We start from the raw sequence: 57,671 nt of genomic DNA, 5'->3' as shown, positions 1-57,671 counted from the left end.
TGGGAGCGTCTGCTGCCGCTCGAGCCGGGCACGGGGTACGGGCCGACACCGACGGTGTTCGTGGCCGCGGTCCTGGCGCTGACCGGGGCGGTCGCGGTGCTGAGCTACCTGCCGGTGCGGAACATGCTCTCCCACCGGCAGGCGATGAACGCCTCGTTCAATCGATGGCACTTCGTCAACACCTACGGTGCGTTCGGCAGCATCACCCGGCACCGGCACGAGGTGATCGTCGAGGGCACCTCGGATCGGGACGTCGGTCCCGGCACCGTGTGGCGTGAGTACGAGTTCAAGGGCAAGCCCGGCGACGTGCACCGCCGGCCCCGTCAGTACGCGCCGTACCACCTACGGCTGGACTGGTTGATGTGGTTCGCTGCGCTGTCCCCCGACTACGCGCGGTCCTGGTTCGGGCGGCTGCTCGAGAAGCTGCTCACCAACGACGAGCACGTGACGGCGTTGCTGCGCCGTAATCCGTTTCCCGACGAGCCGCCGCGGTGGGTGCGGGCCCGGTATTTCAGTTATCGGTACACCACGCGGCGCGAGCGCCGGGAGACCGGCGCGTGGTGGGTGCGTGAATACATCACCGAGTACATGCGACCGGTGACCCTGGCCGAGGGCGACGTCGGCTGAAACTGCCGCGACGGCGACGTTACCGATTGTTTGTTTTCCGAAATCGAGATATTTACCCGCGGGAATTCACAAGAAGGCGGCCTGCGGTTGTGCAACCGCAGGCCGCCTGCTCGTCGAGTCGAGCCTACGCAGCAGCCTCGGAGCTGCCGGCGGCCTCAGCCGAACCCGAGAAGAAGTCGAGCGCGTCGAAGAGCGTCGACACGGCGTCGAAGAATTCGCTGAGGAAAGCGAGGTCCATTAGGTAACTCCATTTCTGATGCTGTACACGGCGGTGCGGGTCGCGCACCGGCTCAATTGTTACCGGAGGCTCCGAGCGTCTGCAATTCGAGACACAATCCGGCAGATACGACGTTCCGCGGAATTCCCGCAATACGGACCGCGGTGGCAATGCCCGTCGCGTCGCAATTCACGCAGGTCGTCCCGCTTCGGGGCGCGCAATCGGCGCCGCACACAATTCGTCGACGGCGGCGGAGAATCCTTCGGCCACGATCTCGAGATCGGGAACGAGCACCGCGTCCGCAACCAGATCGATATTCAGCCGGCCCGCGTAGGAGAGGACGCCGACGGCGAGCCCGACATTGCCCTGCACCACCCCGATCTGGAACATCTCGCGGATGCGGGCACCGACGAAGTGCAGCGGCACGGGCGGGCCGACCAGATTGCTGACGAACAGGTTCACCAGTCGTTGACGCCGCATGACCCGCACCGTCCAGCGCTGGAGCAGCCGGCCCCCGGGCTGCAGCGGCGGCTCCCGCCGGAGCCGGGCCGTCTCGCGGGCAATCGCCGCGAGGCGGGCGGCGACCGATCCGGCGCCCACCGGAAGGGCCACGAGCAGGATCCCGACCCGATTTCCCGGGCTCCGGTCCTCGGCGGTACGCAACGACGCCGCCACCGACGCCGTCAGCACCAGGTCCGGGTCGCGTACGCCGCGTGCGTCGAGGAGGCGCCGCACGCCGGCCGCGACGGCGGCGAGTACGACGTCGTTGACCGTCGCTCCGTGCGCGTGGGCGACGCGACGGATCTCGGCGAGGTCGCAGCGCACCAGGCTCAGCCGGCGGTGTGGTCCGACGGGACCGTCGAACGGTACCCTCGGGGCCTTGCTGCGCCGCACGAGCGCGCGCACCTGCCGCATCCGCAGGGCGGCCCGTCGCGCCGCCACCGTCGGCCGCACCGCCCGGATCCGATGCCGCGCGGCCGTGGTCCGGCGGCGCAGGTTGTCGCGGACGAGGGCGTGCACCGAGGGCACCTGCACCGGGGTGGGCACGGGAACCTGCCCCTCGTCGGCCGGCCCCTCGTCGGCCGGCACGGAGGCGGTGTCGAGGAGCGCGCCGAACAGTTCGAGGGCGGCGATACCGTCGGCGACCACATGGTGCAGCCGCACGAGCAGCGCGATCGTCTCGTCGTCGCGACCGGTGAGCAGCCACATCTCCCACAGTGGCCGCGACCGGTCGAGGCGCGGCTCGTCGAGTTCCGCGCACGCGCGCACCAGGGCTGCCTCGTCGCCGGGCGCGGGCAGGGCGCGGGTCCGGACGTGGTACGAGATGTCGAAGCGCGGGTCGTCGACCCACACCGGCGGTCCGGCACCCGGCGGCGGCCGGTGCAGCCGCTGGCGCAGCCGCGGTGCTCGACGGGTGCGGCGCTCGACGTGGTCGCGGATCGCCGCCAGGCGGAGCCGTCCGGCTGCATCGCACAGCGGCGTCCCGTCCACGACGACGAGCGCCGCCACGTGCATCGGCACCCCGCGGTCCTCGACGCGCAGGTTGCCCACGTCGAGCGGACTCAGCCGCTCGAACCGGGGCCGCTGCTCCGCCATGGATTCGTCCTGCCGTCGTGGCCGCGCGGGGCCCGGGGACCGCTCAGCGCCCCCCGGGGCGTCTCGGTGGCATCTTCGTCGCCAGGACCGCGGCCTGGGTGCGGCGCTCCACACCGAGCTTGGCCAGCAGCCGCGACACGTAGTTCTTCACCGTCTTCTCGGCCAGGAACATCCGTTCGGCGATCTGACGGTTGGTCAGCCCCTCGCCGAGCAGCGCGAGCAGGTTCCGCTCCTGCTCGGTCAGGTTCGCGTACGGGCCGTCGCCGCCGCTGGTGTCGGCGCGCAGCTTCGCCATCAGCGTGGTCGCGGCGCGGCTGTCGAGCAGGGACTTGCCGGCGCCCACGTCCCGCACGGCCCGGATCAGCTCGGTGCCGCGGATGTCCTTGAGCGCGTATCCGCTCGCGCCGGCGAGGATCGCGTCGAGCATCGCCTGCTCGTCGGTGAACGAGGTCAGCATCAGGCAGCGCAGTTGCGGCATCTGTGAGAGCAGCTCCCGGCACAGCTCGATGCCGTTGCCGTCCGGGAGCCGGACGTCGAGCACGGCCACGTCGGGTTCCGCGGCCGGAACCCGGACGAGGGCCTCGCCGTACGACGACGCCTCCCCCGCGATCGTCAGGTCGGGATCCGTGGTGAGCAGATCCGCGATGCCACGGCGGACCACCTCGTGGTCGTCGACGAGAAAGACCCTGACCATGCGGCAGCCTCCAATCCCCGGACAGCACGGTACCGCACGGTGAGCCCGCTCACACCGGCTCGGACCGGGCGGTCGACGGCCGCAGAACGATCAGCTGCCCGCGCCGGGCCACCACGGCAGCGTGGTGCGCCGCCCGCTGATGTGCTCGACGTCGATGACGAGGAGCGGATCCGTCGGGCCGATGCCCCACGGCACACCGTGGTCACCGTCGAATCCGAGGAGGCCGTCGGTGCCCCGCACGAGCCGGGCGCGGCCGATCGCGACCACGCTCCATCCCGTCCGGACCGCCTCCTCGAGCTGCTCGGCATGGAAGGCGAGCAGCCCGCCGTCGAAGCGCTCGAACCACCCGTCGTCCCCGGTGGGAACGACGATCTCGCCGTTCGGGGCGGCAAAGGTCACCGGATGCACCGCCGGCAGTGCGCCGTCGGTGTAGACCAGACGGCCGGTCGGCACCGAGCGCAACAGCGCCATGCACCGCCCCGGGGGGAGCGGGGATTCCGGACCCGTCGTCATCCTGGACCTTCTTCACCTGTGGAGACGTTCTCCGACTCCACAGTGGTCCGTCGTGTCCGCAAGCAGCAGGGTCGAAAGTCGTCACCGTGGGGGCGCAAGTCACCGCGGCGGCGGCGGTCCGCGGATTACCCTCGGCACAATGGGAGAAACCGGGCCTTCCGAAGCGGCCGGGGCGGGGCCCGGGGCCCGGGATCCACTGAAGGGGTGAGCGATGGCTGCCGACGAGGAACCGTTGCTCTCGGGCACGCTGTCCCAACTGCGGCTGCGGGAGCTGCTCGCGGAGGTCCAGGACCGCATCGACCAGGTGATCGTCGCGCGCGATCAGATCGACGGGCTGCTCGAGGCCGTGCTCACGGTCGCGTCCGGCCTCGAGCTCGAGGCGACGCTCGCACGCATCGTGCACGCGGCCATCGAACTCGTGGACTGTCGTTACGGCGCCCTGGGCGTGCTCAATCGCCGTGGCGACGGACTGCAGAACTTCGTGTACGAGGGCATCGACGAGGACGCTCGCGCGTCGATCGGCGACCTCCCCACCGGTCACGGCCTGCTCGGGCTGCTGATCGAGCAACCGAAACCGATCCGTCTCGACAACCTGGCCCAGCACGTGGCCTCGTCCGGCTTCCCGGACCACCACCCGCCGATGCGGGCCTTCCTGGGTGTCCCGGTCCGGGTGCACGGGGAGGTGTTCGGCAATCTCTACCTCACCGAGAAGGCGAACGGCCAGTCCTTCACCGAGGACGACGAGGTGATCGTGCAGGCCCTCGCGGCCGCGGCGGGCATCGCGGTGGACAATGCGCGCCTGTTCGAGGAGGCCCGGCTGCGGCAGCGCTGGCAGGAGGCCACGAGCGAGATCCGGGCGGAACTACTGGCCGATACCGCCCCGCAGGACGTGCTCGACCTGATCGCCCGGCGCGCGCTGGTGCTGGCGGAGGCGGACCACGTCCAGATCGCCCAGCCCGAGGACACCGACGTGCCGCCGGAGGAGGTCTCGGCCCTGGTCGTCACCGCGTACGCCGGTTCGGACCCCGCGGCGTTCGAGGGCAAACGGATCCGGGTGGAGGGCACCGCGACCGGGGTCGTGTACCGGGGCGGGCGACCGCTCCAGGTCACGGAGTTCGACGGCGACGGCGACCGGCACGGACCGGCGCTGCTGCTGCCCCTGCGTGCCTCGGCCGACACCGTGTCGGGGGTGCTGTCGGTCGTTCGCACCGCGGGTCGGGAACCCTTCGACGACCGTCAGCTCTTCCTCGCCACGTCCTTCACCGACCAGGCGGCGCTCGCGCTGAAGCTGGCCGACGACCAGCGGCGACTCAATTCCCTGACCGTGTTCGCCGACCGGGACCGGATTGCGCGGGATCTGCACGACCATGTCATCCAGCGGTTGTTCGCCCACGGCCTGAACCTGCAGAGCACGCATGCCCGCACCCGCTCCCCGGAGATCCGCGGGCGCCTGGCCGACATGATCGACGACGTGCAGAGCATCATCACCGATGTGCGCACCGCGATCTTCGACCTGCACAGCGGGCCGGAGAGCGGCCGGCAACTGCGCCAGGCCCTGCAGGACATCGTCGCCGAACAGACCGCCGATGCGGGCCTGCGCACCGTGGTGCGCATGTCGGGGCCGCTCAACGTCATCACCGGTCCCCTCGCCGACCACGCGGAGGCGGTGCTGCGGGAGGCGATGAGCAACGTGGTGCACCATTCCGGCGCGGACACCGTCACCGTCACCGTGTCGGTCGACGACTACCTCACCCTCGACGTCACCGACAACGGCATCGGTCTTCCGGCCACCGTCGCGCGCAGTGGACTGCACAACCTCGCCTCCCGGGCGGAGGACGCCGCCGGCACCTTCGCCGCTGCCGCGCTCGCCACCGGTGGCACCCGTGTGCTGTGGTCGGCTCCCCTGCCCGAGGACTGAGCTCGCGCCGCCGCGATGCGAGCATGGCCCGCCCCCGCCGCTCACCCGGGTACCGCCACCCAGTTCAGCGGCCTCTCCCGTTCAGCGGCCTCTCCCGTTCAGCGGCCTCTCCCGTTCAGCGGCGCACCCGGGCGTTGAGCCGGGCCGCCTGGCGGGTCAGGTGGTCACGCTCGGCGAGGTTCGGAGCCTTCCGGGCTGCCTCGGCGTACAACCGCGCCGCCGTCGCCGGGTCGCCGGCACGCTCGTGGAGGTACGCCGCCACCGCGCTATAGCGGGGCAGCGAGTCGTCCAGCGCCGCGAGCGCGGCGAGGCCGGCCTGCGGCCCGTCCGCCTCACCCACGGCCACCGCACGGTTGAGCCGGACGACCGGGTTGTCGGTCAGCCGGACGAGCTCGTCGTACCACTCGACGATCTGCACCCAGTCGGTCTCCTCGGCGCTGGGGGCATCGGCGTGGAGTGCCGCGATGGCCGCCTGGGCCTGGAACTCGCCCAGCCGGTCACGGGCGAGCGCCGCCTGCAGGATCTCGACACCCTCGGCGATCGACTCGGTGTCCCATCGGTTGCGGTCCTGCTCGGCGAGGGGCACCAGACTGCCGTCGGGTGCCGTCCGGGCGGCGCGCCGGGCGTGGTGGAGCAGCATGAGAGCGAGCAGCCCCGCCACCTCGGGATGGTCGATCGCGGCGGCGAGCTGCCGGGTGAGCCGGATGGCCTCGGCCGCGAGATCGACGTCGCCGGAGTACCCCTCGTTGAAGACGAGATAGAGCACGCGCAGCACGGTGGCGACGTCGCCGGGCCGGTCGAACCGCACCCCGGAGACGGTGCGCTTGGCCCGGCTGATGCGCTGCGCCATGGTCGCCTCGGGCACCAGATACGCGCGGGCGATCTGACGGGTGGTCAGTCCGCCGACGGCACGCAACGTGAGGGCGACCGCGGACGACGGCGTCAGCGACGGGTGGGCACACAGGAAGTAGAGCTGGAGAGTGTCGTCCACCGCAGGAACAGGCGCCGGCTCGGCGCCGTGGCCGCTCGGCCGGCTTCGCTCCGCGTAGACGAGGTCCTCGCGGCGCCGGCGGGCGCCGTCCGTGCGGGCGGCGTCGAGGAACCGGCGCCAGGCCACCGCGATCAGCCAGCCCTTCGGGTCCCGGGGTGGGTCGGCCGGCCAGGTGCGGATCGCCTCGACGAGCGCGTCCTGCACGGCGTCCTCGGCCGCCGCGAAATCTGCTCCGCGGCGGACGAGGATTCCGAGCACGCTGGGCACGAGAGTGCGGAGTTCGAGCTCGTTCACCGGACGGTCACTCCGTCACGTTGGGCGGTGCCGTCAGGAAGGGGCGCACCTCGAGCCACTCGTGGATCGGCTTTCCCCCGGCGCCGGGGGCGGCCGACAACTCGCCGGCGAGCTCGACGGCGCGTTCGTAACTGTCGACGTCGATCACCATCCAGCCGGCGATGAGGTCCTTCGTCTCGGCGAACGGGCCGTCGGTGACGGGGGGCCGGCCCTCGCCGTCGTACCGCACGAACACCCCCTCCGGGGCGAGTGCCTGACCGTCGACGAACTCGCCGGACTTTTCGAGCCGGGCCGCGAAATCGTGCATGAACTGCATGTGGGCCGAGATCTCCGCCGGCGTCCACTGGTCCATGGGCACGTCGTTGACGGCAGCCGGGGCGCCGCGGTAGTGCTTGAGCAGCAGGTACTTGGCCATCGTGTTCTCCTCGGTGCTGGTGCGACCCATTGTGGTCGCATTCGATTCGGGGACGGAGTCGGTCGCGGGTTCTCGACATCGCCGTCCGAATTCTCTCGAATCCGGCCCGAATCCGGGATGCGCCACCCGGAGCCGAAAGGTCGCGTTTCTCCGATATGCGCCGGATCGTCGTGGCGCAGGGACTACCATCGAATACGGCGAGGGAACCCGATGAACACGAATTCGAACGCACTGGACGACCAGGTCCGGGCCGTACACCAGTTGGTACGCACGCAACTGCGCATCCTCGAAATCCGCCACGCGCACAGCACACGTCCGAGGGCGAAGCGGCACATTGCGGCGGACATCCGCCACGTTTCCGAACGATGCGACGCGCTCGAACGAATTCTGCATTCGCGCACGACCTCTGCGACCGGATCGTCGTCCCGGGCAGCGCGGCTGAGCGACTGCATCGCCACCATCGCCGGGTCGGCGGACAGGCGCAGCGTCGTCGCCCTCGAACACGTCCTCGCGGACCAGCTGGCCGACCGGCTCCACACCCTCGAATCCCTCGCGATCGCCCTCGGGGACCGGCCGCTGCAGCAGTGGGCACGTGGACTCCACTCCGTCGGCGCCGCCTGATTCCGCTGCCGTTTCCGTCCCGCCCGCCGGGGTGACGTGCCAGGCTGGAGCCACGGTCCTGCCGAGCTGTGTCGGCGGCCCGGTTGGAGGAGACGATGACGTCCACGCTGCCTCGACGTGCCGGATCCGACCGCGACGATGTCCGGATGCTGACCATGGGCGTCGAGGAGGAGTTGCTGCTCGTCGATGCCGACTCCGGCCGGCCCCGGCTCAACAGCGCGGCCGTCGTGGCGGGTGCCCGCGACGCCGGGCTCGACCTTCAGCTCGAACTGTCGCGCTGCCAGGTCGAGACCGCCACCTCGGTCTGCACACGGATCGACGAGCTGCGCCGGGAACTGCGCGTCTCGCGGGCGGTCGCGGCGGCCGCCGCCGCGAGCGCCGGGTCCCGCCTGCTCGCGGCGGCCGTACCTCCACTGGAGACCACCCCGCCGGGGGCGCTGACCGACGCCGCCCGGTACCGGCGGATGGCCCGGCACTTCGGGGCGGTCACCGACCAGGTGATCTGCGGCTGCCACGTCCACATCGGCGTCCCCGATCGCGAGGTTGCCGTGCAGGTCTGCAATCACCTGCGGCCCTGGCTGCCCGCCCTGCTCGCGCTCACGGCGAACTCGTCCGTCACGGCCGGCGCCGACACCGGCTACGCGAGCTGGCGACACATCCAGTGGGGGCGCTGGGCCAGCGGCGGGCCGCCGCCCTACTTCCGGTCGGCTCGGCACTACGACGACGTCGTCGCGATGATGCTCGACGCCGGCGTCGTCCTCGACCCCGCGATGGTCTACTGGGACATCCGGCTCTCACCGCACCTGCCCACTCTCGAGATCCGGATCTGCGACGTGCCCGCCACGATCGAGGAAACCGTCACCGCCGCCGCACTCGTCCGTGGGCTCGTGTCCACCGCACTCACCGCGGTCCACCGCGGGGACCCGGCACCCCGGCTCGAGGCCGAGCGGCTCGAGGCCGCGTGCTGGCGCGCCGCCCACGAGGGCATCGACGGACACGGAATGGACCCGCTGACGCAACGGCCCGTCCCTGCCGCCCGGTTACTGGGTTCGCTGCTCGCACACGTGCGACCCGGCCTCGAGGAAACCGGCGACTTCACGTCCACCCGCGCGTCCGTGCGGCGGATCCTGCGCCGGGGCAACGGCGCGCGACGGCAGCGGCGCGCGCTCGCGATGTCCCGCACCGCCGCGGACTTCGTCGCGGAACTGGCCCGCATCACCGTCGAGGACTGTGCACCGTCCGCTCCCCCGCCGCCGGCCCGGTGAGCGCCCCTACCCGGCCGGCGCGGCGCCGATGTCCTCGTGCCACAGATCCGGGTGCTCGGCGACGAACGTCGTCATCATGTCGATGCAGCGTCGATCGTCGAGCACCGTCACCTCGACGCCGTGCTCGGCGAGCCAGTCGTGGCCGCCGGTGAAGGTGACGCTCTCCCCGATCACCACCGCGCCGATCCCGAACTGCCGGATCAGGCCACTGCAGTACCAGCACGGTGACAACGTCGTCACCATGATCGTCGCACGGTAGTCGCGGCGGCGGCCCGCGGACCGGAAGGCGGCGATCTCGGCGTGCAGCGACGGGTCGTCCTCCTGCACGCGCCGGTTGTGACCGCGGCCGAGCAGGGTCCCGTCCGCGGCGAACAGGGCCGCGCCGATCGGGATGCCGCCCTCGGCGAGGCCCAGCCGGGCCTCCGCGAACGCGACGTCGAGCATCGCGTCCGCCGAAGGGCTCCCCACCGACCCGCGTGCGTTCGTCACGGCACCACCCCGAATCCCGGTCAGGTGAACGACTTGTGGATCTGCGCGCCGTAGCGGCGGACGATCTTCTGCTTGGTCGCAGTGTAGGCGTGGACGTCGTCCTGCAAGCCCCTGTTCTCGAGGGATCGTCGTGCGAGTTCGCCGGCGATCACATCGAGGAACAACTCGGCCAGCAGCAGCCGCGCCGAGTCCCGGAACCGGCCCCGGCCGTCGAGGTACAGCTGCACGGTGGGATCGCCGGTGTTGATGAGAATCGTGCGATGCTCGGGGTCGTACACGGCGCGTCCACCGTCGTCCCCGAGATAACGCAGGTCGTAGCCGACGAACATGTCCTCGCCGTGGTCCCGGGACACCCGCCGGCGCTGCACCGGACGAGGCGGCGCCGGGTGCGGCCGCGGCGCATGGTGCGGCGACGGCGCGTCCTCGGCGACGACGATCTCACACCACGCCCAGAACGCACCGGACCGCACCATGATCTCGCCGCGCTCCCCGGGTGTGTCGCCCACGACGGTCCATTCCAGCCGCTGCACACCGGTCCTCTGCTCCACGGCGATCTCGGTGGGCCGTGGGTCGATCCGCAGCGAGTCGGGCAGCGTGTACGAGATCGTCAGCCGGTCGTCGCCGGGAAGGCGCTCGGTGTCGACCTCCAGGGTGACGTGGAACGGGTGGCCGGGCCGGCGGTAGTAGAACGGCGTCGTGAACTGCAGGACGACCGCGTCCTCCGTTCCGGTTGCCGCCGGCGGCGCCGAGGCCGGCGACGGGCCGAGACCGAGGTCCCGGATCGCGGACTCGCTCATCCGGTGCAGCAGGCGGTCGATCATGTGCGCGGTGGTCCCGGAGGTCGTCGCGTGCTCGAGACGTGTGAGCTGATCCCGTTCGGCGAGAACGTATTCGGTGAGCCGGGCGCTGACCGCCTTCGCGAACGCGGCGACGAACGGATCCTTCTCGTTGAGGCCCTCGCGCTCGTCGCTGACGACCGGCTCGCCCCGACCGAGCCGCTCGATCAACGCCTCGCAGCGCACCGTGCCGAACAGGTACTCGGCGCCCACCTGGTTCTCGTACGCGAACAACTGGCAGTCGAGCACGGCGAGGCCGGACACGACGACGAGGCCGTTGGTGCGCTCGTCGCCCGACATGGTCAGTTCGACGCCCTTGGCCCGCTTCACGGTGAGGGTGAAGCTGTGTTCGGTGCCGTCGTAGACGAAACTGCCGGGCGCCTCGGGACCGATCAGGACGACCGCCGGGGGTTCGTCGAAGAGCACCCTGCCGCTGCGCTGGATCTCCCGCCGGCCGGCGACGTGCACCACCTCGACGGTGCGCCGCGACAGCACCTCCCGCAGATACACGTTGTCGGACAGTGCCTGCACCACGGTCTGGAACCGGGAGATGACCACGTGCGGGTTCTCCACGACCAGGGTCACCCGGGTGCCGTTGCCGTCGAGACCGAGGCGTTCCCGGTCGTCGTCCTCGACGGGCCGGTCGCCCCCGTGGTCGTCGTACAGGTAGCCGCCGTTCTCGCCGCGGAACAGGTCGATGCGGGTGAACCGGCCGCCCCTGACGGTCTCGAGCGTCCCGGCGCCGACCCCGAACACGGCCTGTTTGAGGCCGCGCCCGAAGTAGCCGCGGCCGTGTCCCTCGCCGCGCGAGAGCGGACTGTGCGCGCCCCCGTACGCCAGGATGCGGGCGGCCTGGTCGAACGGCATCCCCTCGGCGTGGTCGGTGACCTGCAGGACCGCACCCGACTGGTGGCGCTCGTAGGTGATGTCGATGCGGGCCTCGGCTGCGGCGCCGCCGTTGCCCAGACGCGAGTAGCTGTCGTCGCTGTTGGTGATCAGCTCGACGAGCGCCTTCTCGATCGAGGCGAAGCGTCGCGAATCGATGCCGATCACGCGCTGGTCCACGGGAATGGGGGCGACTGCCATCGTTCCTGCCTTGTCTGTTCCGTCGGGAAGCCCCGGGGGCGGCGTCCCGAACTTGCCGTGATCGTACCGACGTCCGCGCCGATCCCGGCGCACCCGCATCGCCGGGCGGCGTCACCGCATTTCGTCGCACCCCGTCGACTCCAGGTACTCGTCCGGCAGCCGTCCTTCGGTGACGACCTCACCGCCGGTCCACGTGAACGTCAGCTCCGCGAACCCGGTGGCGGCCGCGTGCGGCTCGCCCTCGCGCGGGTAGGTGTATTCGACGTCGAGGGAGTCGAAGGCCGTGGCGACCACCGCCGGGTTCAGCGCGCATGGCGTGGCCGTGCCGACGTACTCGCCGCGGTGGAACAGCAGCAGGTGGGTCGGTGACGACCCGGTCGCCCCCACGATGCCGACCTGCGCGTAACTGAGGTCGCTGCAGCGGTTGTAGTTGCCGTTGTACGCCCGCAGCCATGTCGCGTCGGGGATCTGTTGGGGCGGGGGCAGCTGCTCGATCACCGCGAACACCTCCGGCGCGTCGAGGTCGACGGCGGGATCGCACGGCTGCTCGTCCGCCGTCGTGGCCGCCACCGACCCGCCGACAGGTGCCTGGCGTGAGGAAGTCGCGGTGGCCGGTTCGGCCACCGGCTGCCCGTCCTGGGTCTGCGCGCATCCGGCGAGGAATGCAATCGCGGCGACCGACACGACGCTGAGACCGGCTGTGCGACTCGACATGGGGCTCCTCGGGCACTCGGGTGCGACGGCGGTCGCCGCGACGGGAACGGATTCTGTCAGTTCGGACCGGTCCGGACGAGAGCTGCGTGGAAGTGTCGCCGTGTGGAAGTGTCGCGGAATGGATGTACCGAGCCTCGACGCAACGCCCACGGTCCCGAAGGCGGGGAACGAACCGCTGCACGAGTCCGGGCGCCTCCTCGGGCAACAGTTGCGGGACTTCTGGGCGTGGGCGTACTCGGACCTGCTCGGCAACGCGATGCGAGGCGTTCTCGCCGAATACCTCGTCGGCACCGCGCTGGGGTGTGTGCACGGTCGTACCCGGCTCGAGTGGGACGCATGGGATCTGCGGACGGAAGGCGGCATTCGGGTCGAAATCAAGTCGGCGGCCTATCTGCAGAGCTGGCGCCAGTCGGCGTACTCCCGGATCAGCTTCGACATACGCCCGACGACCGCGTGGTATGCCGAGACCAACACCTATTCCCCCGACCGGAGACGACAGGCCGACGTGTACGTGTTCTGTCTGTTCGCGCATCGGGACAAGGCAACCGCCGACCCCCTCGACGTCGGTCAGTGGGAGTTCTATGTGACGAGCGCCCACCGGCTCGACGAGACGGTCGGCGCGCAGAAGCGGATATCACTCGCAGCGCTGTTGCAGCGGGTGCGCCCGATCCGGGCGGGGTTCGGTGAACTGCGAGCGGCGGTCGAGGCGATCCCGCCCGGACCGCGGGATACGCCGAGACAGGACCCGGAATGAGGCACGGAGGCGGAGGAGGGTGAGAGGTCCGCGGCGATGATCGACGACCTGACGCCGGTGATCACGCCGCCCATCGCGCTGCAGCACGACCTCGTAGCGGACATTCGGCTTCGGAATGTGCCGTGGATCGAGCCACGATGGGCGAACCTGAGCGTCGACCACGCGCGGAGTGCCCAGCCGACGTGGCCGTACCGGTGTATCGAACAGGAGAGTGGTCCTCACCGCTGTTCGGCGACCCGCGGCCGTCCTCCCAACTCCGTCAGCATCTCTTCGACTCTTCTCCAACCGCTGGACCTTCGAGCAGGGTCGTTCGCCGGCAGCGCGACGAGCGGCTCGAGCACCTCACGCAAGCGTACGGACGGGTGGTCGTCCTCGAACAGGTCGGCATAGTCGGGATCGAGTAGGTACGCATCCGACCTACTGCTGTGTCGAGCGGCCGCCCACGACATCCGGTCGAGGAAGATCTCGAGCCGGCGGGCGGCATCTCGGCCGCTGCCCGTCGACGACATCGGGACCGTGGTGAATCCCTGGTGAGTGGAGACGGAATCAGGATGAAGGGCGAGCACCGTGGCCAGATTGCGCTCGCCGCCCGCTCCAGCCAGGGACCGGACTCGGCGTACGCGATCCACAGCGTCGGCAAAATCTTGATCCGCCAGGCTGTAGCCGACGAAAACCAGGTGACTCGTCATCAACAGGGACTCCACCACTGCGAGTGTGGCGCTGTGGTGGGTCTCCAGTCTCCGATAGTCGTTCTCGGTCACGACGATCGACGACGGGCGTCGCACGTCACCGTGGAGCTTCAACAGCCATGGGGCAGGCTGATCGGCGATCTGACGGGTCATGACTCGATAGGCGGCCGACCCGATGCTCCCGTCGAAGGCCAGTTCGTACGCTGCGTCATAGTTGGTGGTCACGTTCTGCCGAACCGCGAGACCGGCAAGTAGGAGGTGCGCCGGCGCGCACCCGGAAACGGCCACCTTTCTCATGATTTCGGCCTCCAGGGGTCCTCGGCCGATTCTCGCCTCGAGCTCTTGGGCAATGGCAGGTGCCTTCTCCGGCGTGTAGTCGGAGATTTCCTCTCCGGCAATCTCCTCGAGCAGTCCCTTCCAATCGGGTAGGCCCAACGGAACACTGACGCCGGAGCCGAGGAACAGGGACAGTTCCTGACGGGCCGCTCGCGCTCCGAGTTCATCAGCAACCCGGAGTTCCTCGGCAGCGAAGCCCTCCCAGTCCGTGCTGGATCTCTGGCCCTGGATGGCGACATGATCGCGGTCGTCCCGCAACACCAAGGCCACGTCCACATCGGCCCGATGAGCCACTGTGCGTAGGGCAGGAAGCAGTGCACGGATCAGGGTGCCACGGCGATACTCGAAACCGCCTGCGCCCGTGCCGACCAGCGGAAGCGCGATCAGCGGTTTGACGCGACCCGCGACGAGTCGCCGGTCGGTCGCGAACCGCTCGACGGCTTCGGTGACGCCTGCGGCCACCCAGTCCGCGTCGTCTCGTCCATCCGCCGTGACGACAAGGCAGATCCTGCGCTCGTCGTGTGTCCAGACGTCGGCGGTCCGGCCTCGGGCTCGGCCCTTCCACCGCCGGCCCCAATAGGACGGCTCGAATTGATCCTCAGGAAGCAGCGCTGACCAATGTTCCCAGATCACTTCCCAGTTCGAATCACACGGTACGAGCAGTGCGTTGCATTTCAGGTGCGTGAGATCTCCGCGGATCACGAACAGATGACCGGCCATAGCGCCCATTGAACAGGACCGCAAGGATCGGGACGCTCGGACCGTCCCGGCAGTCCCGCCGCACGTCAGACGGATGTGCTCGCCCAATCGAGGTCGTAACGCTCCGGCAGGCTGTCCAGCTCGTGGTCGAGCCGAGCGAACTCCGGCCACATCGTCAGAAGGCGGTAGAACTCGGCATCGTGTCCGTGTGCCGGCAAGAGGTGATGGCACAGCTCGTGCCACAGCAGGTACTCGAGCAGGTCGTCGGGCACCTGCGTCTTCGGTGCCTGCAGCAGCCGGTTGACGCGCACGACAGGGGCACCCTTCGACTTTCCACCGATGTTCGGGACCCACACCGCGAAGGTGGACCGGACCGGTCTGCGCGTCCAGCGCACTGTCGGGAGATTCGACGGTGTGAGCCAGTCGGCGTAGTCGTGCTCGCCGGCATCCCACAGCAGTTCGCGACCCTTCGCCGCCGCGGTCCTCGAGAGCGGCTCGGTCTCGCGCGAGGTCTTGCGATGAAGACGCGGCAGTCCTGGCTCGGGCACGGCCACCCGCGGGGCCTCCGGATTTGCGACGCTGCGAATCGCGCCGGACGACATGAGGACGTGCTGTCCCAATGCCTCGCTGAAGGCGTGAAATGACGCGAACGCCGTGCGGGCGAGGGTGGACTCGTATTCCTTCCGCAACCAGTCGATCCGTGCCTTCTCTGTCATCGCCGGTGCATTCAGCAGACGCCGGGCGGCCGCATGCATCGAGAAGACGGACTTGATCTCGACCAGGGTCGGCCACTTGCCGGTCGCCAGCACCTCGGTCACGACCGCGTCGACGTCCCTCCGTGTCGGGCGCGGGGCTGCCAGATCACCGAAGAGGTCGAGGACGCTCTTGACCGGGAGCTTCGAGCCGTCGAGCTTCGCCTCGATCAGCTCGTTCCACGCGTCGAGGGTGTGCTCGAAGACCGGGACGTTGACGTCGCTGAGCTGGTAGTAGCCGATCAGCGTGGCCGATTCGACGGTGAACAGGCGGTTGTGAACAACTTCGGCATACGCGCGCTCGACGCGCCGCAGGATGTTCTCCGGGATCGGCTCACCGGAGATCTCGTCGGGTACAGCAGGCAGCCGGTGCGCTCCTTGCCCCTCACCGTCGACGACGACCTCCGGGGGCGGGACCTCCCGGATGTCGACCGGTGACAGCACGTCGATCCCGTCGAGCCAGTGGTCCTCCAGCGCGACGACGTGCGCGCACTCGTCCCCACCGGCCGCCGGTCCCCGCAGTACACGCCCGATCATCTGTCGCATCAGGATCCGGCTCAGCGTCGGCCGCGCGAGAAAGGCTGTCCGCGCGTCCGGTATGTCGACCCCTTCCAGGAGCATTCCGACGCTCACCAGGACGATCGGTCCGTTGGCCTCCCGGAATTCGTGGAGGACGTGGATGCGGTGCAGTTCCGATTCGCTGTGCAGGACGAGACACTCCACACCGGCACCGAGGAAGGTCTCGGCCAGATGGTCTGCGTGGTCGATGCTGCCCACGAACACGAGGGTCTTGCCCCACTGCTCCTTCCGGTAGGTCCAGGTGTCGACCACGAGCGTGTTGCGGCGCTCGGTATCCAACCGGCGGAGCATGCTTGCGGAGAAGTCGCCACGCCGGAGGATCTCGAGCTCGCCCTCCTCCAACTTGACCTGTTCGTCCGTGACGACTGTGTGCACGATCGGCTGCGCCAGGATGCCGTCCCGCATGAGCTGCAACGTGTCGACCGAGATCAGATGCTCGGGAAATGTCGACTCGAGTAGCGCCACCATGCCCTGCCCGCTCGGCCAGGGAGTCGCGGTCAGGCCGATCCGGACCGTCGTCGCGTCCACGTCCCTGATCACGCCCAGCAGGTCCTGATACGTCCTGGCTACCGCATGGTGCGCCTCGTCGATCACCACGATCGTCGGACGGGACAGGAACGACTCCAGCAGCCCTCGGAGCAGGTCCGCCGACTTCCCGGCGATGAGCGACTGGCGTGTCACACAGGCGACGTCGAGATCCGGATCGGCGAGTGCGCTCTTCGGACTCGCACCGCTGTGGATGACCCGCAGCCGGCGCACGAAGTCGTCGGGCATCGTCGCGGCGTCCCGTTCGAACTCTCGGGCTGCCTGCTCGACGAGCTCTTGTTGATCGGCAACCCACAACACCCGCAGATGCGGATCAGCTTCCAGCTGTTTCAGTAGCCAGTGCACAGCGGTGAACGATTTCCCGGAGCCGGTGGGTAGTACGAGGAGACCCGCCCGATCGTCCGCCTGTCTCGTCAGGAGGCGGTCGAGGTTCGCCCACGCCTCGCGTTGGTGCGGATACGGTGCGATCGGGGTCTCGTCGAGACCGACGAGCTCGCGAAATGCGACATGCCCCCCACCTTTCGCTCCGGGCTTCGACTGCGCGGGCTGAGGCACCTTGTGGGCACGCAGGAACGCGGATCGGAGATTCTTGCGGAAGTTCTTGGTGTTGTTGCGCTGCCGCAGAAACTCGAGGCGCTGCGCCTTGGTGTTCGGCGTCGCGGAGCGCTCGGGTTCGTACAAGGAGAGCTGGATACTCCAGATCAGGTCGTCGAGAGCGTCGTTCGACAGCGTCGGGATCCACTTGCTCCGCAGAACCTCGACCACAGCCTTCGTTTCGAGATGCTTCGCGGCGAGGGGTCGGCCGAGAGCCTTCGCGGCGTGCTCCGCGAGCCGCTCACCGTCGAGCTTCTTGACCTTCGGGATTTCGCCCTGCTGCCCCGAGGCGCCGTACGCCGCGGTCAGCAAGGCCCGCGTCAGGGGCGCGTCCACCGCTTCCCAGCGAAAGACGCGGACGGTGCGCGCAACCTGCTCGTCGACTTCGTTCACAGGCACTCCGATCCGGGGCTGGTGCGTCATGTGGAATCGAGTTGCGGAGCCTATGCGGCGAACCGCGTTGCGAGTTCGTCCGCATCAGCACGTTCGAGGGGAATCACCGAGTATCCGCGTGCGGTCAGCCAGGTGTCCCGCTCGTCGTCGTCGGTCACCACGACCGCGACCTTGACGTCCTCCCACAGAACTTCCAAGGGCCAGCCGTCACCCACTTCGGTCCCGATCGTCGGCACGGGCGCGCCTCGCTCCGCGAGCTGCGCCAGCAGCGGTCGCGCCTCGGCATCGACGATGTCGAGCGCCGACTGCCACGGCTGGGACAGACCACCGGCAACCGAGATCTCACGGAAGATCGCCAATGCGCCGCCGCGGGTGAGTCTGTCGTGGTGCCGGGCGTTGCGGTAGGTCCGCAGGCACCCGTAGCAGGAGGTTTCTTCGCCACAGTCGCAGGAGTTGAGTCGTTCGACCGCCCCGGCAAGGACGACCTCGAGGTTCTCGGCGATCTTCTTCGCCGCTCCCGCACCGGCGGGGACGGTGTCGAACAGCACGATGCTGCGGCGGCCGTCGCGGCTCCACGACAGCGTGCCGTCGATGTCGTCGCGGCTGATCTCGAGTACCTTCGATGCGCCCTCGAGCAGCGCGTACAGCACGGACAGCCAGCGCGCCTCGCTGTCCTTGTCGTAGGCCACGTCTCCGAAGGTGAACTCGGCGACGTCCGTCTGGTACCGATGCGCGAGTGACACGCGTTCGAGCGGTCCTTCGCACGGCTGTCCGGTGACGGGCCGTTCGTGTTTGCGCGGTGTGCCTCGTCCGGAGTACGCGGTGGCCCAGCCACACCATGCGCACAGCAGGAAGCCGGCACCCTCCCCTTCGGAGATCACCGCCATGCGTGCCCGGATGCCGGCCTTGGCTTCGACGGCGATTCCGCCGGTGGATTTCCACGTGAACGTGTTCACGACATCCCCGATGTCCTCGACGTAGCTCGCTCCGTTCCACCTCCGTTCCGGCGGTGCGGTACCGACGTCGGTCGCCCTGCGGTCGGCGACGAATCCGTACTCCGGGATCACGAATTTCCGGACGGTGGTGAAAGGCTCCTCGCAGCCCGCGCACACCACGCCGACGTCGAGCGTGCGACCGGCCTCGAATCGCGTGCAGTTGCGGCACACCCGGTACTCGAACTGCTCGAGTTCACGCTTGGGGACTCGGTGCACGCCACGCGAGGTCCACACCTTGCCGCCGGCGACGATCTGGTTGCCCGGTGCGTAGTCGTAGATCGCCTGGCTCAGGTCCCGGGACAATTCGAGATGTGCGCCCACCGGTTCCTGGCAGTGCTGGGTCCGCAGCTCGACCGTGTCGACGGGAAAGCCGTACTTGGGCAGGATGTTCTTGTTGGCCAGGAATCCGAGCAGCTGCCGCTGGTCGATCGTCCGCAAAGTCTTCTGCAGATGCTCGGCGATCCGGAACTGCTCGGCGTTCTTGGCCTCCTCGATCAGTTCGCGGAAGGTGCGGAAGTCGTTTTCGACCTCCTGCTCCACCTTGTCGAGGAGTTCGGCGAGCTCGTCGACCCAGGCGTCGGTGTCGACTCCGATCTGTGTCTGCACGTCGGGGGGCAGGATCTGCCGCAAGTCCTCGCGCATCTCCGCGGGCACCGGGCTCAGGAAGGCCTTGACGCGCGACGCCGGGGAGGCCTCGCCCTGCGGCCCGGACCGGAAGAACTGGCCGGTTTCCTTCCAGGGTGTTCCGCTGGTCTCGGCGCCGTGCCGGAAGTACGCCGCCAGCGCCACCGAGTGCGCGTGTCGTCGGCCGATGCGCTCGTTCTCGATGGGGATCCACGGGATCCGCATCTTCCCCGCGATCATCGACTTCGGGTCCTGGAACTTGGCCAGGTCGTGCGAGTTGCGGGTGGCGTAGGTCAGCACGAGAGCCGCCGACGAGGCGCGTCTGCCGGCACGTCCGGCCCGCTGCACATAGTTGGCGGTCTTCGGCGGCATGTTCCGCATGACCACGGACTGCAGATCGCCGACGTCGACGCCCAGCTCGAACGTCGTCGAACAGGACAGTACGTTGATCTTGCCGTCGATGAACTCTCGCTGGATCTCGGCGGCCTGCTGAGCGGTCCACTGTGCCGTGTGTTCCCTGGCGGCCAGCGGGGCGGGGCTGAGGGTGCCGTAGATGTTGCGGTAGTGGTTGGTGTCCTGCGCGAGCGGGGGGATGTCGTAAGGCAGCAGCTTGCCGGAGCAGCCGCTGTTCGGGCACACACCGCGGACGTTGAACGCGGTGATCCGTCGACACCCGTCACAGCGGTGCCATCGGCAGTCCATGCCGTTGTGGACCGTCAGGAATGTGTGCTCGATCTGGTGCGCGTCGGTTTCGAACTTGTCGGGTGTGTGCGTGATGTATCCGTTGTCGACGAGGAAGCGCCAGCATCCGTCGAGGACCTTCCCGGCGTCGATGTCGTGCCCGAGTGCGGCGAGGACCTTGGTCACGAACCGCACGCGGTTGTTGGTGCTTCCGGCGCGTCCGCTCGGCAACCACGAGATCACCTTGCTCTTCGGGTTCGAGCCGACCCGGGTGATCCGGATACGCATGTTGCGCGGCTCGAAGCGCTCGCTCGTGATGTCGACCTCGTCGAGAAGGTTCACAGCGCCTTGCAGCCGGACGGTCTTGAGCAGTTCGTCGAGCAGATCCCATGCCTCGTCCTCCGTGAGGCCGAGCTGGGTCAGCCCGCGTGGAGCGGACACACCTTCCTTGCGCCGCACCGCCACTCGCATCAGTCCGAGACCCTCGAGGGACTGCTTGTGGTCCATGGTCATGAGCTCGCCCATGACCCACTCGTTGGCGGCCTTCTCGGTGGTCACCCGGCCGGCGGTTTCCGGAAAGTGGTGCGCCGCCTTGGCCTTCTTCAGCGCGATGATCGCGAGATCTTCGACGGTGAGATCCTCGTCTTCGTACTTGCGGTCCTGCAACGCCATGGTCAGATAGCGTCGTTCGAGCAACCGCCCGTAGGTGCGGCCGAGGTACGGAGCGGCGAACGCCGCCGCCTGGCGGGAGTCGGAGAACATCAGCAGTTTGCGTCCGTCACCGACCTGCCCGCGGGCGGTGGTGCCCGCTTCGGCTGCGGGGAGTTGCTGGTACAGGGCGGTGGTGATGACAGCGGGCGCGGCGTTCACGTCGGTGCGCAGCCGCCGGATGATCTGCCGCGCGCTGGCGCCGCATTCGGTACAGGTGCTCATGACCTTCTTGGTGCCGCGATGCTCCCGCACCCGCCGGGTCGTGCCATCGGGACAATCCGCGATCGGGCAGAGCCCGTCGACGTCGCTGAGCAGACCGCATCCGGTGCACAGGTAGCGGATGCCGGAATCACCGGCACCGGGGCTGTCCCCGAGGGTTTCGTCGTCCTCGTCCACGCTCGTGTCGGGGGCGTCGGTCAGGACGAGCCACTTGACCGAGGCGTCGTTCTTGACGCTGGGTACGAAGAACTTACCGTTCTTGCGGGTATCGAGATCGCCGGCCAGGTGCACGGCCCCGCAGCGCTGGCAGGTGCCGAACTCGAACATCGCCCGCCCCGTCGTCGGGTCGATCTCGTGCCGGCCGAGGAGAACGGTCGGTTCGTCCCCGAAACTGACGAATGCGCCCTCGGTGGCCCGCACGAACATGTGGTAACGCGCGGAGAGCACGGGGTTGCCGCTGTGATCGGTGACCGACGAGCCGAGCGTGACGAGCGCCTGCAGTTTCTCCCGCGAGCACGGGTCCCCCGGCCACAGCCGCTCCGCCAGCGCGACCGCGTCGAGCGGCCCGCCGGCGAGCACGGTGCGCAAGGTGACGACCGTCTTCTCCGCGTGCAGCGCCTCGGCCGCGTCCCCGTCCGGGGAGCGGGCGGCGAGCGCCGCGAGGTCGGCACCGGGCCTGGACCATTCGAGCAGCTCGTCGTCGCTGAGCTGCCAGGTGCCGGGTTCGCGGCGGTCCGACCGGGTCGGCGTGACCAGGTCCTGCCGGTCGGGGTCGCCGTCGACGTACTCGAATTCGGCCTGGAAGAGATTGCGCGCAAACGTCATCGCCTCGTCGGGGTCTCCGTCGAGGGAGGCGGATGTCGCAACGCACTGCAGTGCCGAGTCCGGTGCGACACGCTGCCGCAGCCGTCGCAACAGCAGTGCGACCTCCGACCCCTGGGCTCCGTCGTAGACGTGTGCTTCGTCGAGCGCGATGAATCGCCATGTCCCGGCGTAGGGGCCGTCGAAGAGGTCGAGATCCGCGGGGCGCAGCAGCAGATACTCGAGCATGGCGTAGTTCGTGAGGAGGATGTGCGGGGGGCGGGCGCGCATCTCCTCGCGGCTGAGCAGTTCGTTGGGTAGTCGCTCCTGCCCCGGGTTCAGGTCCCGAAATCGGCTCGCTGCCTTGTCCGCGTACTCCAGCGTTTCGCCGGTGTAGCGGCCGAAGGTGATGTCGGGCAGGTCTTTCAGCATGTCGCGAAGGCGCTTGAGCTGGTCGTTGGCGAGGGCATTCATCGGATAGAGCAGCAGGGCCCGCACGCCCGGGCCGAGCGTGCCGGCTTCCCGCTCGGCGACGAGTGAGTTGATGACGGGCAGGAGGAAGCTCTCGGTCTTGCCCGAGCCGGTGCCGGTGCTGACCACGATGTTGCGGCCGGCCGTGACCTTGCGGATGGCGCGTTCCTGGTGCTGGTACAGCGGTCGGCGCAGATCGTGGGGGTTCGGGTAGAGCGCTGTCAGCCCGGGATGGAGCACGCCCTCGGCGACGAGTTCGGGGATCGACTTTCCCGGCGCGTACGGCGGGGTCAGCTCGAGCAGCGGTCCTTTCGTGAGCAACCTGGTCTCGTCGATGGCACTGTCGAACGCCGCGGCGATCGCCGGGTCACTCGGCCCGAGCAGGGTCTTGAGGTAGCGTTTGTAGCTGCCCTCGATCTGTTGCGCTGTTGCGAGCGGATCCAGCCGTCCGGTCATGCCTCTTCTCCGATCAGGTCACCGTGGCACGCGTGGGTCACGAGAGCTTCTGCGATCAACAGGTCGGTCATCACCAGCCGGGGGCACAACTGTGCCATGCGTGCCCATGCCTCCTGGAAGTCCGACGTCACCGGCGCGTGCCGCAACATCCGGTGGGCGTCGAGTCGAGCGAGGACCGCCAACGTCAGCGATTGCAGGGGCAGAAGCATCCACTTGTGCGCGCTCGTGTCGACCCCGTCGAGCTTCTCGTTGCGCGCGGCCACCTCCCGGTGGATCAGTCCTCTGGTCCTGCGGACGATGTCGAGCGACCGCACAGTGGCGGACCCGAAGGCCGACGACCATCCGTCCGTCAGCCATTCTCGTCGGGCGTGGAAGGCGTCGATGACGGCGCTGACACGCGTGTCCGTGTCGAGCAGTGCCCCGGGAACGAACCGGGCGGCTGCGATGATGCTCTCCACCTGCGCCTTCGGCAGGGTATCGAACAGCACGGTGTCCTTGTCGAACACGCCCTCGTACAGGGACATCGACTTGCCGTGGCGCAGCACCTCCATCAGCGCTGCGCCGCCCTTGTCCTCGAGGTAGTCGAGGGTCTCTGCGCGTTCCTCGGCAACGTAGGTGCGACGGGCGAACAGAGACGGCAGGTCCGCGATCTCCACCATGCACCCGACCCACGGATCGTGATGCAGATCGTTGAGGGTGTAGTCCGCCCCGTAACTCTTGAACACCAGTCCGGTCCGGATGTACAGCGACATCATGTCCGGGAGGGGGATCGTGCTGTTGCCCAGTGCCTCCAGGGCAGCACGGGGGTTCTCCTTCAGGATGCGGCTCAGCGCCGACCGTGTTCTCTGCGTGTGTACGTCGTGGGCGTCCTGCGGCAGCAACGCCAGCGCGGACCACACTTCGGGCATGCGGACCGCGTCCGACGGCGCGGGTCCTTCGCCGGCCAGGAACCGGGCGAGGTTGTCGCGTTCCCGTGACTCGTCGGGCATCCAGCCCGGCTGGGTGACTTCGATGGCCGACTCGTCCGGCCACGAGGGCGGGGTGATCGTCACCCAGGGGTCGTCGACGAACACCTGCACCAGCAGTGGTCCGGCGCCCACGTATCGTTCCGGCAGGCGGGCTCGCGATGCGCTCACGGTCAGCGTCTGCACGGGCCGCCACGGCGCGGTCCGTGCCCACACGTTGAGGGCGAGGTCTTGCTCGTCGGCGGGATCCTCGAGCACCAGGTCACCGCCGTCGATGCCGATGCCGGCGCACAATGCCGCCGGACGCACGTGCGACAGCACGATCTTGGTGGTGCGGCCGGCCTCGTCGTCGACCAGCGCGACGATGCGGCACCGACCCGCATTGCGGGCGGCATCGACGAAGACGCGGCTGGAAGCCTGGAAGTAGTCGTAGTGCGGGGCGTCGGGGGTGACGTCCTTGAGCAGACGCCCGTTCGGGTCTTCCAGGTGGAAGACGGCAGCAGCGGCACCCGGCGTGTGCACGGCGACGATCCGGTCCTCGTCGAGTTCGGCGGGCGTGAGCACCGCAGCGCTGGTGCGCCACTGCGCCGGCGCTCCGACCGGATCGACGCGCATCTGCACGTACGGCGGCGTCAGTCGCAGCCGGTAGGTACGTCCGGGCCTGGCGACGGTCACCTGCTTGTCGCGTTCTCCGGCGGCGAAGTCGATGCGAGGAGGAGCAACCGTGAGGTCCCATTCGCTGTGCACGGTTGCGGTCACCGGCTTCAGACCACCGCCGACCGGGAATCGGAAGGGTACGCCGTACTCGACCGAGATCCCTTCGGCGTAGAACGCCTGCTGCCGCAGGTCGGTGCCGACGGGACCGGACACTCGAATGTCGAAGAGCCCGAGCACGGCGTCGTCGAACTCTTCGAACGGGTCGACCACCAGGTCTTCGTCGGCGCCGCGGATCTCCGCGTCGATCAACCACGTCGGTGAGTCGGGCCGCTTGACCCGCACCCGCCACGCGATGTCCTGGACGCCGGGGTTCGCCGGCAGAGTGACCTCGGGCCGCGACCCGTACACGGTGAGTCCGTTGAGCGTGGTCAGACCCGCCACGGCCGCACCGTGCTCGAACGTCGGGGTGGCGGGGTCCCGGACGGTGCGCACCGCACCGGGTGGACGGGTCCCTCCGCGCTCGAGCGCGATGGACCCGCTGGTGGACAGATCGAGCTCGGCGACCACCCAGCCCCGCCATCCGGTCACCGTCTCGGCGGGCGCGAGCGGGGTCAGGGTGCGACCGGTGCCGACGTCGACGACCTGCGCATCACTCGGATGCACGGCGAACACGCATCCCCGGGGCAGGGTGGTGTGCCGCGGGATCCACCTGCCGTCGAGGTCGAACACGAGCAGCGGGTCGGTCTTGTCCACGACCGCCACCTGGGCGGTCGCGGCGCTCGGGGTGTGCTGGAGGAGGATCTCGCGCACCGGAGCGGGCACCGGCACCGGCGTGGGCGGGTGCTCCTCGCCCGGCCGGACGCCCCACCCGGGTTCGGCGAGCACCGGGCGGGTGTCACCGTCGAACGACAGTCGCCACGGCACGTCCGGTTCGACGTCCGGGTAGGGCACCTCGACGACGATCTGCCGATCGAGCGGAAGGAAGGCGATGGTCGGCTTGCGCATCCGCCGCCGATGCGGCACGACCGGACGTGGACCACTGCCGAACGGCCGCTCCTCGACCAGTTCGATCAACCGGTCGAGCAGAATGGTCGGCAGGCCGGTGGTGGAGGTCTCCAGGTCGATGTCGGCCGCGGCCCAGCCGTCGGTGGAGGCGGTGAAGATGAGGAACTCGATCATCCGGTTGAGGATGTCGATGGCGAGCTGGCCACCGTACTGGATGAAGTTGCGGACCGGCACGTCGAGGTCGTTCATCCGGTGTTTCTTGCCGGGCTGGAGCAGCCATTCGATCACTGCGGCGCCGGTCATCTCCGTGCCGCCGACCATGCGATCTTCCAGCAGGTCGACGACGTCGCGCAGGCAGTACACGGGAAAGCCCGAATGCAGCGCCATGAGCTGGACGTACTCGTTCTTCAGTTCGGGAAAGTCCCGCAGCCGGAATTTGCGCAGCAGATCGCGCAACGATCGGCGCAGGGCCTGCTCGAACACCTGGTCCCGCTCGAGATCGAGCTGCAGAAAGAACTCGTCCCAGTAGCGGTGCTGCTCGTAACCCACGCAGGCCTGCCCCACCAGGATCGCGAGCGTCAACGCCGGATACGCGCGGATGACGTCGTTCGGAACGGAACCCCTGCGCAGCATCTCTGCGGCCTCGGCGCCGTACATGCCCTGCAAGTCCCGCAGCTCGTTCTCGTCGAGATTGATCTCGACGACCAGCGATGCCTTTTCCAGCCGCTGCCGGAACTCGAATTCCCGGTCGGACAACCAGTTCTTGCGGAACGACGTACTGCTCAAAGAACCTTGCCCCTCCTCACGATCCTGCGCGCACTGTGCCACATCACACCGACAGACGTCGCAAACAGGGCGGGGTTGTAACCGGTCCGGCCACGGTGGATCGATTCAGAGACTCCGCCCCGACCAGCAGCGGGCACAGCCGCCGCCGGCCGGGAAGTTAACGTGTCCTGCGCGTCCCACGATGAGAAGTGTGTTCCACTCGGGTCGTCCGAGGACGGACCGAAGTCCGACACCGGTTCACGCGGAAGCTCGAGGTTGCGGTGCCCAGGTACAAGTTCAAGTGGTCGAACCTCCCACCCGCGCTTCTCCGGGACCTGAGCGATGCGCTTCTCGAGATCTACGACCCCGATGCAGGCCCGGCCGACGCGCTGCGAACGGTCTATGGCGCCCGCCCCACGGTCGAATTCGTTCGCGAGGCGTGGCCCACGCTCAGGGAATCCTGGCTCCGGCGCGACAAGGAATCCCGGCACCGGATCGTCGACGCGCTCCAGAAGGCGCGGAACGAACACGGCCTGGTCAAGGGCACCAGGGCCCAGATGACGTACCTCCGGGATCTGAGGAACTCCAAGACACTGCGGGACATCGTATGGGCGGAACTGATCGAGGCCGGTGAGGTGGACCGGCACGACGAGCCCGGCCCGCGAGGAGCGATCGGCACGCCGGCGACCCACCCACCGACCGGACAGCGCGGGGAGGACGACACCGTCCGTCCCCGACCGGGCGCACGCGGCGCCGAGGAGGGTGCTGGCATCATTCCTCGCAACGGACCGGTCCTTGTCGATCACACCAGAAAGCGGGTAGCCGAGTTGAGCGCCACGTCGAATTCCGCCGAGCCGCCGGCACTGGACGCGGCGGAACTCAACGTCGCCCCCGGCTCGATCATCGTGGTGCGGGACGAGGAGTGGCTGGTCACCCAGGCCGAGCAGGGCTCCGACGGGTGGCTCGTCCGAGCCCGGGGCCTGTCGGAACTCGTCGCCGACAGCACCGCCGCGTTCTACTCGAATCTGGACCGGATCGAGGTGCTCGATCCGGCGAAGGCTCAGGTGGTGGCCGACGGCTCCGATGGATACCGCAACAGCCGACTGTGGCTCGAAGCACTGCTGCGCAAGACGCCAGTCCCATACGGGGAGCAGTCGTTGACGGTGTCGACCCGCATGCTCGCCGATTCCTTGGCCTACCAGCGCACGGCCGTCGCCAAGGCGCTCGACCCGCAACACATTCGGCCGCGTCTGCTCATCGCCGACGCCGTTGGCCTGGGTAAGACCCTCGAGATCGGCATGATCCTGTCCGAGCTGGTGCGGCGCGGCCGCGGCGAGCGGATCCTCGTCGTGACCCCTAAGCATGTGCTCGAGCAGATGCAGCATGAGCTGTGGTGTCGTTTCGCGCTGCCGTTCGTGCGACTGGACTCGGCCGGCATCCAGAAGGTGCGGCAGAAGCTGCCGGCCACCCGCAATCCGTTCACCTACTTCAAGCGGGCGATCATCTCGATCGACACGCTCAAGAGTCCCCGCTACAAGGCCCATCTCGAGCGTCAGCACTGGGACGCGGTGGTCATCGACGAATCGCACAACCTCACCAATGTGGGCACCCAGAACAACGAGCTCGCCCGCGTGCTCGCGCCGAACACCGAGGCGCTGATCCTCGCGTCGGCCACCCCGCACAACGGGCGTGAGGAATCCTTCGCCGAACTGCTCCGATTGCTCGACCCGACGGTCGTCGCCCCAGACGGTTCCTTCACCAAGGAAGACGTGGAGCGGCTGTTGATCCGCCGACACCGCCATCACCCGGAGGTCGCGGCCGAGGTGGGCGGCGACTGGGCCGAGCGGGCGGAGCCGGTGCACCGTTTGGTTATGCCCTCACCTGCGGAGGACGCGGTCGCCGCGGAGTTGTCCCGAACGTGGTTGCATCCACGCTCGGGCAACTCCCCGTACTCGGGCGACACCAAGGCGCTGTTCCCGTGGACCCTGGCCAAGGCGTTCCTGTCCTCCCCCGCCGCACTGGCCGAATCGATCCGGCAGCGGCGCAGCAAACTCAGCGACTCGGATCCGCAGCAGTGCGCCGAACTCGCCGCACTAACGATGCTCGATGAGCTGAATGCGCGCGCGCTCGACGAGACGGCCGGCAAGTTCGCGGCGCTCGTCGAGCGACTGGACGAGGTCGGCGTCGGCCCCGGCTCGACGATGCGCGCCGTGGTGTTCGCCGAGCGCGTCGCCACCCTTCGGTGGTTGTCTGAGCATCTGCCGAAGGCGCTGAAACTGAAGCCGGAGAACATCGCGATGCTGCACGGCGGCCTGTCGGACGTCGAACAACAGGAAATCGTCGACAGCTTCAAACTGGAGACCTCGCCGATCCGGGTACTCGTGACCGGCGACGTCGCCTCGGAAGGCGTGAACCTGCACGCTCAGTGTCATCACCTGATCCATTACGACATCCCCTGGTCGCTCATCCGCATCGAGCAGCGCAACGGCCGCATCGACCGCTACGGGCAAAAGCATCCACCCGTCATCGCATCGCTGGTCCTCGAGCCGTCCGATCCCGACTTCTCCGGCGACCTGCGAGTACTCTCCCGTCTGCTCGAACGCGAGAATCAGGCGCACTCCACCCTCGGCGACGTCGCCTCACTCATGGGTAAACACAGTGTGAGCGAAGAGGAAGCGGCGATCCGCAACGTTCTCGCGCAGAAAGCGACCATCGACGACGAGGTGCGCAGCGTCGACGACATCCTCGACGGCGACGACCTCGACGCCTTCTTCGCTCAGTTCGACACCGCACCCCCATCCGAGGAGCACCTCCCCGAGGCGCCACGGCACAGCCTGTACACGGACGACGTCACCTTCCTTGACGAAGCCCTGCACGCGACGTTCCACGACGCCCCCGGCAACGCTCCGAGCCAGGGCGGCGTCGGCTGGATCCACCACGAGGCCCACTCGATCGCGGAACTGATTCCGCCGAAAGATCTCCGGCAGCGCCTCGGTCAACTGCCTCAGAACTATCTGCAGCATGGCCGGGTTCTCGAGCGGCTGAAACTCGCCACCTCCCCCTCTGTGGGCGACGCCCAGTTGCGGATCGCCCGCGAAGGCAACGGCATCAACGACACCACCTGGCCCGAGGCACACTATCTCGGCCCCCTCCACCCCGTCCTCGATTGGGCCAGCGACCGGGCACTGACGGCCCTGGGACGCAACCAGATCTTCGTCGTCCGCGGCGACATCGATGTCCCGACAGTGCTGCTGATGGGCACACTGACGAACAAGCGGGGCCAGCTCATCTCGCGGGTGTTCTCCACCGCCGAGTTCCCCAATCTCACCAACCCGGATTTCTGCATGGTCGAAACCCGCGAAGACCTCGGATTCCTAACCGAAGAGACAGGGCTGCGGCCCGGCTCCGCCAATCCCGGCCCGGTCGCCGACGTCGAGCGCTACCAGGCGTTGGTGCCCAGCGCGGTCGCGCACGCCCAGAAGGCGATGTACATGGTGCTCGCCGAGCACGAGGCGGCCGCTGAGCGCCGCCTCGCTGCGTGGCGGCAGCGCGCCGACCGCTGGCATGCCGACGCAGAGCAACTCGAGATGTTCGGCGCCCAGAAGACCCGCGTAAACAAGCTCGCCCAACGGATCCGCGAAGAGCAACGCCTTGCCGAACTACTCGCGCCTACACAGCAACTCGTGCGGCCGCTCCTCGTGATCGCCCCCTCCGACACTCCCGTTGCCCACGACGCCGGCTTCGCCTCCTCCCCCACGTACGGAAAGGTTAAGTAGGTCGTGCCTTCTTTCGACTCCATCGTCATCGGCGAGGACTGGATCAGCGAGCACTACTTCACCACCGACTCGGTGAAGGAATCGTTCCAGGGCAAGGTCCTCGACCTGCGCAAACACTGGGACGCCGAAGCCAAGGAGGGCCGCACCACCGTGCGGCAGGAGTTTGTCTCTGCGTGCTCGGACCTGCAGGTACGACTCGCCGGACTGGCCGAGAACCCGGACGCCGCCGCCGCCGCGCACGCACTCGTCCGGCGAGCCCTCGGCTTCCCCGGCGACCTGAGCGACTTCCACGGCAACCGCGCCGGCACCGAACTCGTCGTGCCGGCGGCCGCGCTGCCGAAGGCGAGCGGTGTGCTGTTCCTGCAGGCCCAGCCGGTCGACTCCGTCGACGAGTTGCTCGATCCCGAGACCGGCCGGTTGATCGAACCGGCGGAGGAGGAGAACAAGCCGCTCGCCGCCGTGTCGAAGGTGGTCTCGGCGGTGTTCCGCGCCGACGAGCCGCCCGCGTTCGCCGTGGTGCAGGCCGGGCGATGGATTCTGCTCGCCGAGGCCGAGCGGTGGGCCGAGGGCCGTTATCTCGCGGTCGACCTGCTGGTGGTCGTCGAGCGCCGCCACGAGGCCCGCGGCGGCGAACTCGACCGCGTGGTCGCGATGTTCGGCCAGCATGCCCTCACACCGGACGCCGACGGCAACATCTGGTGGACCGGGGTGCTCGAGGATTCGGTCAAGCACACCGTGGGCGTGTCGAAGGACCTGCGGGAGGGCATCCGGCTGTCCATCGAGATCATCGCCAACGAGGTAGTGCGACGACGGGCTGCGCGAGAGCTTCCTCTCGACGGCATCGACGGCCAAGAGCTCGCGAAACACTCGCTGCGCTTCCTGTACCGCATCCTGTTCCTGCTGTACGCCGAGGCGTCACCCGAGATGCGGGTACTCCCGACCGGCGCGCCGGAATACGGCGAAGGATACGGGCTGGACAGGTTGCGGGAGCTGACGCTGACCGAGCTGGTCTCGCCACAGGCCAAGCAGGGTACGCACCTGTACGAGTCGCTGGCGACGCTGTTCCGGCTGGTCGACCGCGGCCACACGCCCCAATCGGCGGACGTCGGGGCGGACGATCCCGCGCCTGGACTCGAGTTCCAGCCGCTGCGCGCCGACCTGTTCGCCCCCGCTGCCACGGCATTGATCGACGAGGTCGGGCTCGGCAACGAGGCGATGCAGCAGGTGCTCGAGCGTCTGCTGCTGTCGAAGGAGGCGAAGGGCCGTAAGGGTGCCGACCGCGGCTTCATCAGCTACGCGGAACTCGGCATCAATCAGCTCGGCGCCGTGTACGAGGGTCTGATGTCCTACACGGGGTTCTTCGCCGAGGAGGACCTCTACGAGGTAGCGAAGAACGGCGACCCGGAGAAGGGCTCGTGGGTGGTGCCGGTGACGGGGGCCGATCACCTCTCGGAATCCGACTTCGTCAAGACCCAGAAAGAGGCGACAGGCGAGTGGACTCCCGTCGTCCACCACAAGGGCACCTTCGTCTTCCGGCTGGCGGGGCGCGAGCGCCAGCAGTCCGCGTCGTACTACACCCCTGAGGTGCTGACGAAGTTCGTGGTGTCCCAAGCGCTCGAGGAGCTGCTGGATCAGAACGACACCCGCACCACACCTGAAGAGATCCTGCAAATGACGATCTGCGAGCCGGCGCTGGGTTCCGGGGCCTTCGCGATCGAGGCGGTCCGGCAGCTCGCCGCCGAGTACCTCAAACGCAAGCAGGAGGACCTCGAGCAGCTGATCGACGCCGATCAGTATCCGGTCGAATTGCAGAAGGTGAAGGCGCACATCGCTCTGCACCAGGTGTACGGGGTGGACCTCAACGCCACCGCCGTGGAGCTGGCCGAGATCTCGCTATGGCTCGACACGATGGTCGCAGGGCTGCAAGCGCCGTGGTTCGGCCTGCACCTTCGACGCGGCAATTCGCTGATCGGCGCGCGGCGCTCGGTGTATGCGCCGACCCAGCTCACCAAGAAGGCGTGGCTATCCACGTCGCCGAAGGACGTGCCGCTCGGTGAGGAGATCGGCGGCGGCATCCATCACTTTCTGTTGCCGAGCCAGGGCTGGGGTGCGGTGATCGACACCCCAGAGGCGAAGACCTACGCGCCCGACAAGCGCGAGGAACTGCGCTTGTGGCGCAACAGCATCCGCGCGAATCCGAGCCCGGCAATCAAGAAGCGCCTGGCGGCGCTCGCGCACCGCGTCGAGACGCTGTGGCAGTTCACGCTGCGCCGCTTGACCATTGCCGAATCGGAAGCGCGCCGCATAATTCACATATTCGGCGCCGAGGAGGCCAGGTACACCCCTGCCGTCACGCGGGAGCAGATCGAGCAGGTGCTGCACGACGAGAACGGCGCCTACCGCCGACTGCGCCGCGCGATGGACGCGTGGTGTGCATTGTGGTCGTGGCCGTTGACGACGGACATCGCACCGCCGGATTGGGATCAGTGGGTGGGTGGCCTCGAAGCGCTCCTTGGCGTGCCGCCGAAAGAAGGTAAGTTCGAGAAGTACGGACAGACCAGTCTTGCAGGGGATCTCGATTGGCGTGAACTCGACGTCGCAGAAGACACCGACCGTACGTTCTCGCAGTCGCTGCCGATCACCAAAGCGCTCGACGGATTCCGGTGGCTGACAGTTGCCGAGGCAATTGCCAAGGACCAAGGGTTCTTTCATTGGGAACTCGACTTCGCACCGGTGTTCGCGCGCGGCGGTTTCGATCTGCAGGTTGGTAATCCCCCGTGGGTGCGGCCAGACTGGGATGAGGCTGGCGTGCTGGCTGAGTTCGATCCGTGGTGGCAGTTAGCGGACAGGCCAGCGGAAGCTGTGAAACGGAAGAATCGCGAGGAGACCCTAGCTCAGTCTGATGCGTTGGATGCTTTCCTGGACGAGCGCGCCCGGCAGGCTGGTTTGAAGGAACACCTCGGCTCCAACGTAGATCGCCCAGTGCTGGCGGGACTGCAGCCCGATCTGTACCGCTGCTTTATGGAACGAACGTGGCGATCGACTGCACCGAATGGGACAGTGGGACTTATCCATCCTGATAGTCATTTCACGGAGCTGCGGGCAAGAGCGCTACGACGGGAAACCTATCAACGACTTCGGCGCCATTGGGAATTCCGAAATGCACTGCACCTATTCAGCGAGATTGACCGGCATATCCATTACGCGGTTCATACCTATGGCAGGCGCCAAAACGAACCGAGTTTCATACAAGCGTCATCTCTATTCCATCCTGACACTGCAACCCGTTCGCTCACTCACGACGGGTCGGGAGCTGAGCCTGGCCTTAAGGACGTGGACGGCAACTGGAACGCAACTCCGCACCGCAATCGGATTGTGAAGGTCAACTCCCACGTTTTAGCTACGTGGGCGGCGCTGATCGACGAACCTGGGACTCCCGCGGCCGAGGCTCGAATGCTGTACCCAGTGAACCAAGCCAGCGCCAAGGTGCTCGACAAGATTGCGGCAGCGCCCAGACTTGGGGATATCAACTTCGAATGGACGGCGGGCTGGCATGAATCAGCCGACCGCAAGTTGGGATTCTTCGAATCTTCCTCCGCGATCCCTAACCGCTGGGGAGAGGTCATCTTGCAAGGTCCGCACTTGACCGTCGCTACGCCGCTCTCTAAACAACCGAACACGACTGGCACCACGAACCGCGATTACACGGAACTGGACCTCGAAACCACCCGCGAGGACTTCATTCCTCGCACCAACTACCAGGTCGCGAAACCGTACGACGAGTACATCGCCGCCTACCCCAAATGGCACGGCGAACCCAGCTCGTCGTACTTCCGCCTCGCGTGGCGACGAATGGCCGATTCCGCCACAGTGAGAACCCTCCACTCGGCTATCGTTCCTCCCGGGCCTTGCTTCGTGGGAACGGTCCTGTCGGCGCAACTGCCCACTTCACAGGACCTCGCCATTGCCAACGGCATGTGGTCCTCCCTGCCGGCTGACTTCTTCATCAAGGCGGCCGGAGTATCCGAGTTGAAGCACGGCGTCGTGCGCCGCCTTCCGCACTTCCGCGGTCACCCGCTACAAGCCCAACTAATCCTGCGAAGTCTCCGGCTGAACTGCTTGATCCGGCTCTATTCCCCGCTATGGGAGGAGTTGTACAACAGGGAGTGGGAGCGTGACTCCTGGGTCCCCCACATCGGCGTCGACTACACCGATCGCGCCCCGCTCGCCGCCGTCGGTCCGAAGTGGGAGTGGTCCACTCCTCTGCGCCGCGCCGCCGATCGTCGCCAGGCACTGGTGGAGATCGACGCCATCGTCGCGATCATGCTCGGCATCACCGCCGAGGAACTTCTCACGATCTATCGCACGCAGTTCCCGGTTCTGCAGAAGTACGAGCGCGACGCCCTGTACGACGCAAATGGCCGGCAGCTTCCCGGCAAGCTCGCATCCGAATACCGGAAACGCGGCGCCTTGAAATCGTCGGAGCTCACCGTCGACGGAATCACCTACGTAGAACCCTTCGTAGGCGTCGATCGCGAGCGCGACATGGAACTCGCCCACAAGCATTTCACGTCCCTGTTGTCGGACTGATCCGTCACTCGGGCGGCACTTTGACGGATCGCTGCGCGAAAGGTGCACTGACACTGTGGAACACGCTTTCGACCTGGCCTTGGAACGCCTGGTGTCCGCCGCCGATGCCGGCCGCCGCCGTGCCTACGTGTGCCCGTGCTGCTGCGGCCGGGTGCACCCACGCGGCGGATCGAAGGTTCCTCACTTCGCGCACAATCCGGGCGAGGGCACGCCGCTGTGCGAGCAGTACCATCCCGGATCCGGCAACTACGGGTCGCCCGGCGGTTTCTACGGCGAGGCAGGTACGCCCCTGTTCCTGCACCTGCACGACGACGGCACCGGATGGACGCTGTTCTTCGATCTCGAGACACTGTCCATAGCGGAGAGCCGCCGTTCGTTGCCTTCGGTTCTCGCATTCGACGGACTCGAACTGCACCGCCCCGGTTCGCGTCCTCGGAAACTGCGGGCAGAATCGCTGTGGCCCGGGGCCGGTCGCACGACAGTGAAGGTAGAACCGTCACGGCAGCACACCACTGTCAACACAGTGGGCCAGTGGCCATCGGGCATCCGACCCAACCGGTGGCGAAGCACCCTGACCGGGCTTTCACCGAACGGGGTGCTGTTCGTCCCCTACCGCGGCGGGACCTTCCGTCGATACGACTGGGCGACACCGGTTCATTGGGGTGACAGAGTGGTGCTCGTCGGCCCGGCTCATTGTGCTCCACCCGGCGCGCTCGACGTAGTCTCCCTGTCGACGACCTCCACTTCCGAAGGCACGTGGCATGCGTGGCTGGTTCGACTGCCTCGTTCGATCGACCTCACCGCCTACCGGTGGCTGAGCAAGTTCGGGATCACCATCGAGCAGCGCCGGGAGAAGACACGAATCGTGTCGCCGCCCATCGAGTACGGCGCCGGTGGTGTGCCTCGCTTTCTTCTCGGCGATCCGATCGTCGTCGCGCCGTCACCTCAGGCGGGTGTTCTGGCCGCGGAATCGTACGCAACCATGAATGCGAAAAGCCTGGGACGCAGGCGGGTGGCGGGATCAGCGCCCGCCTATGCAGTCACCGCTGTCGAATCAGGCGCGTTGCGCATTCGGACCGATGCGGAACGGGATGTCGCCCGGGTGGACATCGTCACCGAACGCGACATCGAACTCGACGTTTCGGCTGCCGTCTGGTGCGTGCGACATGCCGACGATGTTCTGCTCCCCTACACGTCGCACCGATTCGCAACCCGCGACGTGGCACCAGTTCTCCATACCGACATCCCGGCGCTCCGATATACCGTCACAGCAGATTTCCCTGACGATCGCACCGAATCAGTTCGGTCGGTCGGTTCCTCTGCGGCGACGGACTGGATCCGGCAACGAGTCGCCACGGCGACGGGCATCGAGATCGAGGCGGGAAATCTGGGGTTCCTCCGCCTCGAGTTTCCGCGATCCGGGCGCTCCCGCCCCGCTGAGCCCCCGCCGGTGCATGCTCGTCGATCCAACTGGCCTGCCGCATACGCCCTCTCGTCGGACACCGAGTCGAATCCAGTTGCCCCCCACTGGCAGATCAGCACGGGCAGGGCAGCTACGACCCGGATACGCCGATTGCCTAATGTGGGTCCATGGCAGTGATCCCCGGTACGCGCGTCGTCGGCCAGGTCGACTTCAGAAATGACCGCTTCGCCGTCGTGACACCCGTCCACGACGACAACGGCACCGGTTGGAAGGCCGCGGACCCGGATCACTACCCGACTCGGGGCAAGGTCTTCTGGCGGCAACCGTGGCCCGACATTCACACCGGTGCGGTGGCGTTGTTCGAACTTGCCGAGGGAAAAGGCGAGCCGGACCACTTCGCAGTATCCAAGGCGGAGTTCCTGTGTCCGGTTCTGGACTACGGACTCTTCTCGTACGACGAGGCGATCGAGCGTCTGACAAGCGATCGCCAAGAAGTCAGCGAGGAAATCAGGGCGGGCAAGGACGTCTATGCGTGGTGCCGGGACGAACTCCTCGTGGGGCCGCTTACTCCGAAAATCAACGGGGCGCGGTTCTTCGTTCCTCCAGATTCCGTGCGACTCGAGCGTGTCCCGTACCGCGAGGAGGAAGGCGCGATATTCTCGATGCCCAACGGGCGGTACTACTGCGCCCCCGCCTCGCCGGTGACCGGGCACCTCGATTGCCGATCCGATGCCGAAATCCTGAGGACGGCTGTGCGCGATGCCGTCGCCGTCGCCGAGAAGTCCTCGATCGGAGTTCCCGGATTCCTGGCGACCAAAGCCCTGATGCAGAAGGCAGCCGATGCGCTGCGCGAAGGTGACCGTCTCGACGATCGGCAGTACAAGCTCGACCGCATCACGAGGGCACTGAAGATCTGCAGGGAAAGCGATGTGGTGCGATCGAAGGCAAAGGACATCGCCGCGACCCTACGAGAGCACCCCGAGGTTAAACCGGAGCTCGACCGGCAGATTGCCGAAGTGCGGGAGAAGGCCATCGAGGCCGCCCAGCATGAGATCGGCAAGGAGCTGGAAGCCGAACGGCAGGCGCTGAACCAGCTCCGCGAAGAGGTCTCGGCTCTTCATAAGCAGCGGACCGAGCTGCGGTCGGAGGTGGAGCAGACGAAACGGCAGTTGGCGGAGTCCGAGGACGCCGTGTCCCGGCAGCTCGAGTCACTCGAGGACTCGGTGACCGACCGGATCGCCGTACTGGTCGACGGTGCCACCGACCTCCTCAGCGATTCCATCCTGTTCCGTGCGCTCGGCGTCGGTTCTTCCGGTGGCAGCAAGGACGAAAAGCCGGCTTACTCGACAGCGAACCCGTTCGCCGGTGGCCGGGCCCGCCCAGTGCCGCCCGGTAAACCGGTGACACAGGTGTTTCAGGCCGCCGCCGACGCCGCCGGCGTGGGCCTGAGCGCCCTGATCCGCCTCCATGCCGCAATGAGGGCGGGGCTGATGCCCATCGCGACAGGCATCGGAGGCTCGGCCGCGCTCTCGGCATACGCAACCGCAGCGTTCGGCGCTCGGGTAGCAACTCTTCCCATTGCGCACGACTTCCTCCATCCCGTCGACCTCGTCGGTGTCCGGGCATCGAATCCCGCCGTGACACGGATGCACACTGGCCTGCTGGTCGGCGCCGAAGCGGGTGTGCGCGACGAAGGTGCCGGTGTGCTCGTGCTCGAGTCGTTCAACCAGGCCCCGACCGAGTCCTACCTGCTGCCGTGGCTGCAAACCCCCGACCGGGCGATCGTCGTTCCGGAAGCCGCGCGGCGGATTGTCGGTACGTCCCGCGTGACGCCGCATTCGGATCTGTTCGTGGCAGCGACGGCGGCCGCAGGAACGACGACTGCGCCACTGAGCCCCGACATCTGGGGTTTCGCCGTGGCAATCGACGTCCCGCGGGCGGTGCCCGACTCGTCGCGCCACTTGGCGCCGACGGTCATCGAACGCGTGCCTCTTCCCTCCCTGTCGTCTCGGGTCGCATCGACGATTTCCAAGATGGAAGCTGCGCTCGGTGACTACTGCGAGATCGACGAGGGAGTGCTCGGCACGGCCCGAAAATTCGCCGCCGGGCTCGCGGAGTTCCAGAACGACGGTGGCGTTGTCTCGTCGCTCGTGGAATGCGTGATGATTCCGGCACTGGCCTCGAGCCTGTCCGGCCCCGAACTGACCGAGGCCGTCGACATCGCGCTCGAGTTCGATGGTTCGAAGGATCCGAAGCGGCGCCGAGCAGTTCATCACCTCGCTCAGCGTTTCCAGCGGCGGTTCGCATGATCACCGGCGCGCCTCGGATCGAGGAGCTTCCTCCCGGGTCCGCTGCACAGCACGTGCGCACCGCGCTCGGACTCCCGCCTGTCACGCCTTCGGCCGAGCTCAGCTACGAATTGCTGCGTGCCGTGGCGTGGGCGTCGACCGGCGGTCGCGCCCCCGTCTCGACGCGGACATTGCTCGACCGCGCGGTCGGGCTCGACGCGGCGCTTCACGACGGCGACGTCGACGCGACGGCTCGCAGGCACCTGCTGCGGGACCGGCTCGAGGATCTCGCCGCGGTCGGGGATCTCGCCCCGCTGCCCCGTGGTCAGTGGTTGGCCGTTCCCGGGTGCATGGTGCAACTCGATGCGGCCGACCCGGACGGTCGCCTGCTGGTGAGCGGTGTGCCTGTACGTCACCTCGACACCAGGCTGCGGAACGCCGTCGCGCTGGACGGTGCGAGACGAGTCTTGAACAGGCGCATCAGGGCGGCAGACGTAGGCATGCCCGTCCTCGGCTTCGAGGACTGGGCGCGCCGACCACGCCGGTCGCTGAGGGACTGGACCGAGAGTCTTCTCGCCGACAGTCTCGGTGCGATCCCGGAAGACGTCGAGGTTTCCGCACTTCGCTTCTACGTTCCGGCACACGCACATCCCGGCGCTCGCCAGTCCGAGCGTTGGTTCGGTACCGACCCTCGCCTCGAGGGTCGGTACCTCGCGCGGGCCGACGCGCTCGGTGGCTGGACGCAGTTCTTCGTCGTCGAACTCCGTGCGGGCACCGTCGCCGGCATGCGTGAGCAGGATCCGCACGACGTCCGCCGACTCATGTACGGGCTGGACCGCAACGCCGGGAATCCGACGGTGGTCCGCTGGGTGGAAGCGAAGCACGAGGTCCACCTGCGACCGACGAGCCCGCTGCCGTACGCCGAGACACGGGTGCTGACGGCGCTCGCCGATTCACGGACCGACAGGGGGTGGGTGTTGACCCGCCATGCCGGCACGATCCGCCGAGTCCTGACGGAGCTGGGCGTCACGCTGCAGACCGGTCCCGTCCAGGGCGCCGGCTCGGCACGGAGACCGCGGCACACCACTCGCGCCACCCCCCGACGGAGCTGACGTCCATGCTGACTCTGCCGCCTGCCCTCCGGCAAACCGACGACACCGAAGCCGTGGCCCTGCTTCGGCAGTACTGCCGCGAGGACAACCAGGGACGCACACGTACCGGGGTGCAATGGGATACGTGGGATTCCACCGGCACACGCACCACGGACGTCGACGTGTTCACTGCCGATGATCTCGTGGCGGTGACGTTGTTGTCGGTCCGGGTCTCGGGCGAAGGGGCACGGATGCTGCTCGCCGAGCGGCGCGAGGAGTTCGGCGCGCTGCTCACCGCGGTCGGGCCGGACCGCGACCTCGTCGACGAGGAGGAGGAGATGACTCCGGCCTCACCGGTGTGGCAACTCGAGCAGGCGTTGCGCACCGTGCCGAGCGTCGGCCGCACCACCGCGTCCAAGCTGATCGCGCGCAAGCGCCCCCGGCTGTATCCGATCTACGACGCGGTGGTCGGCAACGTCCTCGGTACCGAACGCGCCTACCTCGAGCCGACCCGACGCGCACTGCGCGCCGAGGGGCGCCAGCTGCACGCCCGACTGCTGTCGCTTCGGGACGCGGCGGGCCTCGACGGCACCGTCCCGGCCGTCCGGGTGCTCGACATGATCGCGTGGATGCACGGCAAGAACTCCGGCGTTCGCCGAGCAGACCCTATTGCGGGCGGATAGCCAGGGTCGTCGCGCAGGGGCGTCTCACGGCACGGTGGTCGGGATCGGGCTCAGTCCTGCCACGCCGGGAACTCCCCCTCCGCGCGCATGTTCGGATCGTCCCACCACGGGTCTCCGTAGATATCGTAGGGATCACCGAGTTCGCGCAGCCGCGTCTCGCCGAGGGCGGTGATCTCCGCGCGGAACACCTCCGTGGTCGCCGCCTGACGGGGGGATGCCTCCAGGTAGCCGACCTCACCGTTGAAGCCGTGCGCGATCCGGTCCATCGCCTCGTCCAGTGGAACGTCCCACGGCTCCCACGGCCGGCCGTCTCCGGGCCAGCCGCCGAGACGGAGATATCCGCGTTCCGCCAGGTCGCGAATGATCGCGAGAACCCGACCGGACGAGCAGTCGTCGGGGGTGATCCGTTCCGTCAGGGCGACGAACGATCCCAGCGGCATCCAGTCGTCGGACAGTTCGTAGAGCAGGAAATGCTCGAGCCGGGGATCGATCATGCGACATGCACCTTCATTCTCCTCAGATTCGGAAACACCACGTCGATGGTGGTGCCGCCCGAGCTGCTCGACTCCCGAATTCTCACCTCGGTGCCGTCGGGAAGGACCACCGCCCTGCCCGCGTACGATCCCGTGTCGATCGCCCGGCCTTCCTGTGCGAGTCGGTCGTACAAGTCCCGGATCTCCTCCTCGGTGGCCATCTGCCGGTTGGGCTTGTTGCGACCGGGCTCGGTGTTCTCCTGTATAACCTCCCGGACGCCATCCTGGTCGACCGGACCGGAATCGGCGAAGAAGTCACCCGGTATCGCGTCGCTGATCGCCTCCCACGCGTCCGCCCCGAGCCGGTCGACCAGAGCGAAGGCGAGCGCACCCAGCGACACCACACCCGCAGCGACGAGCGCCTGGGCCGCCGCATCGACGGCCACCGCCACTCCTATCGCGACGGGCACGAATCCTCGGATCGTTTCCGGCGATGCGAGGGCGTCTGCCGCGCGAACAATGTCCTGCGCCGCCGCGCCGTCGGCGGCCTCGACGGCCACGCGTCTGTCGTCGATGGTCTGCCGCCACTGCATGACCACTTCCCGAGGCATCGATTCGGCCGCACGGATCGACCAATCGTCGTCGACCGCCACCCCGGCCGCCTCCGCGTCGGCCACGACGGCCCGCAATTCGCGGCGGCGCTGCTCCAAGGCGCCGAGCCCGGCCGCGATCGTCGCGCGAAGATCATGGATGGCGTGCGCGTCCCGTGCCACCGCCGTCCGGACACGTCGCATGCGGTCGGCGCCTGCGCGTTGCCGCGCCACGCCCCATTGCCATGCAGGGCGTCGATCTCGCGTCGCAGGGAATCGACACCGTCGTCGATCAGCTCGCCGGTCCGGTCCAGGTCGGCGCAGGCATGGACGACCGCGCCGGGGTTCCACGACTCGACGAGGCTACGTGGGGGCGAGGTCTTCACGTCCGACACGTCTGCGGCATATCGGATGCTCCGGCGAGGCGCGCGAGCTCCGCGGCGACTTCGGTATCGCAGCGGGCGTACGCGGCGGCGCACTCGGCCGTGAGCGATCCCAGACCGGTCATCGCCTCCGCGAGAGCGCCGAGCGTCGCGGCGACACGTGCGTCGGCATGCCGCAACGCCGCCGACACCGCGGTGCCGACGAGGGCATCGTCGGCGGTGCGCAGCGCGGGGTGCGCCGCACGCTGCCGCAGCGTCTCCCCCACCGCCTCGAACCTGCGGGCAACGGTCCGCAGGTCGTCCAAGACGACCACCACGTGGTCGTGTTCTTTCCCCATCCCGCCCCCCGACGTCGCGCGAACCGGCCCCCGACGACTGCTGCGGTCGTCTCCGGCGCCGTCGGATTCTGCCCTTCCGGCGTGCCCCGGGCAACACGATGAAGGTGCCATGATCGAATCGCAGGCGAATTGTCGAAGCGTGAAAGGACCGCGAGCGCGTCATGGGGGCATTGCTGCCGACACTGCAGGCCGAGCACCTGCGCGAAGGGCTGACCGACTATCTCGCCACGACGTTCGCGCTGACCGATCCGGATGCTCAGGGCGCCCTGACCGACTTCATCGGCGATCCCGACAACGGCATGTTCAAAGGCCCCTACGTGCGGCTGCGTCTTCCGTTCGCACCGGCCGGTGGCAACTGGGGCATGCACCTCGACTGGTGGCCGACCGGATTCACCCCTTACGGGCATCAGGCCCGCGCGTTCGAACGGTTGTCGACCAAGTTCCAGGATCGCCCACAGCCGACGATGGTCACCACGGGCACCGGCTCCGGCAAGACCGAGGCATTCCTCGTCCCGATCCTCGACCATGTGCTGCGCGCCAAGAAGGCCGGCATCACCGGGATGAAGGCGCTGATCTTGTATCCGATGAACGCGCTCGCCAACGACCAGGCCGAGCGCCTCGCCCGGCTCATCACCACGAACTCCGAACTCGGCGGTGTCACCGCCGGCCTCTACACCGGGGAGCACTCGACAAGCGGACGCACCCGTGTGTCGGAAGATGGGCTGATCACCGACCGCGCCCTGATGCGCGATGCGCCGCCCGACATTCTGCTCACCAACTACAAGATGCTCGACCAATTGCTGCTGCGGCCGGCCGATGCGCCGCTGTGGGAGCTGTCCGCCGACTCCCTGCAGTATCTGGTCCTCGACGAGTTCCACACCTACGACGGCGCCCAAGGCACCGATGTCGCAATGCTGCTGCGGCGTCTCGGGCTGGCCGTCAAGAGCTACTGGACGGCCTCGTCGAAGGTCACCGATTCCGACCGTGCCCGCCCCCTCGGCAAGCTCACCCCCGTCGCGACGTCCGCGACGCTCGGATCCAAGACCGATCCCACCGCCATGCTCGGCTTCGCGCACACCGTGTTCGGCGAGAGATTCGACGAGACCGCGGTGATCGGTGAGACCCGTGTCGGCGTCGAGCAGTGGCTCGCCGACCGGCGCACCGACCGGCTCTACCGGCCGATCGACCCGGTGATCGTCGACGCCGTCGACCGGATCCACGCCGCGGCCGCGGCCGACCACTCCGGACGGGACGCGAACGTCGTCCTCGCGCGCGCCGTGCTTGCCGAGTTGTTCGAGCGGACGGACGACATCGCGACCGACCGGTCCCTCACCGAGGCGGATCTCAAGGTCGTCAGTGCTCCCTCGGAGGTGCTCGACCTGCTCAAAGGGCACCCGCTCGTGGCTGCCGTCCTCACCCACGCGACCGACGCCACCTCCCTCGCCGACCTCGCCGCGCGAGTGTTCCCCGCTGCACCGCTCGAGCGGGACGCACGCCGGACGACCGCGCTGCAACAGAGATTCCTCGATCACCTGCTGGCGCTGCTGTCCCACGTGCGGGCCGAGGTCGGCCGCGCCGCACTCGACGTGCACGTGCATCTGTGGATCCGCGAACTGAGCCGGATCGACCGCGCGGTGAGCCCCACCACCTGCTATGCGTGGTCCGACGACGGCGACACCGAGGGCGATCACGAGCTGTATCTGCCGGCGATCTTCTGCCGGCACTGCGGCCGCTCGGGGTGGGGCGCCCGGCTGGGCCCCACCGGCAACGCCCTCGACGTGACCGACGACGCGATCCGCGCCGACCACGCCGCCGGCCTCGCCCGCTTCCGTGCGCTGATCTCCGCACCCACCGAGGCACAGCTCGATCGGGACGTCGAGGGTCTGCGCTGGTTCCACATCGAGCAGCGCGACATCCTCGCGGTCGCCCCCGATCCCGACAGCGACGAGATGCTCGAGGGCCGGGTGCTGCCGATCCTGACGCTCACCGGCCCCGACTCGGACGAGAAGTCGACCAAGGACGTGTGCCCGGCCTGCGGCGCCGACGACGGCATCCGCTTCCTGGGCAGCGCCGTCGCCACCCAACTGTCGGTGACCCTGTCGAACCTCTTCGGGGACAGGAACCTCGACGCCGGCGAGAAGAAGGCGCTGATGTTCACCGACAGCGTGCAGGACGCCGCCCACCGGGCGGGGTTCGTCCAGGCGCGTTCGCACAGCCTGAGTCTGCGCTCGGCGCTGCGTGGCGCTGTCGCGGCGGGACCGCTCGACCTGACCGAGCTGTGCCAGGCGGTCGTCTCCCGTGCCGGCGACGATCCCGTGCGCCGGTACCAGTTGCTGGCCCCCGATGTCGTCGACCGCGACGAGTTCAGCCCGTTCTGGAAGCCCGGTGCCCATCACAGCTCCCGCCGGGCGGCCGAACGAAAGGCCAAGCGCCGCCTGCAGTTCGACATCGTCCTCGAGTTCGGTCTGCAGTCCCGCACGGGCCGCACCCTCGAGCTCACCGGCAGCGTCGTCGCCGAGGTCTACCTCGGTCCCCCCGGACGCGCCGCCACCCTGGGCCGGCTTGCCGCCGCGCAGACCGAGCACCTGCAGTTGAGGCTCATCGACAGTTTCGGCGCACCGGCGCAGTCCGCGATGTTCGACGACCCACGGGGAGGGGACCAGCTCAGCTTCGCCGACGACCCGGACCTGCCGGCGGTCGACAGCCGGGCGCTCGCCCGGTGGGTGCGCGGCACGGTCGAACGGATCCGCACCCAGGGCGGCATCCACCACGAGTGGCTGCGGCGCTACCTCGAGAAGAACGCCAACCGCTACCACGTCTGGGGTGGCCGGCCGCGCGGCGAGGGCATGCCCGCCTTCCCGAAAGGCCGATCCGCGCCTGCGTTTCCCGCGTCGGGCTCCGGATCCCGTTCGCTGCCGGAGGGGTTCGACACCGTCACGTCGCCGTCGTCCTGGTACGCGCGGTGGGCGTCGCGCTGCCTCGACGTCTCGCCCTACGACGGGGCCTTTCTCGCCAAGGCGCTGTTCGCGGTGTTGACCGAACAGCGGGTGCTCGAGACCGTCACCACGGAAACCGGAACCACGGTCTACGGGCTGCAGCCCACCACCGTGCAGGTCTCCGCCCCGAACCTCGAGGACCTCGAGGCGCGGGGGCATCTGCTGGTGTGCGAGGTGTGCCAGACGCCGGTCCCGGGCAGCGCCACCGTCGTCGGAGAGATGGAGGGCGCGCCGTGCCTGCTGGTGCGCTGCCCCGGCACGCTGCGCCGCGCGCCGCGCCACGAGAACTTCTACCGTCGCCTGTACGACTCGTCGGAGATGAAACGCGTGGTGGCGCGCGAGCACACGTCGCTGCTGCCGACCGAGACCCGGCTGAAGTACGAGACGGCCTTCAAGACCGCCGGCACCGATCCGCAGGCACCGAACGTGCTGGTGGCGACCCCGACCCTGGAGATGGGCATCGACATCGGCGATCTGTCGACCGTCATGCTCGGCTCCCTCCCCCGTTCGGTGGCGTCGTACCTGCAGCGGGTCGGCCGCGCCGGACGCCTCACCGGCAACTCGCTGGTCCTCGCCTATGTGCGCGGTCGCGGCGAGCACCTGCCCAAGCTGTTCGATCCACTGTCGGTGATCCAGGGCGACGTGCGACCGCCGGCGACCTTCCTCAACGCCGAGGAGATCCTGCAGCGACAGTACGTCGCGCACATCGTGGACCGGTTCGCCCGCGACCCGGAGCGCACCGCGCCGAGGGACGCGCGCGCCGCGCTCGCCGGCTTCGACGACGGCACCTGGATGGCGGACCTCATCGCCTACGCCGATGCCCACGCCACCGCCTTGAGCAGCGCATTCCTGGACCAGTTCGGCGGGCTGCTCAGCAAGGACGCCGAGGCGGCGCTCACCGGGTGGGTCTCCCCGGGCGAGGACGAGCAGCCGAGCGGGCTCGCCCGACACCTGCGCGACACCGTGCATCGGTGGAACCGTGATCTCGCGGAACTCACATCCCGGCGCAGCGCCGTCGAGGATCGGATTCCCGAGTTGGAGCAGAAGGCGTCGTCCCCGGCGGCCACCGACGACGACCGGCGGGCGCTGCGCACCGCTCACGGCTCCCGGAAACTCCTCGGCGCACAGATCCGTTCGATCACGGACTCGTACTGGATTTCGGTCCTCGAGGCCTACGGGGTGCTGCCCAACTACACCCTGCTCGACGACTCGGTGACCCTCGACGTCGGTGTGTCGTGGATCGATCCCGACAGCTCCGCCTACATGGGCGAGTCGATGAGCTATCAGCGTGGCTCGCGCGTCGCCCTCACCGAACTCGCGCCGGGCGCCACCTTCTACGCGCAGGGCCTGGCGGTGAAGATCGACGCCGTCGACCTGGGCACCGGGGAGTCGAACGTTCAGACGTGGCAGGTGTGCCCCCAGTGCGGCTGGGTCGCCGTCACTCCGGCGGGTGCCCAGCCGAAGCCGGTCTCGACCTGCCTTCGCTGCCACAACGCGGCCATCGCCGACGTCAGTCAGCTACTGCACGTCGTCGAGATGCAGCGTGTGTCGGCGGAGGTCCGCCGGGACGAGGCCACCATCAACGACAGCCGCGACGACCGGCACCGGGAACAGTTCACCGTCGCGGTCGCCGCGGACGTCGACCCCGCCCATGTCGGCCGGGCGTGGTTCGCGCAGGGACGGGATTTCGGGGTGGAGTACCTGCGACGCCTCGACATTCGCTGGCTCAACCTCGGCAGACGCGCCTCGCAGGGCCGCAAGCGGGTCGTCGCGGGCCAGGAATCGACCACCGGGCTCTTCCGGGTCTGCGCGTCGTGCGGTCAACTCGACACCGCTGCGGGGCACAACAACGCCCACGAGCACCGCACGTGGTGCCGGCTGCGCACTGCCGATGCCGAGGACGTGCGGGAGATCGCCATCGCCCGCACCCTGCGCACCCAGGGCGTTCTGCTGCATCTGCCGCCGGCCCTCGAGTACGACAACTTCGCCCACCCCAGCCTCAGCGCCGCGATCCTCCTCGGATTGCGGCAGGTGATCGGGGGTTCGCCCGAGCACCTCGACGTTGCCACGATCAGTGACGCCCTGCACGCCCCGGACCGTCGGGCCCTGCTGATCCACGACACCGTGCCCGGCGGCACCGGCTACCTCGCCGAGTTCGCCGACCCGGGCAAGGTGTGGGAGATGCTCGCCGCGGCCCGCAAGGTGGTGCGCGAATGCCCGTGCCGCGAGGAGGAGCGGCTGGCCTGCCACCGCTGTCTGCTGCCGTTCGCGCCGCCGCACGAGCTGGACAAGGTCTCCCGCACGACCGCGCTGAAGATTCTCAACGACATCCTCGACGCCGGCGCGCACTCCGAGCCCGACCTCGACGACTGGACGGCCGCGATCGTCGAGGACGCCCCGCCGCCCCCTCCGGGCAGCGACGAGTCGTTCCTCGAGAAGGACTTCTACACCGCGTTCGTCGGACGGCTGCGCGGGATGGGCGCGGCGGTGGTGGAGAAGCCGGGGACGTACGGCCCGTCCGCGACGATCACCCTGCCGGGCAAGAAGGTCCGCCGGTGGTCGTTGCTCCCCCAGGTGCTGGTGAACAACGTCAAGCCCGATTTCGTCGTCCAAACCACGGACAGTGCGATTCCACCGATCGCCGTCTTCGCCGACGGCCGCGCCTTCCACGCCTCACCGGAGTGCAACCGGGTGGCCGACGACGCCCGCAAACGCGAGGGTCTCCGCGAATCCGGGTACCTGGTGTGGTCGTTCGGGCACGAGGACCTCCAACGGTTCAAGAACGGCGACGAGCAGAACCCACCCTGGTTCGACGAATCCGCGTCGCGGGTGGTGACCACCAACTTCCACGTCCGGCCCGGACTGCTGAAGTTGCTCGTCAAGGACCCGGTGACGCAGCTGCTCGAGTTCATGGTCGAACCCGATGTCGACGGATGGGAGGCGTTCAGCCGGGCCATGCCGTACCTGTTCGTCCGCCGCGACAATCGGGCCAAGTCCGTCGCCGAGACCGTGCTCGAATCCGCGCTGGCGGCGCTCGACGGCTCCCCGCCGTTCGCCCGCGCCGGCTCGGACGTCTGCTGGAGCCTGGTCGACGGACCCCTCGTGGTGACCGCGGCGGTGACGTCGCCTGCGGACCGGTCCGCCACCGCCGTCCTCGCCGTCGACGACCGGGACGAAGCACTCGACAGCCCGGACGGGCGTGCCTGGAAGGAGTGGTTGCGTCTGTCGAACTGGCTCGGAATCGCGGGGCGCCATCGGATCACCACCCGCACGTTGCTCGCGGAGGCGGCGACCGCACCGGCGGGTCCGATCGCCCCGAAGGCCGAGCAGCCGCTGGCTCCGCAATGGCAGGCGGTGCTCGACGACACCGTCTCCGATGCCGAGCGGACGCTGGTGCAGGCGCTCGCCGCCGAGCCGAACCTGCCCGTTCCCCGACTCGGTTACGAAACCGACGACGGCGACGTGCTCGACTTCGCATGGGAGAGTGCGCGCGTCGGAGTGGTTCTGGATGTAACCGAAACCGAGGCACATACGATGGCCGACAGGGGGTGGACATTGTGCCCGCCCGACGTGACGGAGATTGTCGCGGCGTTGAGGAAGAACGGGGTGCTGTAGGTGGCGAATCTGGTCATCGCGTCGAACAACAAGGCGATGCGCAAGCTCGACCGGTCCGTCAAGAACAAGGTGATGGACTTCTTCGAGAAGCTCAGCGCCGACGACACCGCCCCGGGCCTGCACATCGAGCCACTCAAGGCTGCCGTCGATCCGCGGGTCCGCACCGGACGGGTGGACCTGCACTACCGGGCCATCCTGTTCAAGGTCGAGGATCGGTTCGGTGATCCCACCTACATCTACATGGGCACGTGGCCGCACGACGAAGCCAACAGCCTCGCGGAACGTTCGACCCTGCGCGTCAACCCGATCAACGGTGCGCTCGAAGGCATCATCGGCGAGCTCGACGGCAGCGGCGACCGCACCAAGCGCGTCCTCGTGCGCGATCCGAGCGGTGAGCTCGACCGCACATTGAAGGCGTCCCCGGCCGAGGCCCAGCCCTTCCTCGTCGGCCTGGGCTTCACGCTCGAGGACCTCACCGGCAAGCTCGGTATCGACCCCGCGATCGCGGAACTGGCCATGGCAGCCCCCGACGATCAGGCGATCCTGCAGGTGGCCGAAAAGGCGCTCGAGTGGGAGGGCAGCGCCCTGCTCGAGCTGGCCACCGGGATCAGCATCGACGACATCCGCGCCCGACACGGATTCAGCGACACACCCGTCGACACCAGCAAGGACGAGGACGCGCAGATCCTCGAAGCGCTGGAACGCCCGGTCTCGAAGATGCAGTTCGCCTACATCGAAGACAACGAGGAACTGCGCCGCGTCATCGAGAGCGGGGATTTCGGTGCCTGGCGCACCTTCCTGCACCCCGAACAGCGCGAATACGTGGAGAAGGACTTCAGCGGTTCGTTTCGGCTGTCCGGTGGCGCCGGCACCGGCAAGACCGTCGTCGCGATCCACCGGGCGCGGCACCTCGCCCGGCAGAATCCCGGCGCCCGCATCGTCCTGACGACCTTCAACAAGACTCTCGCACTCGGTCTCGAAGCCGACCTGCGTTCGCTCGACCCGACGGCACCGCTCACCTCGAAACCCGGAGAGCCGGGCATCTACGTCCGCGGCATCGACGCGCTGGCCAAGGCGGTGCTGGACCAGGCCGAGGATCCCGGCCCGGCGTGCGAAGCGGTGCTCGGCGTCGCCTACCAATTCGGCCACGCCCGTACCCGCACCGACGCTGTGTGGCGCGAGGTGATCGGTACGGTCGACAGCGGACTCGACGCGAAGCTGGCCGCCCCGAACTTCCTGGACAACGAGTACGTCGGGGTCGTCCTCGCCCACAAGGTCACCACGCTCGAGCAGTACGCGAAGGTGGCACGGCCGGGACGTGGAGTGCGGTTGAGCCGTCCCCAGCGCATCGCCGTGTGGAAACTGATCGAGGCGTATCGGCGGCACAGCCGGATGGACGGCACGCTGAGCTTCGCGGAGGTCCTCGCGGTCGCGGCCGAACACCTGCGTTTGCGGAACGAGTCCGGTACGGGGCCGCTCGTCGACCATGTCGTCGTGGACGAGGCGCAGGACCTGCATGCCACGCACTGGGCGCTGCTGCGTGCCCTGGTCGCCGAGGGGCCGAACGATCTGTTCATCGCCGAGGACTCGCACCAGCGGATCTACGGTCAGCCCGTCGTGCTCGGCCGGCTCGGCATCAAGATCGTCGGTCGGTCCCGGCGCCTGACCCTGAACTACCGCACCACCGCCCAGAATCTGCACTTCGCCGTCGGTATCCTCTCCGGCGCCGAGTACAAGGACCTCGAGCAGGGCGAGGAGTCCACCGCCGAGTACCGGTCGGCCCGCAGCGGACCGAACCCGCGGCTGGTCGAGTGCCGGGATCAGGCCGACGAGCTCGACAAGGTGACCGCCGAGGTGCGTCGGTGGATCGAAACGGACAGGGTCGCACCGGAGGCTGTCGCCGTCCTCACCCGCAGCATCGACGACCGCAGCCGGTTCGTGCGGGCCCTCGGCGAGCGTGGGATCGAGGCTCGCGCCCTCGACGACAACCCGCCCTCACCCGGTCACGTGCAAGTGCTGACCATGCATCGGGCGAAGGGCATGGAGTTCTCGCGCGTGGTTCTCGCCGGCGTCGACGAGGCGCACGTTCCGTCGATCGCGGCGCTGCGGGCCGTTCCGGACGAGGAGAAGGACCAGGCGATGCTGCAGGAGCGGTCGCTGCTGTACGTCGCGGCGAGCCGGGCGCGCGACGAGCTGGTGGTGACGTGGAGCGGTAGACGCACGTCGCTGATTCCGGCTGCCGTCACGGGTACGTAGAGTCCTGTGTCTCGGCGGCACGAGGAATCGTCGAGGGCGAGCGTCCCCGACCGGCCGGCAGATGTACTGGCCTACTGGCGAGCAATCGAGATGTTCACCCCCCAGAGCATCCCGAAGGTGGATCGGCACAACACGGTCCGACAGACGTTCGAACTGGAGGACGGGCTGCCGTGGGGCGCAACGGGACGCCGACCGACGCTCACGGTCCGGAGGAACTGGACGGTCAGACACACCATCTACCTCGGTGTGTACGCGATACAAGACGCATACGGAGTCCTGGACAGCATCTTCGAGCCCGACGAGCAGTACTCGGAGCAGAGCATTTCCGGTCACAGCGCATGCGCGGCCCTCGCGGTGAGCGCGGACGGGGTGGCGTTCGTGGACTCCACCGTTCTGTCGGGATGCGCGTGGGCTATCGGAGCGGCGTACCGCAGTGCGGGACAGTACGCCCGCTTCGCGAAGACAGACTGGGTGGCGGACTTCGGCAAGGCCGCCGAGCTGTTCGTCGACTCCGTCGACCGGATTCTCGCCGCCGAAGCGTCCCGTCGGGACAAATCGAGCGCTGACCCCGCCGACATCCCATTGTCGGTCGAGGTGATCGAATGCCTCAACACGGCCCTCGCCGATGCGATCGGTTCCGACGCGGCACAGCTTCTGATGAACGGGATTCGGATCGAGAGCTACACCGTGCCGGACAAGGACGCCGACGACGTCGAAGGTCCCGGGTTTCTGAACAGCTTCTTCGTCGACGATCTCGACTACGTCGCCGGACAGGTCGCCGCGGGTGACGTCGGGCAGGGTCTCAGCACCTACCTCGCGGCTGGTTCGGCAGTCGACGAAGCCAGAAGGATCGACGTTCGCCACAACGGCAATCTCGGAACCGTATTTCAGGCGATCGAACCCGGAGCCGTGCCCCTGGGTCGCTGGCCGGCTCCGATCACCCAGCCGGCAGCCCTGAGCCAGCAGCTGGCCGTGAACCAACTGCGGCGTCATCTGCTCGATGGTGCCGGCCTGTTCGCGGTCAACGGGCCGCCGGGTACCGGCAAGACCACGATGCTGAGAGACGTCATCGCGTCGGTGGTAGTCGATCGCGCCGACGCACTCTCCGAACTTCCTTCGCCTGCGCACGCTTTCACCGGCAGTGGAGGATGGCAGAGCGACCGGTACCGGCGGACCGTGCACCATTGGCGACCGGAACTCACCGGACACGAACTCGTCGTCGCCTCCTCCAACAACGCCGCGGTCGAGAATGTCACCCACGAGATCCCGGATCGAGACGTCGTCGACACTGCACTGCTCGGTGGCCTCGACTACTTCGTCGACACCGCGACAGCGTTGATGAACGAAACCGACGTACTCACCACGGAGACGCGGCGCGCGTGGGGTCTGATCGCAGCCCGGCTCGGTAAGAAGGAGAACCGGACGCGGTTCCTCACCCACTTCTGGTTCGACTCTGCGAGCAACCGATTTCGGGAAGCCGGATCCGCCGACCGTGAGGGCTTCAACACCATTCTCCGACGATTCGCTGCGACCGGTCCCACGGAATCCTGGGCCGATTCGGTCGAACGATATCGACGAGTCCGCGCTCGGGTCGTCGATGTCCTAGCACGCCGCCAGCGGATCGCGGATCTCGTCGCCCGGACCGGAGCCGACCGCAGAAGGCTCGACGAACTCGAGACCGAGATGCAGAAGTCGCGACGGAAACTCGACGAGCTGGAGTCGGCCGTGGCCGAACTGCGCCGGCGACTCGAGTCGGCCGAAGAGCTCCGGGCCCTACGGACCGAAGCCCTCTCCGACCATGAGTCGACGAAGGCAAGGCTGCGCAGCCGGATACTGCACAGGTCAGCCCATCACGAGTGGGTGGAGAAGCGCACCGCATTGGCAGACGCCGCCGACGAGGCGGACCGTAGACTCGCCTCCTCGAAGGGAGAACTGACAAATCTGCTCGAGAAGCGCTCGGAAGCGCACCGCGCACTCGCGGACATGTCGAAGGAAGCCTCCCAGCTGTCCGAACGTCTGAAGACGTCACGTGCCGAACTGGCAACAGCCTGCCGTCAATGGGGAAGATTCGCGTTCGATCCGAGTTGGCTCGAGGACCCCGAGCGGCGGGAAGCTGCATCGCTGTGGCTGGACGAGGAATGCTGCGAGGTTCGCTCCCGTTTGTTCGCCGCAGCGGTCGAACTCCACATGCGCTTCATCCAGCAGGTTCCGGAGCGGCTTCGTCAAAGTCTCACCGCAGCGACTGATCTCCTCAGCGGACGAGCGCCGAAGGGAATCGCGCGGCAGGACGCCCTGGCGGCGTGGCAGGCACTGTTCTTCGTCGTGCCCGTCGTCTCCACGACATTTGCATCCTTCGCCACGATGTTCCGGCGCCTCGGCGCGGAAGACCTCGGATGGCTCCTCATCGACGAGGCGGGTCAATCGGCGCCCCAGAACGCGGTCGGGGCGATCTGGCGTTCCCGCCGCACCGTCATCGTCGGCGACCCACTGCAACTCGAGCCTGTGGTAACCATCCCGCTCCGGCTACAGAAAGCGATTCTGGATGCGTGCGGCGTCGGAGACGAATGGCTGCCGTCACGCGCGTCGACGCAAACCTTGGCGGACCGCCATAACACCTGGGGAACTCTGCTGCCTATCGGGGACGAGCTGGCGTGGGTCGGTGCCCCGCTTCGCATCCACCGGCGGTGCGACGATCCCATGTTCAGCATCTCGAACGTCATCGCGTACGACCGAATGATGCTCAGCGCGGTCCCCCGTCGACCGCCGCTGCCCATTCCACCGAGCGCCTGGCTCGATATGCGCGGCACAGCACGAGGCCACTTCGTTTCCGCGGAAGCGACGGTGCTCGAATCCCTTCTGCGAACGCTGCGATCCGGCGCCGTGGACCCACGGGAGATTCTCGTCGTCACCCCGTTCCGGGCGGTCGCCGCGGGTATCCGCCATCTGTGCGAGAACTTCGCTGTCGCCGGCGGCACGGTGCACACGGCGCAGGGCAGGGAGGCCGACGTCGTGATCGTCGTGCTCGGTGGAGATCCCGAACGGCCGGGCGCAAAACAATGGGCTTCGTCGCGGCCGAACCTGCTGAACGTTGCGGTCAGTCGCGCCAAACGCCGCATCTACGTGATCGGGGACCGTCGGGAGTGGTCTCGGTACCCCTACTTCGCGACACTCGCGCAGCACCTGCCCACAGCCGAAGCAGTCCATGCTGCGAGACCCGACTCCGACGCTTCTCGGTCTCGCATCGGAACAAATCCAACAACCGTCGACCGTATCGGCGACACAAATTCCAGCATCTCTGAAGCCGAACCGCTACGAACGATGCCGCGAAAGAGCGAACCGGCCGGCACCTTCCCCGGACGACGCCGGGCAGGGCACTTACCGGGCAGTCCGCAACCCTCCCGCGTCGAATCGTGCCGGATCGAACACCGGCCACAGGACGGGGACCACTTCCAACGTGTGTACCTGCGCAGTGGGCCGCTGCCGATTTCTCACATCGACGCGTGCTTCGCCGGTCGCTATCGACCTGTGGGCGATGTGCACGATCTGACCGGGGGCGAGTTCACGCACGCGTTCGACTGGGCCACGGGTGTTCCCACAAACTTCCGCCATCTCGTTGAACTCCTCCAGAAGTGCCTGGTGCTGGTTCCCGGCAAGGGAGCGGAAGTGGACCTGCTGCTCGCGCTCGACTGGTACAAGAGGGTGGACCCGGAGTTGGACCCGGGGAAGTGGCTGCACACCACCACGGGCGCGCTCATCCACAGGAGCAAGTACCAGGCAGGCAGTCTGAAGTCGCAGTTGGACGCCCTCGACCGGTTGACGGAGAACATGAGTCTGGTGATCGACCGTCACCCTGCCCTGAGCGACGTCGTTCACCTGCTGACAGTCCCGGGCTCCGCCGGCGACGGCGGGAGTTTCGGCGAGCAGCTTGCGCGCCGGGTTGCACGCGCAACCGGCAAGAACCTCATTCGCACCATTGGCGCACAGCACGCAGCTCGTAAGGCGAACCCACGCTCCGAACTGGACGGACTGTCACTTCCGACGATGGTCCACGAACCGTGTCTCGTGATCGACGATGTACTTCGAAGCGGCACGACGATGCGCGCCGTTGCGATTGCGGCACGTCGTGCAGGCGCACCGACGGTATACGGTCTCGCGGCTGCAAAGACCCTGAGGAACTGACCATGTCCATTGCCTCGAATCTGAAGGTTCTCACGGCTTTCGAAGTCCACCGCACCCCAGCTCGCGTGATCCGGGCGCTGCTGGAGACGGACCACGGCGCCCTCCGCGCCGCATGGAAGGGGTTGAGTTCGACCACCCGATCGGCGCTTCAGGCCGACGCCGAGAACCTGGGTACACGCGGAATTCGGGCGATCGATCCCACCGATGCGCTCTTTCCTGAATCGCTGGTGATCAAGGGACGGCCGATCGTGCCGGCGCTCTTCTGTAAGGGAAACCTCGAATTGCTGAAAGCGCCCGGGATCGGAGTATGCGGATCACGCGACGCGTCCATTCGCGGCGTGGAGACGGCGCAGGCATGCGCTACGGAAGCCGTCCGATCACGGCTGTCCGTCATATCCGGCTATGCGCGGGGGGTCGACACGGAAAGCAGCGTCGCCGCTCTCCGGAACGGCGGACGAACCCTTCAAGTGCTTCCTGAGGGAGTGAACCATTTTCGCCCCAAGGAAGAGTTCTCCGGTCACCTCGATGAGGACTCCGTCCTGATCGTCTCCCAATTCCATCCCCAGCAGCCCTGGGAGCCCTACACCGCGATGGCCCGCAACCGGGTCGTCGTCGGACTCGGCCGCGCACTGGTCGTTGTCGAAGCCGGAGACAAGGGCGGTAGCCTGGCGGCCGGGCGAGAAGCACTGCGTCGAGGCCGCTCGGTACTTGTTCCGACCCACGGGAGCGACACTCCGCGGGGAAACCTCACATTGATCGACGAAGGAGCCCGGGCGGTGCGATCCCGCGACGAGTTCCATGAAATTCTCGAGACGTTGCAAGACCCACCCCCTCAGGTCACGTTGCTCTGACTATGCCGGGGCCCCGTCGATACTCGCCCGTCACCCTCCGCCACTCCCCCGCGCCGTGAAGTAGTGGGGCGACACCGCTCTTCGGTTCCCCTGCGCTCTTCGGAAATCGGACGCGCCGTCGTTTCCGATCTGCCGTATCGCCGGTTTACACGGCTGGGTGTTTCGTGACGATCGAGAGGAGCATGCTGCGCGGGTGGGGGACGCGGACCGGGACTGCTGCGGCCGCCTACCGGGCCCGGTGACGCCACTACGAACGAACCGCCCGGTCGTCGAATTCGCACAGCTCCGTCAGAATCCGACGACACTGTCCATGGCGGTCTTTCGATCCCCGGAGCCGACGGCCCGGAAACTGACCGGCAGCTCTATGCCGGGATGTGGCGCCCGACCCGGGGCACGTCAGTCCCGGGCAGACCCGGACTCGACCGAACCGGTGGCCACGCCCGCCAACCACAATGCGATGCACTCCGGCGAGAAGCGATCCCACTTGCACATGAAGGCGCGATCGGGAGGGGGCAGGACGCCATCTGCGGCAGCGGTACCCGCCGAACCGATTCCGAATGCGACAGTCACCGCGGTGACGACGAGGAGCTTGCGCAGCATGAGACACCCTTCCCGGAATGTACGAATTACCCGATCTGCTACATCGAATACCGAAGCGCCACCGTTACCGGCCACTGCGCATATGGGGAGCGAAGGCAATGTCGACGTGCCGTGACTGTCGCGCCCCGTCTCACCGCCAGCTCGCCCTTCGGTACTGCGACAACGCCTCACGGCATTGATCCGCGAATCCGCCAGTGCCGCCACCTCGTCGACCGCGATCGTTGTGTCACAGGGACTTCCGCACCGTTCAGGCCTCGCCGGACCCCGTAACGCCGGACCGGCCCTTCCCGATCATGAAACGAGCCGGATCGGCACCGAGCGAAGGAGACCCTGCAGTGATCGGACGAATTCTGACAGCCACGGTCGCGGCCGTGGCCGCCACCATGGCGATCGCGCCTGCGGTCGCCCTCGCTCAGGACGGCGCTCCGCGCTACGACGCGACCGAATTCTTCGTCACCCCGTTCGATCCCGGCGCGTTCGGCGAGAACGCGCACAAGGCACTGATTCTCAGCCCGTACGGCACCGGACACCGGATCGAATGCCAGTCCTTCCACGGGCAGACCGCCAACTGCATCCAGCACATCCCGGGCGGGCAGACGAACCCGCTGATCCGGCTCAGTCCCCTTCCCGCCCCCGGCCAGAGCATCCGCCAGGTATGGGCGTACAACCCGATCGCTACCGGCAGCGCCGGCTGACCCAGGACGCGCGGCGAAGTGACGATGCGCCAACACGTCCATCCGGTCTCGAGCACACCTCGAGCCGCCTCGACGCCGTACCCGCTTGTGCCGGCCTCCGGATACCCGCCGCCAAGACAGGACCGCACCATGCTGACACGATCTCCGCTGCGCACGTCGCTGCGCCGCCTTGCCGCCCTCACCGCGACCGTCGCCGCCGCGACCGGGCTGACGGTGCTCACCGCCCCGACCGCATCCGCGTCGACGTTCACCCGCACCGTCGGCCTGCACGACATCCCGGGCATCTTCATCGGAAACACCGGCTCGGTCGGCAATATCACTCCCTTCATCAACGCGGCGGTATACATGCGCACCGATCCGAGTACTCCGCCGCTGCGCGGGTGGACCATGGACTTCGACTACTGCCCGTGCACGGTGCACTGGCGCAACGAGACGACCGGCGCCACTGGCACCGCCGACCCCTTCACCGACCTGCTGCCGGCACAGACCGGAGCGGGCACCATCACGGCCACGGTCACCGTCGACGGAGCAAGCATCACCGTGCAGTCGGGCACCGCGACCTGGCACGCCGCGTGAATGAGCCGTGATCCAGGGCCGGACAGCCCACGCACAGTTCCGATTCCCCACACGGCGGATGCGACCGAGGGAGATGCTCCCGTCGGCGAGCGTGCCCCTTGACCTTCACACTGTGACAAGCGGTCGAATGGTCTGCGAAGGAGGTGCTTCCCATGAACACAGCCAGCCACGGCGAGCCGGATGCTCGCCTCGTCGATGCCCTCGCCGGTGACGATCCGGCGACTCGTCTGCGGGCGGCGCTCGAGGCCGGCACCGTCGCCGACGAGCGGTTCACGACCATCCTCGTCGACCGGTGCGGCG

General features: G+C 68.0%; 34 protein-coding genes (2 of these 34 running past the window's edge). 18 read left to right on the top strand and 16 right to left on the bottom strand.

What is annotated here, in order from left to right; genetic code table 11:
• A protein-coding gene (locus ACWPQI_RS11405) for a lipase maturation factor family protein (RefSeq protein ID WP_017681674.1) crosses the window boundary here: on the top strand, positions 1-627 show its 3' portion. Its footprint begins 813 nt before the window's first position; only the last 627 of its 1,440 coding nucleotides appear in the window; its start codon lies off the left edge, out of view; it ends in the stop codon at positions 625-627.
• Positions 628-1,033: 406 nt separating this feature from the next.
• Here the strand turns inward: ACWPQI_RS11405 and ACWPQI_RS11400 are convergent, their stop codons facing one another.
• The 3 genes from ACWPQI_RS11400 to ACWPQI_RS11390 all read right to left on the bottom strand — a co-directional run bounded on the left by ACWPQI_RS11400 (position 1,034) and on the right by ACWPQI_RS11390 (position 3,647).
• Positions 1,034-2,440 carry a wax ester/triacylglycerol synthase family O-acyltransferase gene (locus ACWPQI_RS11400; protein ID WP_017681676.1) on the bottom strand — a complete coding sequence of 469 codons (1,407 nt, stop codon included), beginning with the start codon at positions 2,438-2,440 and terminating at the stop codon, positions 1,034-1,036.
• 43 nt (positions 2,441-2,483) lie between these two features.
• On the bottom strand, positions 2,484-3,134 hold the full coding sequence (locus ACWPQI_RS11395; RefSeq protein ID WP_017681677.1) for a response regulator: 651 nt from the start codon (positions 3,132-3,134) through the stop codon (positions 2,484-2,486).
• 90 nt (positions 3,135-3,224) lie between these two features.
• Entirely contained in the window at positions 3,225-3,647 is a 423-nt protein-coding gene (locus tag ACWPQI_RS11390) for a pyridoxamine 5'-phosphate oxidase family protein (protein WP_010595183.1), read from the bottom strand.
• A 211-nt stretch (positions 3,648-3,858) separates the two neighbouring features.
• On the opposite strand from ACWPQI_RS11390, the gene ACWPQI_RS11385 reads away from it, so the two are divergent.
• The gene (locus ACWPQI_RS11385; protein ID WP_017681679.1) at positions 3,859-5,565 is read left to right on the top strand and encodes a sensor histidine kinase; all 1,707 of its coding nucleotides are present in this window, start codon (positions 3,859-3,861) and stop codon (positions 5,563-5,565) included.
• A 115-nt stretch (positions 5,566-5,680) separates the two neighbouring features.
• Here ACWPQI_RS11385 and ACWPQI_RS11380 read toward each other — a convergent pair whose 3' ends face one another.
• Entirely contained in the window at positions 5,681-6,850 is a 1,170-nt protein-coding gene (locus tag ACWPQI_RS11380; protein ID WP_017681680.1) for an RNA polymerase sigma factor, read from the bottom strand.
• A 7-nt stretch (positions 6,851-6,857) separates the two neighbouring features.
• On the bottom strand, positions 6,858-7,265 hold the full coding sequence (locus tag ACWPQI_RS11375; protein ID WP_026137985.1) for a YciI family protein: 408 nt from the start codon (positions 7,263-7,265) through the stop codon (positions 6,858-6,860).
• Positions 7,266-7,475: 210 nt separating this feature from the next.
• On the opposite strand from ACWPQI_RS11375, the gene ACWPQI_RS11370 reads away from it, so the two are divergent.
• Both ACWPQI_RS11370 and ACWPQI_RS11365 read left to right on the top strand, forming a co-directional pair.
• On the top strand, positions 7,476-7,886 hold the full coding sequence (locus ACWPQI_RS11370) for a hypothetical protein (protein ID WP_017681682.1): 411 nt from the start codon (positions 7,476-7,478) through the stop codon (positions 7,884-7,886).
• Between the two features lie 95 nt (positions 7,887-7,981).
• The gene (locus ACWPQI_RS11365; protein WP_026137986.1) at positions 7,982-9,151 is read left to right on the top strand and encodes a carboxylate-amine ligase; all 1,170 of its coding nucleotides are present in this window, start codon (positions 7,982-7,984) and stop codon (positions 9,149-9,151) included.
• A gap of 6 nt (positions 9,152-9,157) precedes the next feature.
• Here ACWPQI_RS11365 and ACWPQI_RS11360 read toward each other — a convergent pair whose 3' ends face one another.
• From ACWPQI_RS11360 to ACWPQI_RS11350, 3 genes are all read right to left on the bottom strand, one after another.
• Complete coding sequence (locus ACWPQI_RS11360) at positions 9,158-9,595, bottom strand: nucleoside deaminase (protein WP_010595190.1); 438 nt, start codon at positions 9,593-9,595, stop codon at positions 9,158-9,160.
• Positions 9,596-9,660: 65 nt separating this feature from the next.
• Positions 9,661-11,562 carry an ATP-binding protein gene (locus ACWPQI_RS11355; protein ID WP_461873142.1) on the bottom strand — a complete coding sequence of 634 codons (1,902 nt, stop codon included), beginning with the start codon at positions 11,560-11,562 and terminating at the stop codon, positions 9,661-9,663.
• Between the two features lie 111 nt (positions 11,563-11,673).
• On the bottom strand, positions 11,674-12,276 hold the full coding sequence (locus ACWPQI_RS11350; RefSeq protein ID WP_010595192.1) for an LppP/LprE family lipoprotein: 603 nt from the start codon (positions 12,274-12,276) through the stop codon (positions 11,674-11,676).
• 118 nt (positions 12,277-12,394) lie between these two features.
• Between ACWPQI_RS11350 and ACWPQI_RS11345 the strand changes: the two genes are divergently transcribed.
• Entirely contained in the window at positions 12,395-13,030 is a 636-nt protein-coding gene (locus ACWPQI_RS11345) for a hypothetical protein (protein ID WP_040271254.1), read from the top strand.
• A 218-nt stretch (positions 13,031-13,248) separates the two neighbouring features.
• Here ACWPQI_RS11345 and ACWPQI_RS11340 read toward each other — a convergent pair whose 3' ends face one another.
• The 4 genes from ACWPQI_RS11340 to ACWPQI_RS11325 form a co-directional block, all read right to left on the bottom strand.
• Entirely contained in the window at positions 13,249-14,775 is a 1,527-nt protein-coding gene (locus tag ACWPQI_RS11340) for an SIR2 family NAD-dependent protein deacylase (RefSeq protein WP_210062850.1), read from the bottom strand.
• Positions 14,776-14,840: 65 nt separating this feature from the next.
• Positions 14,841-17,618 (bottom strand): DEAD/DEAH box helicase, encoded by a 2,778-nt coding sequence (locus ACWPQI_RS11335; protein ID WP_474738818.1) that lies wholly within the window; start codon positions 17,616-17,618, stop codon positions 14,841-14,843.
• A gap of 50 nt (positions 17,619-17,668) precedes the next feature.
• On the bottom strand, positions 17,669-22,576 hold the full coding sequence (locus ACWPQI_RS11330) for a DEAD/DEAH box helicase (protein WP_458603264.1): 4,908 nt from the start codon (positions 22,574-22,576) through the stop codon (positions 17,669-17,671).
• Positions 22,573-25,989 carry a hypothetical protein gene (locus ACWPQI_RS11325; protein WP_040271251.1) on the bottom strand — a complete coding sequence of 1,139 codons (3,417 nt, stop codon included), beginning with the start codon at positions 25,987-25,989 and terminating at the stop codon, positions 22,573-22,575. Before ACWPQI_RS11325 ends, ACWPQI_RS11330 begins: the two co-directional genes overlap by 4 nt.
• A gap of 260 nt (positions 25,990-26,249) precedes the next feature.
• On the opposite strand from ACWPQI_RS11325, the gene ACWPQI_RS11320 reads away from it, so the two are divergent.
• From ACWPQI_RS11320 to ACWPQI_RS11295, 6 genes are read left to right on the top strand one after another with little or no spacing between them, the layout of a single operon-like run.
• On the top strand, positions 26,250-29,744 hold the full coding sequence (locus tag ACWPQI_RS11320; RefSeq protein WP_474738817.1) for a helicase-related protein: 3,495 nt from the start codon (positions 26,250-26,252) through the stop codon (positions 29,742-29,744).
• A 3-nt stretch (positions 29,745-29,747) separates the two neighbouring features.
• Entirely contained in the window at positions 29,748-34,334 is a 4,587-nt protein-coding gene (locus tag ACWPQI_RS11315) for an Eco57I restriction-modification methylase domain-containing protein (protein ID WP_474738816.1), read from the top strand.
• Positions 34,335-34,389: 55 nt separating this feature from the next.
• Positions 34,390-35,934, top strand: a complete 1,545-nt coding sequence (locus ACWPQI_RS11310) for a competence protein CoiA family protein (RefSeq protein WP_474738815.1) — start codon at positions 34,390-34,392, stop codon at positions 35,932-35,934.
• Entirely contained in the window at positions 35,925-38,066 is a 2,142-nt protein-coding gene (locus tag ACWPQI_RS11305; RefSeq protein ID WP_474738814.1) for a hypothetical protein, read from the top strand. Before ACWPQI_RS11310 ends, ACWPQI_RS11305 begins: the two co-directional genes overlap by 10 nt.
• Entirely contained in the window at positions 38,063-39,157 is a 1,095-nt protein-coding gene (locus tag ACWPQI_RS11300) for a hypothetical protein (protein WP_474738813.1), read from the top strand. The genes ACWPQI_RS11305 and ACWPQI_RS11300 overlap by 4 nt, the downstream gene beginning before the upstream one ends.
• Before the next feature lie 5 nt (positions 39,158-39,162).
• On the top strand, positions 39,163-39,819 hold the full coding sequence (locus tag ACWPQI_RS11295; RefSeq protein ID WP_474738812.1) for a DUF6308 family protein: 657 nt from the start codon (positions 39,163-39,165) through the stop codon (positions 39,817-39,819).
• 50 nt (positions 39,820-39,869) lie between these two features.
• Here the strand turns inward: ACWPQI_RS11295 and ACWPQI_RS11290 are convergent, their stop codons facing one another.
• The 3 genes from ACWPQI_RS11290 to ACWPQI_RS11280 all read right to left on the bottom strand — a co-directional run bounded on the left by ACWPQI_RS11290 (position 39,870) and on the right by ACWPQI_RS11280 (position 41,582).
• On the bottom strand, positions 39,870-40,313 hold the full coding sequence (locus ACWPQI_RS11290; protein WP_474738811.1) for a hypothetical protein: 444 nt from the start codon (positions 40,311-40,313) through the stop codon (positions 39,870-39,872).
• Positions 40,310-41,065 (bottom strand): hypothetical protein, encoded by a 756-nt coding sequence (locus ACWPQI_RS11285; protein ID WP_474738810.1) that lies wholly within the window; start codon positions 41,063-41,065, stop codon positions 40,310-40,312. The genes ACWPQI_RS11290 and ACWPQI_RS11285 overlap by 4 nt, the downstream gene beginning before the upstream one ends.
• Before the next feature lie 199 nt (positions 41,066-41,264).
• Positions 41,265-41,582, bottom strand: a complete 318-nt coding sequence (locus tag ACWPQI_RS11280; protein WP_450151797.1) for a hypothetical protein — start codon at positions 41,580-41,582, stop codon at positions 41,265-41,267.
• A gap of 182 nt (positions 41,583-41,764) precedes the next feature.
• Between ACWPQI_RS11280 and ACWPQI_RS11275 the strand changes: the two genes are divergently transcribed.
• From ACWPQI_RS11275 to ACWPQI_RS11260, 4 genes are all read left to right on the top strand, one after another.
• A complete protein-coding gene (locus tag ACWPQI_RS11275) occupies positions 41,765-48,214 on the top strand; it encodes a DEAD/DEAH box helicase (protein ID WP_474738809.1) in 6,450 nt (2,149 codons plus the stop codon).
• Entirely contained in the window at positions 48,215-50,470 is a 2,256-nt protein-coding gene (locus tag ACWPQI_RS11270) for a 3'-5' exonuclease (RefSeq protein ID WP_474738808.1), read from the top strand.
• A gap of 90 nt (positions 50,471-50,560) precedes the next feature.
• Entirely contained in the window at positions 50,561-54,649 is a 4,089-nt protein-coding gene (locus ACWPQI_RS11265; RefSeq protein WP_432373772.1) for a DEAD/DEAH box helicase, read from the top strand.
• Between the two features lie 2 nt (positions 54,650-54,651).
• Positions 54,652-55,500 (top strand): DNA-processing protein DprA, encoded by an 849-nt coding sequence (locus ACWPQI_RS11260; RefSeq protein ID WP_432373774.1) that lies wholly within the window; start codon positions 54,652-54,654, stop codon positions 55,498-55,500.
• A 396-nt stretch (positions 55,501-55,896) separates the two neighbouring features.
• Here ACWPQI_RS11260 and ACWPQI_RS11255 read toward each other — a convergent pair whose 3' ends face one another.
• On the bottom strand, positions 55,897-56,100 hold the full coding sequence (locus ACWPQI_RS11255; RefSeq protein ID WP_450151800.1) for a hypothetical protein: 204 nt from the start codon (positions 56,098-56,100) through the stop codon (positions 55,897-55,899).
• A gap of 335 nt (positions 56,101-56,435) precedes the next feature.
• Here ACWPQI_RS11255 and ACWPQI_RS11250 point away from each other — a divergent pair, with 335 nt between their 5' ends.
• From ACWPQI_RS11250 to ACWPQI_RS11240, 3 genes are all read left to right on the top strand, one after another.
• On the top strand, positions 56,436-56,795 hold the full coding sequence (locus ACWPQI_RS11250) for a hypothetical protein (RefSeq protein WP_450151801.1): 360 nt from the start codon (positions 56,436-56,438) through the stop codon (positions 56,793-56,795).
• A 129-nt stretch (positions 56,796-56,924) separates the two neighbouring features.
• Entirely contained in the window at positions 56,925-57,371 is a 447-nt protein-coding gene (locus tag ACWPQI_RS11245) for a hypothetical protein (RefSeq protein ID WP_474738807.1), read from the top strand.
• A 152-nt stretch (positions 57,372-57,523) separates the two neighbouring features.
• A protein-coding gene (locus ACWPQI_RS11240; RefSeq protein WP_474738806.1) for a HEAT repeat domain-containing protein crosses the window boundary here: on the top strand, positions 57,524-57,671 show its beginning. The gene runs 518 nt beyond the window's last position; only the first 148 of its 666 coding nucleotides appear in the window; its start codon is at positions 57,524-57,526; its stop codon lies beyond the right edge, outside the window.

It is taken from the genome of Rhodococcus sp. LMD (genome assembly GCF_056108245.1).
The sequence above is the reverse complement of the archived record's forward strand: the minus strand, read 5'-3'. Positions and strand labels throughout refer to the sequence as shown.

Coding starts and splice junctions, on each gene's coding strand:
- ACWPQI_RS11305 (WP_474738814.1), top strand. CDS start 35,925: ATGGCAGTGATCCCCGGTACGCGCGTCGTCGGCCAGGTCGACTTCAGA.
- ACWPQI_RS11330 (WP_458603264.1), bottom strand. CDS start 22,576: ATGACCGGACGGCTGGATCCGCTCGCAACAGCGCAACAGATCGAGGGC.
- ACWPQI_RS11385 (WP_017681679.1), top strand. CDS start 3,859: ATGGCTGCCGACGAGGAACCGTTGCTCTCGGGCACGCTGTCCCAACTG.
- ACWPQI_RS11350 (WP_010595192.1), bottom strand. CDS start 12,276: ATGTCGAGTCGCACAGCCGGTCTCAGCGTCGTGTCGGTCGCCGCGATT.
- ACWPQI_RS11345 (WP_040271254.1), top strand. CDS start 12,395: ATGGATGTACCGAGCCTCGACGCAACGCCCACGGTCCCGAAGGCGGGG.
- ACWPQI_RS11300 (WP_474738813.1), top strand. CDS start 38,063: ATGATCACCGGCGCGCCTCGGATCGAGGAGCTTCCTCCCGGGTCCGCT.
- ACWPQI_RS11260 (WP_432373774.1), top strand. CDS start 54,652: ATGTCCATTGCCTCGAATCTGAAGGTTCTCACGGCTTTCGAAGTCCAC.
- ACWPQI_RS11400 (WP_017681676.1), bottom strand. CDS start 2,440: ATGGCGGAGCAGCGGCCCCGGTTCGAGCGGCTGAGTCCGCTCGACGTG.
- ACWPQI_RS11365 (WP_026137986.1), top strand. CDS start 7,982: ATGACGTCCACGCTGCCTCGACGTGCCGGATCCGACCGCGACGATGTC.
- ACWPQI_RS11395 (WP_017681677.1), bottom strand. CDS start 3,134: ATGGTCAGGGTCTTTCTCGTCGACGACCACGAGGTGGTCCGCCGTGGC.
- ACWPQI_RS11245 (WP_474738807.1), top strand. CDS start 56,925: ATGCTGACACGATCTCCGCTGCGCACGTCGCTGCGCCGCCTTGCCGCC.
- ACWPQI_RS11390 (WP_010595183.1), bottom strand. CDS start 3,647: ATGACGACGGGTCCGGAATCCCCGCTCCCCCCGGGGCGGTGCATGGCG.
- ACWPQI_RS11360 (WP_010595190.1), bottom strand. CDS start 9,595: ATGCTCGACGTCGCGTTCGCGGAGGCCCGGCTGGGCCTCGCCGAGGGC.
- ACWPQI_RS11355 (WP_461873142.1), bottom strand. CDS start 11,562: ATGGCAGTCGCCCCCATTCCCGTGGACCAGCGCGTGATCGGCATCGAT.
- ACWPQI_RS11340 (WP_210062850.1), bottom strand. CDS start 14,775: ATGGCCGGTCATCTGTTCGTGATCCGCGGAGATCTCACGCACCTGAAA.
- ACWPQI_RS11275 (WP_474738809.1), top strand. CDS start 41,765: ATGGGGGCATTGCTGCCGACACTGCAGGCCGAGCACCTGCGCGAAGGG.
- ACWPQI_RS11290 (WP_474738811.1), bottom strand. CDS start 40,313: ATGATCGATCCCCGGCTCGAGCATTTCCTGCTCTACGAACTGTCCGAC.
- ACWPQI_RS11265 (WP_432373772.1), top strand. CDS start 50,561: ATGTTCACCCCCCAGAGCATCCCGAAGGTGGATCGGCACAACACGGTC.
- ACWPQI_RS11375 (WP_026137985.1), bottom strand. CDS start 7,265: ATGGCCAAGTACCTGCTGCTCAAGCACTACCGCGGCGCCCCGGCTGCC.
- ACWPQI_RS11370 (WP_017681682.1), top strand. CDS start 7,476: ATGAACACGAATTCGAACGCACTGGACGACCAGGTCCGGGCCGTACAC.
- ACWPQI_RS11295 (WP_474738812.1), top strand. CDS start 39,163: ATGCTGACTCTGCCGCCTGCCCTCCGGCAAACCGACGACACCGAAGCC.
- ACWPQI_RS11255 (WP_450151800.1), bottom strand. CDS start 56,100: ATGCTGCGCAAGCTCCTCGTCGTCACCGCGGTGACTGTCGCATTCGGA.